This is a genomic window from Rhizobium sp. P2_G2 (assembly GCF_056403555.1).
The window spans coordinates 1-45995 of the sequence record NZ_JBFUFF010000054.1 but is presented as its reverse complement, the minus strand read 5'-3'; the positions used below and the strand labels follow the sequence as shown (position 1 = coordinate 45995).

The 45995-nt window shown below is 61.5% G+C and carries 44 protein-coding genes; 36 read left to right on the top strand and 8 right to left on the bottom strand.

The window, feature by feature from the left end; all coding sequences use genetic code 11:
- Positions 1-226: 226 nt before the first annotated feature.
- Complete coding sequence (locus AC1D06_RS27695; RefSeq protein ID WP_477989024.1) at positions 227-1276, bottom strand: LacI family transcriptional regulator; 1050 nt, start codon at positions 1274-1276, stop codon at positions 227-229.
- A 334-nt stretch (positions 1277-1610) separates the two neighbouring features.
- On the opposite strand from AC1D06_RS27695, the gene AC1D06_RS27690 reads away from it, so the two are divergent.
- The 21 genes from AC1D06_RS27690 to AC1D06_RS27590 all read left to right on the top strand — a co-directional run bounded on the left by AC1D06_RS27690 (position 1611) and on the right by AC1D06_RS27590 (position 23009).
- Entirely contained in the window at positions 1611-2870 is a 1260-nt protein-coding gene (locus AC1D06_RS27690; protein ID WP_477989023.1) for an ABC transporter substrate-binding protein, read from the top strand.
- Between the two features lie 185 nt (positions 2871-3055).
- Entirely contained in the window at positions 3056-4009 is a 954-nt protein-coding gene (locus tag AC1D06_RS27685) for a carbohydrate ABC transporter permease (protein ID WP_477877532.1), read from the top strand.
- Positions 4006-4947 carry a carbohydrate ABC transporter permease gene (locus AC1D06_RS27680; protein ID WP_477877533.1) on the top strand — a complete coding sequence of 314 codons (942 nt, stop codon included), beginning with the start codon at positions 4006-4008 and terminating at the stop codon, positions 4945-4947. The genes AC1D06_RS27685 and AC1D06_RS27680 overlap by 4 nt, the downstream gene beginning before the upstream one ends.
- 7 nt (positions 4948-4954) lie before the next feature.
- Positions 4955-6070 carry an ABC transporter ATP-binding protein gene (locus AC1D06_RS27675; RefSeq protein ID WP_477877534.1) on the top strand — a complete coding sequence of 372 codons (1116 nt, stop codon included), beginning with the start codon at positions 4955-4957 and terminating at the stop codon, positions 6068-6070.
- 3 nt (positions 6071-6073) lie between these two features.
- Positions 6074-7582, top strand: coding sequence for a GMC oxidoreductase (locus AC1D06_RS27670; protein WP_477989022.1), 1509 nt, complete (start codon positions 6074-6076; stop codon positions 7580-7582).
- Positions 7579-8340, top strand: a complete 762-nt coding sequence (locus AC1D06_RS27665; RefSeq protein WP_477989020.1) for a 3-ketoacyl-ACP reductase — start codon at positions 7579-7581, stop codon at positions 8338-8340. Before AC1D06_RS27670 ends, AC1D06_RS27665 begins: the two co-directional genes overlap by 4 nt.
- 195 nt (positions 8341-8535) lie before the next feature.
- Positions 8536-10191 carry a GMC family oxidoreductase gene (locus AC1D06_RS27660; RefSeq protein WP_477989018.1) on the top strand — a complete coding sequence of 552 codons (1656 nt, stop codon included), beginning with the start codon at positions 8536-8538 and terminating at the stop codon, positions 10189-10191.
- Positions 10192-10269: 78 nt separating this feature from the next.
- Positions 10270-11301 (top strand): HTH-type transcriptional regulator GntR, encoded by a 1032-nt coding sequence (gene gntR, locus AC1D06_RS27655; protein ID WP_477989016.1) that lies wholly within the window; start codon positions 10270-10272, stop codon positions 11299-11301.
- Between the two features lie 219 nt (positions 11302-11520).
- The gene (locus tag AC1D06_RS27650; RefSeq protein WP_477877539.1) at positions 11521-12651 is read left to right on the top strand and encodes a sugar ABC transporter substrate-binding protein; all 1131 of its coding nucleotides are present in this window, start codon (positions 11521-11523) and stop codon (positions 12649-12651) included.
- A gap of 308 nt (positions 12652-12959) precedes the next feature.
- Positions 12960-14507 (top strand): sugar ABC transporter ATP-binding protein, encoded by a 1548-nt coding sequence (locus AC1D06_RS27645; RefSeq protein ID WP_477989015.1) that lies wholly within the window; start codon positions 12960-12962, stop codon positions 14505-14507.
- On the top strand, positions 14504-15484 hold the full coding sequence (locus tag AC1D06_RS27640) for an ABC transporter permease (protein ID WP_477989013.1): 981 nt from the start codon (positions 14504-14506) through the stop codon (positions 15482-15484). The genes AC1D06_RS27645 and AC1D06_RS27640 overlap by 4 nt, the downstream gene beginning before the upstream one ends.
- On the top strand, positions 15481-16473 hold the full coding sequence (locus AC1D06_RS27635) for an ABC transporter permease (RefSeq protein WP_477989011.1): 993 nt from the start codon (positions 15481-15483) through the stop codon (positions 16471-16473). The genes AC1D06_RS27640 and AC1D06_RS27635 overlap by 4 nt, the downstream gene beginning before the upstream one ends.
- Positions 16474-16546: 73 nt before the next feature.
- Positions 16547-16981: a YybH family protein gene (locus AC1D06_RS27630; protein ID WP_477989009.1), complete on the top strand. Its 435-nt coding sequence runs from the start codon at positions 16547-16549 to the stop codon at positions 16979-16981.
- 80 nt (positions 16982-17061) lie between these two features.
- Positions 17062-17427: a VOC family protein gene (locus tag AC1D06_RS27625; RefSeq protein WP_477877544.1), complete on the top strand. Its 366-nt coding sequence runs from the start codon at positions 17062-17064 to the stop codon at positions 17425-17427.
- Between the two features lie 190 nt (positions 17428-17617).
- Positions 17618-18907 carry an ABC transporter substrate-binding protein gene (locus AC1D06_RS27620; RefSeq protein WP_477989007.1) on the top strand — a complete coding sequence of 430 codons (1290 nt, stop codon included), beginning with the start codon at positions 17618-17620 and terminating at the stop codon, positions 18905-18907.
- A gap of 78 nt (positions 18908-18985) precedes the next feature.
- Positions 18986-19867: a branched-chain amino acid ABC transporter permease gene (locus AC1D06_RS27615; RefSeq protein WP_477989005.1), complete on the top strand. Its 882-nt coding sequence runs from the start codon at positions 18986-18988 to the stop codon at positions 19865-19867.
- Positions 19864-20826, top strand: a complete 963-nt coding sequence (locus AC1D06_RS27610; protein WP_477989004.1) for a branched-chain amino acid ABC transporter permease — start codon at positions 19864-19866, stop codon at positions 20824-20826. The genes AC1D06_RS27615 and AC1D06_RS27610 overlap by 4 nt, the downstream gene beginning before the upstream one ends.
- On the top strand, positions 20814-21539 hold the full coding sequence (locus AC1D06_RS27605; RefSeq protein WP_477989003.1) for an ABC transporter ATP-binding protein: 726 nt from the start codon (positions 20814-20816) through the stop codon (positions 21537-21539). The genes AC1D06_RS27610 and AC1D06_RS27605 overlap by 13 nt, the downstream gene beginning before the upstream one ends.
- Entirely contained in the window at positions 21536-22240 is a 705-nt protein-coding gene (locus AC1D06_RS27600) for an ABC transporter ATP-binding protein (protein WP_477989001.1), read from the top strand. The genes AC1D06_RS27605 and AC1D06_RS27600 overlap by 4 nt, the downstream gene beginning before the upstream one ends.
- 41 nt (positions 22241-22281) lie before the next feature.
- Positions 22282-22590 (top strand): type II toxin-antitoxin system MqsR family toxin, encoded by a 309-nt coding sequence (locus AC1D06_RS27595; protein WP_477877550.1) that lies wholly within the window; start codon positions 22282-22284, stop codon positions 22588-22590.
- On the top strand, positions 22590-23009 hold the full coding sequence (locus tag AC1D06_RS27590) for a type II toxin-antitoxin system MqsA family antitoxin (protein ID WP_477877551.1): 420 nt from the start codon (positions 22590-22592) through the stop codon (positions 23007-23009). Before AC1D06_RS27595 ends, AC1D06_RS27590 begins: the two co-directional genes overlap by 1 nt.
- Here AC1D06_RS27590 and AC1D06_RS27585 read toward each other — a convergent pair.
- The 4 genes from AC1D06_RS27585 to AC1D06_RS27570 all read right to left on the bottom strand — a co-directional run bounded on the left by AC1D06_RS27585 (position 23006) and on the right by AC1D06_RS27570 (position 29169).
- A complete protein-coding gene (locus tag AC1D06_RS27585) occupies positions 23006-24472 on the bottom strand; it encodes a hypothetical protein (RefSeq protein WP_477877552.1) in 1467 nt (488 codons plus the stop codon). The two genes, AC1D06_RS27590 and AC1D06_RS27585, sit on opposite strands and share 4 nt — an antisense overlap.
- A gap of 17 nt (positions 24473-24489) precedes the next feature.
- Positions 24490-28011, bottom strand: coding sequence for a molybdopterin cofactor-binding domain-containing protein (locus AC1D06_RS27580; protein ID WP_477877553.1), 3522 nt, complete (start codon positions 28009-28011; stop codon positions 24490-24492).
- The gene (locus AC1D06_RS27575) at positions 28008-28487 is read right to left on the bottom strand and encodes a (2Fe-2S)-binding protein (RefSeq protein WP_477877554.1); all 480 of its coding nucleotides are present in this window, start codon (positions 28485-28487) and stop codon (positions 28008-28010) included. The genes AC1D06_RS27580 and AC1D06_RS27575 overlap by 4 nt, the downstream gene beginning before the upstream one ends.
- Positions 28488-28713: 226 nt before the next feature.
- Entirely contained in the window at positions 28714-29169 is a 456-nt protein-coding gene (locus tag AC1D06_RS27570; RefSeq protein WP_477877623.1) for a MarR family winged helix-turn-helix transcriptional regulator, read from the bottom strand.
- A 182-nt stretch (positions 29170-29351) separates the two neighbouring features.
- Between AC1D06_RS27570 and AC1D06_RS27565 the strand changes: the two genes are divergently transcribed.
- The 6 genes from AC1D06_RS27565 to AC1D06_RS27540 all read left to right on the top strand — a co-directional run bounded on the left by AC1D06_RS27565 (position 29352) and on the right by AC1D06_RS27540 (position 36839).
- Positions 29352-30845, top strand: a complete 1494-nt coding sequence (locus AC1D06_RS27565) for a 6-hydroxynicotinate reductase (protein ID WP_477988998.1) — start codon at positions 29352-29354, stop codon at positions 30843-30845.
- Positions 30846-30865: 20 nt separating this feature from the next.
- On the top strand, positions 30866-31798 hold the full coding sequence (locus tag AC1D06_RS27560) for a UPF0280 family protein (RefSeq protein WP_477988997.1): 933 nt from the start codon (positions 30866-30868) through the stop codon (positions 31796-31798).
- Positions 31791-32375, top strand: coding sequence for an amino acid synthesis family protein (locus AC1D06_RS27555; RefSeq protein WP_477988996.1), 585 nt, complete (start codon positions 31791-31793; stop codon positions 32373-32375). The genes AC1D06_RS27560 and AC1D06_RS27555 overlap by 8 nt, the downstream gene beginning before the upstream one ends.
- A gap of 5 nt (positions 32376-32380) precedes the next feature.
- A complete protein-coding gene (locus tag AC1D06_RS27550; RefSeq protein WP_477877624.1) occupies positions 32381-32965 on the top strand; it encodes an amino acid synthesis family protein in 585 nt (194 codons plus the stop codon).
- A gap of 65 nt (positions 32966-33030) precedes the next feature.
- The gene (locus AC1D06_RS27545; protein WP_477988994.1) at positions 33031-35106 is read left to right on the top strand and encodes a hydantoinase/oxoprolinase family protein; all 2076 of its coding nucleotides are present in this window, start codon (positions 33031-33033) and stop codon (positions 35104-35106) included.
- On the top strand, positions 35103-36839 hold the full coding sequence (locus tag AC1D06_RS27540; RefSeq protein ID WP_477988992.1) for a hydantoinase B/oxoprolinase family protein: 1737 nt from the start codon (positions 35103-35105) through the stop codon (positions 36837-36839). Before AC1D06_RS27545 ends, AC1D06_RS27540 begins: the two co-directional genes overlap by 4 nt.
- A gap of 63 nt (positions 36840-36902) precedes the next feature.
- On the opposite strand, the gene AC1D06_RS27535 is transcribed toward AC1D06_RS27540, so the two are convergent.
- Positions 36903-37565, bottom strand: a complete 663-nt coding sequence (locus tag AC1D06_RS27535) for a sulfite oxidase-like oxidoreductase (protein ID WP_477988991.1) — start codon at positions 37563-37565, stop codon at positions 36903-36905.
- 214 nt (positions 37566-37779) lie between these two features.
- On the opposite strand from AC1D06_RS27535, the gene AC1D06_RS27530 reads away from it, so the two are divergent.
- The 5 genes from AC1D06_RS27530 to AC1D06_RS27510 all read left to right on the top strand — a co-directional run bounded on the left by AC1D06_RS27530 (position 37780) and on the right by AC1D06_RS27510 (position 43354).
- Positions 37780-38088 carry an SH3 domain-containing protein gene (locus AC1D06_RS27530; RefSeq protein WP_477877561.1) on the top strand — a complete coding sequence of 103 codons (309 nt, stop codon included), beginning with the start codon at positions 37780-37782 and terminating at the stop codon, positions 38086-38088.
- Between the two features lie 92 nt (positions 38089-38180).
- Entirely contained in the window at positions 38181-38924 is a 744-nt protein-coding gene (locus AC1D06_RS27525) for a creatininase family protein (protein WP_477988989.1), read from the top strand.
- 132 nt (positions 38925-39056) lie between these two features.
- Positions 39057-41747: a bifunctional diguanylate cyclase/phosphodiesterase gene (locus AC1D06_RS27520; RefSeq protein ID WP_477988987.1), complete on the top strand. Its 2691-nt coding sequence runs from the start codon at positions 39057-39059 to the stop codon at positions 41745-41747.
- Positions 41748-41879: 132 nt separating this feature from the next.
- The gene (locus AC1D06_RS27515) at positions 41880-42317 is read left to right on the top strand and encodes a response regulator (RefSeq protein WP_477988985.1); all 438 of its coding nucleotides are present in this window, start codon (positions 41880-41882) and stop codon (positions 42315-42317) included.
- An 8-nt stretch (positions 42318-42325) separates the two neighbouring features.
- Complete coding sequence (locus AC1D06_RS27510) at positions 42326-43354, top strand: sensor histidine kinase (protein ID WP_477988983.1); 1029 nt, start codon at positions 42326-42328, stop codon at positions 43352-43354.
- A gap of 76 nt (positions 43355-43430) precedes the next feature.
- On the opposite strand, the gene AC1D06_RS27505 is transcribed toward AC1D06_RS27510, so the two are convergent.
- On the bottom strand, positions 43431-44000 hold the full coding sequence (locus AC1D06_RS27505; protein ID WP_477877566.1) for an RNA polymerase sigma factor: 570 nt from the start codon (positions 43998-44000) through the stop codon (positions 43431-43433).
- On the bottom strand, positions 44000-44173 hold the full coding sequence (locus AC1D06_RS27500) for a NepR family anti-sigma factor (RefSeq protein ID WP_477989026.1): 174 nt from the start codon (positions 44171-44173) through the stop codon (positions 44000-44002). Before AC1D06_RS27500 ends, AC1D06_RS27505 begins: the two co-directional genes overlap by 1 nt.
- A 227-nt stretch (positions 44174-44400) precedes the next feature.
- Here AC1D06_RS27500 and AC1D06_RS27495 point away from each other — a divergent pair, with 227 nt between their 5' ends.
- The 4 genes from AC1D06_RS27495 (at position 44401) to AC1D06_RS27480 (ending at position 45936) form a co-directional block, all read left to right on the top strand.
- Positions 44401-44565, top strand: a complete 165-nt coding sequence (locus AC1D06_RS27495; RefSeq protein ID WP_477877568.1) for a DUF1328 domain-containing protein — start codon at positions 44401-44403, stop codon at positions 44563-44565.
- A gap of 446 nt (positions 44566-45011) precedes the next feature.
- Positions 45012-45164, top strand: coding sequence for a DUF3309 domain-containing protein (locus AC1D06_RS27490; RefSeq protein WP_477877569.1), 153 nt, complete (start codon positions 45012-45014; stop codon positions 45162-45164).
- 26 nt (positions 45165-45190) lie between these two features.
- Entirely contained in the window at positions 45191-45523 is a 333-nt protein-coding gene (locus AC1D06_RS27485) for an ElaB/YgaM/YqjD family protein (RefSeq protein WP_477988982.1), read from the top strand.
- A 2-nt stretch (positions 45524-45525) separates the two neighbouring features.
- Positions 45526-45936, top strand: a complete 411-nt coding sequence (locus AC1D06_RS27480; protein WP_477988980.1) for a hypothetical protein — start codon at positions 45526-45528, stop codon at positions 45934-45936.
- Positions 45937-45995: the final 59 nt, after the last annotated feature.

Below are 45995 nucleotides of genomic sequence, written 5' to 3'. Positions count from 1 at the left end.
CCACCCCCTCTGCCCTGCCGGGCATCTCCCCCCCAAGGGGGGAGATTGGATGGGGCACGCTCATCGCCCGATCAACAAGGCCAAGTTCCCAGCAATCGACGTTAATGGGATACGGGCGGTATGCGGCTTGCCAATCTCCCCCCTTGAGGGGGAGATGCCCGGCAGGGCAGAGGGGGGTGGCGACCTGTCAACACGATCAGGTGGGCGCGACGCAAGCACCGTGGCGTCAAGCAACCCCAAAAAACGGCGGCTCCGGCCTCAACAACACCTGCAGCGCATCCATATCCGTCTCACCGGAGATGCGCTTCTGCAGGATGCGCCCCATATGCTCGCCGGTCGCGGTCAGGTCCTCGTAAATGCTCTCCACCTTGGGCTGGATGGCAGACATCAGTTGCGAAGTCTGCTTGGCGACGATGTCATATTCGATGCCGAGCGTCAGTCCGCAGTCGCTCATGCCGGTGATCGTGGCCAGTGCCGCGACCTCGCCGCCGCACATGAAGGCGTCGGGCGGGTCGGGCTCGCCATGGCGGTGGGCGATCCGGTCGCGGATCTTGCCGGCCGGATGGTCGAGGTCGACATCGGTGATGATTTCGTAAGCGCAGCCGGCCTCGCGCACGGCGGTCATGAAGCCGTGCAGGATATGGCTGCCGAAGCTGAAGCGCATCGGCCCGCTGATCAGCGCCGGCTTGCGGCGGCCCTTGGCGATCAGCCGCTTGGTTGCCTCATAGGTGAAGGTGAAATTGTCGTAATCGACATAAGGGTGCGGTGTCGAGAGCTCCGTTCGGCCATGCGTGACGAAGGGAAAATCGTGCTCCATCAGGAGCCGCACCCTGGGATCGAACGGCTCGGTGCGCGACATAATCAGCCCGTCGGCCATATGGTTGCGCATGATGTAGTTGACCGCATCGATATTGCTCGTATGCGGCAGGTTGGGCATGACGATCAGGTGATAGGCCGTGCCCTGCAGCGCCCGGGCAATGCCGGCCATGATCGAGGTGCCATAGCCCAAGATTTCCTCATGCGGCTCCAGCAGGATGGCGATGACATTGGTGCGGCCGGTCTTGAGCCGCTGAGCGGCGCGGTCGGGAGAATAGCCGACCTTGAGTGCGATCTCGCGCACCCGCTTGCGGGTCTCCTGGTTGATCACCGGGTCGTCCGACAGCGCCCGCGACACGGTGGTCACGGCAAGGCCTGCCATATCCGCAATCGTGCGCAATGTCGGCTTGCCGCTTCTGCGGGCTGGTCTGGTCGTGGGTGGGATGGGTACGCGAGACACGCTCGGCCTCTCCTCCAGGGGGCGTCGAATGGGGCGGACACTAACCCGACATCGGCGCGCGCGCAACGCCGATCTGGAAACGTTTTAAATTTTTTCGCACTCAGTGCCGAATCTTTTGGATGTGAAGAAAAAGGAAGCAAAAACAGACAGTAAGCGATGTAAACTTTGATACAAAAAGGCGGAATGTTGCTCTTGACTTGTTCGGGTTTATAACGTTTTAAATGACCCCCAGCGGCGCTCGCGCCGTGACTACCAAGGCCTTTGCACGGGGAGTGGATAGGCTTTTCAACGCGGATCTTCCGCTTTTATGAACTTGCAAACCGGGAGGAAAACGATGCGCAAGTTGTTGATGACGACAGCATTGGTGGCGATGACTGTGGCTGGCTTCGGTGCCGCCAAGGCCGCAGACGTGAAAGAAGTGCAGATGCTGCACTGGTGGACGTCCGGTGGTGAAGCCGCCGCGCTCAACGTGCTGAAGAAGGATCTGGCAGCCGAAGGTTATGCCTGGAAGGACGTGCCGGTTGCCGGCGGTGGCGGTGATGCTGCCATGACCGCGCTCAAGGCCATGGTCGCCGCGGGCACCTATCCGACCGCTTCGCAGATGCTCGGCTACACCGTGCTCGACTATGCTCAGGCCGGCGTCATGGGCGACCTGACCGAGACCGCCAAGAAGGAAGGCTGGGACAAGGCCGTTCCGGCTGCCCTGCAGAAATTCGCCACCTATAACGGCAAGTGGGTCGCCGTTCCGGTCAATGTCCACTCCGTCAACTGGCTGTGGATCAACAAGGCCGTCATGGAAAAGATCGGCGGCACCGAGCCGAAGAACTTCGATGACCTGATCGCCCTTCTCGACAAGGCCAAGGCTGCCGGCGTCACCCCGCTGGCTCTCGGCGGTCAGGATTGGCAGGAAGCCACGATGTTCGACTCGATCGTGCTCTCCACCGGTGGTCCGGAATTCTACAAGAAGGCCATGAACGACCTCGACGAGGATTCGCTGAAGTCGGACACGATGAAGAAGTCCTTCGACAACCTCGCCAAGATCATCAAGTACACCGACGCGAACTTCTCGGGTCGTGACTGGAACCTGGCGACCGCCATGGTCATCAAGGGCGATGCGCTCGTGCAGGTCATGGGCGACTGGGCCAAGGGTGAATTCCGCGCCGCCGACAAGAAGGCCGGTCAGGACTTCCTGTGCTTCCGTTTCCCGGGCACCGACGGCAGCGTGATCTATAACTCCGACATGTTTGGCATGTTCAACGTTCCGGACGACCGCAAGGCCGCCCAGGTGGCACTCGCGACCGCGACGCTCTCCAAGAGCTTCCAGTCGGCCTTCAACGTCGTCAAGGGTTCGGTTCCGGCCCGCGTCGACGTTCCGGACACCGACTTCGACGCTTGCGGCAAGAAGGGCATGTCCGACCTGAAGAAGGCCAACGAAGGCGGCACACTGTTCGGCTCGCTCGCCCAGGGCTATGGCGCTCCTCCGGCGATCGCCAATGCCTATAAGGACGTCGTGACCAAGTTCGTCCATGGCCAGATCAAGACCTCTGACGAAGCCGTCAAGCAGCTCGTCCAGGCCATTGACGACGCGAAGTAATCGACGTTGATTGATCAGGGTTCCCCCGCGGCCATCGCGGGGGAATTCCAAGCGGGTTCCGGAAAGGTATTCCACGGTTTTCCGACGAGAGCCTGCAACAGACAAACGAACTAAGCGGATGGTTCGTTGGCTTGCCAACGAAAGCCTGCTTAGCCCCATAGACGATAGGGGAGGAGACGAATCTCATGAGCACAGTCGCAACCACCGATCCGATCCTGACGCGCAGGCGCGCCACAGGGATCTCGCTCCGCACGCGGATGCAGGATGCGCTGCCGAAGATCGTGCTTGCCCCGAGTTTCGCCATCGTCCTGATCTTCGTCTATGGCTTCATCGTCTGGACAGCCTATCTCTCTTTCACCGATTCCAAGGCCTTCCCATCTTACGCGATTAGTGGCTGGCGCAATTATAGCAAGCTGTGGCGCTGGACCTTCGAAAGCGACCCGCCATCGTCCTGGTATACGTCGATCACCAATATGGGGATTTTCGGCTTTCTCTATATCGGGATCTGCCTGAGCCTTGGCCTGCTGCTGGCTACGCTTCTCGACCAGAAGATCCGCGGCGAAGGCGTGCTGCGTCCGATCTTCCTTTACCCGATGGCGCTCTCCTTCATCGTCACCGGCGTCGCCTGGAAATGGTTTCTCGATCCCGGCCTCGGCCTCGAGCAGACGCTGCACCATCTCGGCTGGACGAATTTTCATTTCGACTGGATCAAGAACAAGGACTTCGTCATCTACACCGTCGTCATTGCCGGCGTCTGGCAGGCCTCGGGCTTTGTCATGGCCATGTTCCTTGCGGGCCTGCGCGGCATCGACGGCGAGATCATGAAGGCGGCGCAGATCGATGGCGCCTCGGCCTTCCAGCTCTATCGGCGCATCATCATCCCGATGCTCCGGCCGGTCTTCCTGTCGGCCTTCATCGTGCTCGCCCATATGGCGATCAAATCCTACGACCTGGTCGTGGCGCTGACCTCCGGCGGCCCCGGGGGCTCGGCCTGGCTGCCGTCCAACTTCATGTACGAATATACCTTCAGGCGGAACCAGATGGCCGTCGGCTCGGCAAGCGCCATCATCATGCTGATGACCATCAGCGCGATCATCGTTCCCTATCTCTATTCCGAACTCAGGGAGAAGGCCCGATGAGCGCCGTCACCACTCAAGCTGTCGGCGTCCAGCCGGGCGGCGGCAAATGGGTCACCCGCGCCGTCATCTACGGCCTGCTGCTGATCTTCGCCGTCTTCTACCTGATGCCGCTTTTCGTCATGCTGGTCACCTCGTTCAAGACCATGGACGAGATCCAGAACGGCAATATGCTCGCCCTGCCGCAATCGCCGACCCTCGATCCCTGGTTCAAGGCTTGGGGCGAGGCCTGTGTCGGCCTCACCTGCGCCGGCATCAAGGGCTATTTCTGGAACTCGATCAAGATGGTTGTTCCAGCCGTGGCGATCTCGACTTTCCTCGGTGCGCTCAATGGCTATGTGCTGACGAAATGGCGTTTCCCCGGCGCGACGCTGGTGTTCGGCATGATGCTGTTTGCCTGCTTCATCCCGTTCCAGTCGGTGCTGATCCCGATGGCGACCATCCTCGGCAGCATCGGGCGCTTCGGCGCTACACTGCAACAGAATATCGGCACCAGCTTCGGCCTCGGCAATTCGACCGTCAACCTGGTCTTCGTTCACGTCGTTTATGGTCTGGGTTTCACCACGCTGTTCTTCCGCAATTACTACGAGGCCTTCCCCAGTGAACTGGTCAAGGCTGCGCAGGTCGATGGCGCGAGCTTCTTCCAGATCTTCCGCCGCATCATGCTGCCGAACTCGCTGCCGATCATCGTCGTCACCGTGATCTACCAGTTCACCAATATCTGGAACGACTTCCTGTTCGCCTCCGCTTATGCCGGCACGGGTGACTCGATGCCGATGACCGTTGCGCTCAACAACGTCGTCAACACATCCACCGGCGTGGTTGAATACAATGTCAACATGGCTGCGGCGATGATCGCCGCCGTGCCCACGCTTCTCGTCTATATCCTCGCCGGCCGCTATTTTGTGCGCGGTCTTATGGCGGGCGCCGTCAAAGGGTGATCGATCCATGGCTTTCCTCGAAATCTCTGACCTCAGGAAGCGCTTCGGCGCCGTCGAAATCCTCAAGGGGATCGATCTCGACCTCGAAAAGGGTGGCTTCCTCGTTCTCGTCGGCCCATCCGGTTGCGGCAAGTCGACCCTGCTCAACACCATTGCCGGCCTGGAATCGATCAGCTCAGGCGAAATCCGTGTCGACGGCAAGCCGATCAACGATCTGCATCCATCGAAGCGCGACATCGCCATGGTGTTCCAGTCCTATGCGCTCTATCCGAATATGACCGTGGCCGGCAACATTTCCTTCGGCATGGAAATGCGCGGCGTGCCCGCCGAAGAACGCAAGAAGGCGATCGACGACGTCGCCAAGGTGCTGCAGATCACCCACCTGCTCGACCGCAAGCCGAGCCAGCTTTCCGGTGGCCAGCGCCAGCGCGTCGCCATGGGGCGGGCGCTGGTGCGCGATCCCAAGCTGTTCCTGTTCGACGAGCCGCTCTCCAACCTCGATGCGAAACTGCGTGTCGACATGCGCACCGAGATCAAGCGCCTGCACCACCGCATGAAGACGACCATCGTCTACGTGACACATGACCAGATCGAGGCAATGACGCTGGCGACCAAGATCGCCGTTCTTAAGGACGGAGTGCTGCAGCAGGCCGGCACGCCGGCGGAAATCTACAACAATCCGGCCAACATGTTCGTCGCCGACTTCATGGGATCGCCGGCGATGAACCTGATGACTGCCACGGTCGAGGATGGAGCCGCCGGTCTAACCGTTTCGCTCGAACGCCACGAGGGCGAACCGCTGAAACTGCCGGTCAATGGTGCGGCCAATGCGCTTGGCGCCTATAAGGGCAAGCAAATCGTGTTCGGCATACGCCCGGAAGCGCTGACCGACCCCGAAGGCGCGGACCACAATGCCAAGACTGTCGCCCAGGGCGATTGCTTGATCGAAGTGGTGGAGCCCGCCGGTTCGGACACTTTCGCCGTCATCAAGCTCGGCAAGAAAGAAGTCGTCGCCCGCCTGCGCGCCGATGCCAGGATCACCGCCGGGCATGTGGCGAAGCTCGCCTTTAATCTCGACAAGGCGGTCTATTTCGACCCAGCCACGCAAGCGCGGATCGCCTGATCGATGGACGAAACGCCCGATATCGTCATCATCGGCTCGGGCATTGGTGGCTCGACCGTCGCCTCCGGGCTTGCGGCCTCGGGCGCCAATATCCTGATCCTCGAAGCCGGCGATCACATCCCAGACCAGCTGGAGAACCGCGACCAGCGCGCCATCTTCCAGCGCGGTCATTTCCGCCCGAAGGAGATGTGGTACGAGCACGGTGGCGAACCGTTCAACCCTGGCAATTACTACAATGTCGGCGGCAATTCGAAATTCTACGGCGCGGTGCTGGTGCGCTACCGCCGCGAGGATTTTTTGGAAATGAAGCACCGCGAGGGCGTCTCGCCGGCCTGGCCGTTCCCTTACGAGGAACTGGAGCCATGGTATAGCCGCGCCGAACAGCTGTTCCAGGTGCGTGGTGCCTTGGGCCAGGACCCGACCGAGCCGCAGCATTCCGAGCCCTATCCCTTCCCGCCGGTGCCGGAAGAGCCGGCCATCGCCAGCGTTCGCGCCAAGTTGAAGGCGGTCGGCATGCATCCCTATTCGCTGCCGCTTGGCATCGACATCGAGCGCTGGCTCCGGAAGGCCAAGACGCCATGGGATGCGCATCCCAACAGTTTCGACGGCAAGATGGATGCCGAGACGACCGCGCTCGCCTATGCCCTGCAGCACAAGACGGTCAAACTGCAGGTGAAATCGCGCGTCACGCGGCTGGAGACATCGCCGGACGGCAGCCGTATCCAGACGGTGCATTACGAGCAGAACGGCGAGCCGAAAAGCGTGTCGCCCAAGCTGGTGATCCTCTCGGCCGGCGCCGTGCAATCTTCCGTGCTGCTGCTCCGCTCTGCCAACGACAAGTTCCCAAAGGGTCTGGCCAATTCCTCCGACCAGGTCGGCCGCAACTTCATGAACCACAATTCGAGTGCCATCCTGGCGATCTCGCCCTTCTACCGCAACGACTCTGTCTACCAGAAAACCTTTGGCTTCAACGATTTCTACCTTTCGGACGGAGAGGGCGGACCGCCGCTCGGCAATATCCAACTGCTCGGTCGCGTTTCCGGCGCCATCCTCAAGGCCAATCTACCGAACGTGCCCGAATGGCTGCTGAACCAGATTTCGGCGCATGCGATCGATTTCTACGCCATGAGCGAGGATATTCCGCATCCCGAGAGCCGGATCATGGTCGACGGCGACAGGATCGTACTCAAATGGCATCGGACCAACTGGGACGCCCATCTGGACCTCGTCCGCAGGCTCAAGGGCGTGCTCAAGAAGGCCGGCTTCCCGATCGTGCTGTCCCGCCCCTTTGACAAGCGCACGCCCTCGCATCAGTGCGGCACGGTGAAGATCGGCAACGATCCGGAGACGTCCCCACTCGATGTCTTCTGCCGTTCGTATGACCACAAAAATCTCTTCGTTGTCGACGCCAGCTATCTGCCGACCTCGGCGGCCGTCAATCCGGCGCTCTCTGTGGCGGCGCAGGCTCTGCGCGTCGCTGATCATATTACCCGGACGGAGCTCGCGGCATGAGCGCCCGGCCTGTTGCAGTGATCACAGGCGGAGGCCGCGGCATCGGTCTCGGCGTGGCCAAGGCCCTGGCTGCAGACGGGTTTTCGATCGCGCTGACGGGGCTTGGTGCACCGGCGACGAATGATCCGGTGGTGGCCGAACTGGGTGCTGATGCCCTTTATGTCCAGTCCGATCTCGCCGACCTCGCCACCCACCAGCCAGCGATCGAAGCCATCCTCAGCCATTTCGGCCGCATGGATTGCCTGGTCAACAATGCCGGCATCGCCTCGCTCGTGCGCGGCGATTTCCTTGAACTCGACCCGGCCAATTTCGACACGATCGTCTCGGTGAACCTGCGCGGCACGATCTTCTTCACCCAGGCCGTGGTGAAGGCAATGTTGCAAGCGGATGTACCAAAAAATGCACGCTCCATCGTCAACATCACCTCGGTTTCTGCATCGCTGAGTTCGCCGGAACGGTTGGATTATTGTGTCACCAAGGCAGGCCTGTCGACTTTCACGCAAGGGCTGGCGCTGCGGTTGGCGGAGACCGGCATTGGTGTCTTCGAGGTGCGGCCTGGCATTATCCGTAGCGACATGACGTCAAAGGTTTCGGCCAAATACGACGCACAGATCGCCGACGGCCTCGTGCCGATGAAACGCTGGGGCGAGCCGGCCGATATCGGTGCGATCGTGTCGGCGCTGGCGTCAGGAAAATTCGGCTTCGCCACCGGCTCGATCATCGACGCCGATGGTGGCCTGTCGATCGCAAGATTGTGAATTGAAATAGGAATTTGCGGCGCCGACCGCGGGCTCCATCTTCTCCCCAGCGGGGAGAAGATGGAGCCCGCAGGGCCGGATGAAGGGGCTTCCTGGGTGGGGCGGCCCCCTCATCGCCTCGCATTCGCTCGGCACTTCTCCCCGCTGGGGAGAAGAGGGAGCATGCCGCGGCGCCCGAGAACCAAGGACGACAACATGACCTACGACTACATCATCACCGGCGCCGGCCCTGCCGGCTGCGTGCTTGCCAATCGCCTGACCGAAGACCCCAACATCAAGGTCCTGCTGATCGAAGCCGGCGGCGGCGACTGGAATCCGCTGTTCCACATGCCGGCCGGCTTCGCCAAGATGACCAAGGGCGTGGCGAGCTGGGGCTGGAGCACCGTGCCACAGAAGCACATGAAGGGCCGCGTGCTGCGCTACACCCAGGCCAAGGTGATCGGCGGCGGCTCATCGATCAACGCCCAGCTCTACACCCGCGGCAATGCCGCCGACTACGATCTCTGGGCGAGCGAGGATAATTGCGCCGGCTGGGACTACCGCTCTGTTCTGCCCTATTTCAAGCGCGCCGAGGACAACCAGCGCTTCGCCGATGACTATCATTCCTACGGCGGCCCGCTCGGCGTCTCCATGCCGGTTTCGGCGCTGCCGATCTGTGACGCCTATATTCGCGCCGGCCAGGAACTCGGCATTCCCTACAATCATGATTTCAATGGCAAGCAGCAGGCCGGCGTCGGCTTCTATCAGCTCACCCAGCGCAATCGCGCGCGCTCTTCCGCCTCGCTGTCCTATCTGTCGCCGATCAAGGACCGGAAGAATCTCGAAATCCGGCTCGGTGCCCGCGTTGCTCGCATCTTGCTCGAAGGCCGTCGTGCCGTCGGCGTCGAAGTGGTGACCTCGAAGGGGTTCGAGATCATCCGCGCCAACCGCGAAGTTCTGGTTTCCTCGGGCGCCATCGGTTCACCCAAATTGCTGCTGCAGTCCGGCATCGGTCCGGCCGATCACCTCCGCTCTGTCGGCGTCGAGGTCAGGCACGACCTGCCTGGCGTCGGCGGTAATATGCAGGACCATCTCGACCTGTTCGTGATCTGCGAATGCACCGGCGACCACACCTATGACGGTGTCGCCAAGCTGCATCGCACCCTGTGGGCAGGCATTCAGTATGTCCTGTTCAAAAGCGGTCCGGTGGCATCGAGCCTGTTCGAGACCGGTGGCTTCTGGTATGCCGATCCGAATGCCCGCTCGCCCGACATCCAGTTCCATCTCGGCCTCGGCTCTGGCATCGAGGCCGGCGTGGAGAAGCTGAAAAATGCCGGCGTGACGCTCAACTCCGCCTATCTCCATCCGCGCTCGCGGGGCACCGTGCGGCTGCAATCCAGTGATCCGGCCGCCGCCCCTCTGATCGACCCCAACTACTGGTCGGACCCGCATGACAGGGTGATGTCGCTGGAAGGCCTGAAGGTCGCCCGCGAGATCATGCAGCAAGCGGCGCTGAAACCCTATGTCATGGCCGAACGCCTGCCGGGTCTGAAATACCAGACGGATGAAGAACTGTTCGACTATGGCTGCGCCAACGCCAAGACGGACCACCACCCGGTCGGCACCTGCAAGATGGGCACCGATGACATGGCGGTGGTCGGCCTCGACCTCAGGGTTCGCGGTCTCGAAGGCCTGCGCGTCTGCGACAGTTCGGTCATGCCGCGCGTGCCCTCCTGCAACACCAATGCGCCGACCATCATGGTGGGCGAGAAGGGCGCCGACATCATCCGCGAGCGCGAACCCTTGTCTCCGGCAATCTTCCAGCATGAGCGCAACGATCTTCGCCCGCGCGCACGCGCCACTGTCCGATGATATCAGGCGAACAGCAAGACCTGTACAAATCCGCAAAACGTGCCCTATGCTTGGGATAAAAAACAATTGGCAAATCCGATGACTCTCAAGCAGAGATCACGCCGAGGCAGCGGCCGGCCGACGCTTTCCGACGTCGCCGACCGCGCCGGCGTCGGCACGATCACCGTGTCACGAGCGCTACGCGAGCCGGAACGGGTCTCGCCGGAGCTGCGCGAGCGCATCGATCTCGCCGTCAAGGACCTGGGCTATGTGCTCAATCCCAATGCCAGGGCGCTGGCCTCCGTCCGTGCCGATGTCATCGGTGTGCTGATCCCGTCGATGACCAATAACGTCTTTTCCGATGTGCTGCGTGGCATCCATGACGGTCTAGGCGAAAGCGCGTTGCAGGTCCAGTTCGGCAACACCCACTATTCCGAGCGCGAGGAGGAGCGGCTGTTACGAGTCTTCCTCAGCCAGCATCCCTCGGCGCTGATCATCTCTGGCATCGATCAATCGCCGACGACGCGGCGGCTGATGGAGACCGCCGATTGCCCTGTCGTGCAGATCATGGAGATCGGGCCGGACCCGATCGACATGATGATCGGCTTTTCGCATTTCGAAGGCGGCAAGGGGGCGGCGCAGCATCTCGTCGATGTCGGCTGCCAGCGCATCGGCTTCATCGGCGCGCGCATGGATCCGCGCTCGAACCGTCGCATGGAAGGCTACAAATCGGCCATGCAGGCTGCCGGCAAGTTCGACAGCCGGCTTGTCACCACCACGACCCAATCCTCGAGCGTCACTGTCGGCATGCGCCTGTTTCATGAGGCGATCGAGCGCGTGCCGGGGCTCGACGGCGTGGTCTGCAACAATGACGACATCGCACTCGGCGTGCTCTTCGCCTGCAACCGTTCCGGCATCGCAGTGCCGTCGCGCATGTGCATCGCCGGTTTCAACGATCTGGAAATGATGGAAGCGGCCTATCCGCCGATCACCAGCGTGCGCACGCCGCGCTACGAGATCGGCCGTCGCGCCATTGCCATGGCCTTGGCCGAGCTCAATGGCCAGACGGTCAGGGACCGCATCGTCGACCTTGGCTTCGAACTAAGAATCCGCGCCAGCACGCTGCGTTGATATAGTCGCGTGAGCTGCGGCGGACGCCCCTTTACAATTGGTTTTGGTAGCGCTACCATCCTTTCCCATGACGCCGAGGGAGAGGAGCCCGGGGGCGTCTAAGGCTTGCCTAAAACGATACGATACCCAGACACCGGAGCCGAGTGCTCCAGTTCCTTTGGAGCATGTGTGGTGGCGGATGGTCGATGGCCGGTCTTGGCAACATTTGGGAGGAATTCAATGATCAAGACTATCGTCGGCGGCTTTGCTGCCGCTGCTGTATTCGCGCTCATGGCGACGACTTCAGCTCATGCCGCAGGACCGAAAATCGTCAAGGGACCGTCAGCGGATCCGGAATGCTTCGTGCCTTGGTCGGACAAGACCAAGTTCTTCCAGTTCAAGAAAAAGAAAGGCCCATATCGGATCGCGCTCGCCAACGGCTACATCGCCAATACCTGGCGCATCCAGATGATCCAGACTGCCAAGGCCTATGCGTCGCAGCCGGACGTCAAGGCCAAGCTCAAGGAATTCAAGGTCGTCTCGACCGGCGAAGACGTGCCGGCGCAGCTCGCCGCGATCAACAACTTCATCGATTCCGGCTATGATGCGATCGTCGTCAACGCACAGAATCCTACAGCCTTCGGACCGGTGATCAAGCGCGCCAAGAAGGCGGGTGTCGTGCTCGTCGCCTTCGACAATATCCTCGACACGCAGGATGCGATCAACGTCAATGTCGACCAGAAGGGTCTCGGCGCGCTGTGGGCCAAGTGGATCGTCGACCACGTCCCCAATGGTGGCAAGGTGCTGGAAGTGCGTGGCGTTCCCGGCACGTCCGTCGATACCGACCGCCATAACGGCATCAAGGAGACGTTCGATGCCAGCGGCAAGAAATGGGACGTTGTCGAAGTGCTCGGCAAATGGGATGATCCGACCGCGCAGAAGGCAACCGCCGATGCGATCGCCGTGCACAAGAAGTTCGACGCCATCACCGCACAGGGTGGCGATACCGGCGTCGTGCAGGCGATGATCGATGCCAAGCATCCGTTCGTGCCGTTCGGCGGCGAGACTGAAAACGGCTTCCGCAAGTTCTGCGCCAAATTTGCCGGCGACGGCCTGAAGTGCTCGTCGGCGGGCACTGGCCCGGCACAGGTTGCGGTTGCCATCAAGACGGCGATCGCAGCACTTGAGGGTGAAGTCGTGCCGCAGTCGGTCAAGCTGCCGCTCGCTATCGTCGAAGACCCGAACTTCAAGGCGGACCAGGATTATTATCCGAAGCAGTCCGACAATTTCTTCGTCGGCAACTCCTTCCCGACCTGCAAGATCAACTTCTCTGCCCAGGAAATCATGGGCCAGACGAAGGAAAACCAGTGAGCCCTTGCTGGTTCGCTTGAAATAGGTACCGCGGGCGAAAGCCCGCGGTGAAGGCACGTCTCTCAGGATGTCGCTTATGGCGCGAAGACCCCTCCCCACAAGGGGGAGGGGCTTAACCCGCGGCACCGCTGTGCCCCGATTGAGGCAGGAAGCAAGCCGCGAGTCTTCTCCCCCTTGTGGGGGAGATGGCCGGCAGGCCAGAGAGGGTCTTTGGTACAGGCGATAACCCTTCCCTTGAGAATGGCGGCCCTTGGATGAACTCAGGGCCCCGAGCGGGCCGCTCGCTGAAGCAGTGAAACGGATAGTACATGGCCGTAGCAGAGTCAGAAACCACGCCGCTTTTCCGTATGGAAGGCATTTCGAAACGCTATGGCGGCGTACGGGCTTTGGAAAATGCGTCTCTGGACGTTCACGCCGGCCGCATCCATGCCATTCTCGGCGAGAACGGTGCCGGCAAGTCGACGCTGATCAAGATCATGTCCGGCGTCGTTGCTCCGGATGAAGGCCGCATGCTGATGGAGGGCCGTGATGTCCGCTTCCGCTCGCCGGCTGAGGCGGCGCGCGTCGGCATTGCCTGCGTCTTCCAGGAACTGTCGCTGATCCCTGACCTTTCCGTCGCCGACAATATCACGATTTCCAACCCGCCAAAGCATTTTGGCTTGATTGACCGTGGCGCCCAACGTGCCATCGCCGAGGAGGCGCTGGCACGCGCGGGAGCCGAGGACATTCATCCCCGCGCCATGATCCGCGACCTGCCGCTGTCGCGCCGGCAGATGGTCGAGATCGCCAAGGCACTCGCCTGGCGGCCGCGCGTGCTGATCCTCGACGAGGCGACGTCGGCGCTGACGGCCAGCGACGTCACCAAAGTGTTCGCGGTGCTGAAGCGCCTGCGCGGCGAGGGATTGGCACTGCTTTATATATCGCACCGCATGCACGAGATCGCCGAACTGGCCGATGATTGCACCGTGTTCCGCAACGGCCGCCGTGTCGAAGGCTACAAATACGGCACCAAGAGCGACAACGAAGTGGTCGAGATGATGATCGGCCGCGAATATTCCAATGTCTTTCCGCTGAAGCCGCCGCGTCATGAGATCGGCACGCCGGTGCTGGAATGCCGGGACCTCGGTTGGACCGACCGGCTCAACGACATTTCCTTCAAGGTCGGCAAGGGCGAGATCGTCGGCCTTGGCGGCCTGGACGGTCAGGGTCAGCGAGAACTCTTGCTGGCGCTGTTCGGCGTGCTGCGCGGCACGACCGGCAGTATCGCCATCGACGGCAAGCCGGTGAGCCTGAACAGCCCTGCCCAGGCGCGCGCCGAACGCAACGGCATGGCGCTGATCCCAGAGGACCGCAAGACCGAAGGCCTGATGCTGCCGATGACGGTGCGCGAAAACCTTTCTTTCGCCAATCTCGACCGCATGTCCAATGCCGGCATCATCGATCGCCCGAAGGAAAACGACCTGCTCGACCGGATGATCAAGCTGCTCGCCATCAAAACCGCCGGAGCGGACATCCCGGTCGGTACGCTGTCGGGCGGTAACCAGCAGAAAGTGGTGATTGCCAAATGGCTGATGCGCGATCCCCGCATCATCCTGCTCAACGATCCCACCCGCGGCATCGATGTCGGCACCAAGCAGGAGATCTATCAGCTGCTTCGCCGGCTCGCCGACGCCGGCGCATCCATTCTTTTCTATTCGACCGACTATGACGAGTTGATCGGCTGCTGTGACCGCGTGCTGGTTCTCTATGACGGCCGCGTCGTGCGCGAGCTGGAAGGCGAGGGGATGACCGAACATGCATTGATCGCCAGCGCGCTCAATGTCGAGAATGCGCCCAGACTGGAGACGGCCGGATGAAGGAATGGCGTTACTGGTTCAACGAACAACGCGGCACGCTGATGGGGCTGGCGCTGTTCCTGATCATGTTCACGATCTATATCGCCAACCATCCCGCCGGCTTCTCCGCCGACGTGGTCCAGACCGCTGCCAACAAGGGCGTGCTGCTCGCCTTCGTCGCCATGGCGCAGACACTGGTCGTGCTCACCGCCGGCATCGATCTCTCGGTCGGCATGGTCTTTATCCTGACCAATTGCCTTGCCTCCTATATCGTCGTTGGCGGTGGATGGCAGACGACGATCGGCATCATCGGTGTCCTGCTCGCCGGAATGGCCTGTGGCGCGCTGAATGGTGGTCTGGTCATCTATGGCCGGCTTCAGCCGATCGTCGCCACGATTGCCACCTCGGCCATTTATTATGGCATCGCACTGCTGCTCCGCCCGATTCCCGGCGGCGAGACCAATGAAGACCTCGCGGATTTCATCACCGGCCAGACCTATGACGTCATCCCCACCAGCCTGATCCTGCTGCTGGTCGTCGTCATCGTGGTCTGGGTGCCGTTCCGCCGCTCCGTCTGGGGCCGCGCCGCCTATGCCGCCGGCTCTTCCGAGCAAGCGGCCTTCATGTCGGGCATGCCGATCCGGCGTGGCAAGTTTGCCGCCTATGTGCTCGGTGGCCTGTTCTCCGGTCTGGCTGGCCTGTTCCTGACATTCTCGACTTATTCGGGCGAGGCGGCCTATCAGTCCGGCGGCACCTATACGCTCTGGTCGATCGCCGCTGTCGTGCTCGGCGGCGTGTCGCTCTTCGGCGGGCGCGGCAGCGCCATCGGCGCGATCTTCGGCGCCTTTGCCGCCCGCACCACGGGTGACATGCTCTTCGTCTTCGACGTCGACCCGCTCTGGCAGCCACTGCTGCAAGGCATGGTGCTGGTGATCGCGATCAGCATCGGCGCCATCGGTCTCCTGCGTGTCCGCAACCGTTTGGAATGGTTTCAATGAGCGACATGACAGAAGAACGCGCGCCCTCGGCTCTCCGCCTGCCTGCCTTCCTTCGCCGCGTCGACCCGGCAGTGGCAACCGCCTTCGGCTGCATCATTCTGCTGCTGATCCTCGGTTCGCTCTATTCCAGCAACTTCCTGTCGCTCGAATATCTCGTGCAGCAATTGAAGGTCGCCTCCTTCCTCGGTGTCGTCGCGGCGGGCATGATGCTGGTGATCCTGCTCGGCCAGATCGACCTTTCCGTGCCCTGGGTGATGACCATGGGGGCGATGATGGCCTGCGCCACCGCCGGCTTCGGGCTGACGGGCCATATCCTTTCCATCCCTGTCGGCGTGTTTTGCGGCGCGCTTTTCGGTCTGATCAACGGTTATGGCGTCGCCTATATGCGCATCCCGTCGATGATCGTCACACTGGCGACCAATGTGGTCGCGTCGGGACTGATGGTGCTCTATACCGGCGGCTTCTCGCCGCAGGATTCCGCCCCGCCCGCGGTGCGCTGGCTGGCAACCGGCTTCATCATTCCCGGCCTGCCGAATGCGGTCATCGTCTGGGCGATCGTCAGCGCCATCATGGTCTTCCTCTATAGCCGCACCACCTATGGCCGCTCGATCTACGGCATCGGCAACAGCGAGCGCGCCGCCTACCTCTCCGGCCTCAACACCCGCCGCATCGTCATGACCGCCTTCGTCATTTCCGGTGCGCTCAGCGCTTTTGCCGGCGTGCTGGTGGCGGGCTATGCGTCCAAAGCCGCGCAGTCGATGGGCGACGCCTATCTCCTGCCGTCGATCGCGGCTGTCGTCTTGGGCGGCACGTCGATCCTCGGCGGCAAGGGCTCCTATCTCGGCACCATCGCCGGCGTCATCCTGATCACGCTCCTGCAATCGATCCTGGCTGTGATGCAGATGCCGGAGGCAGGCCGTCAGATCATCTATGGCGTTGTCATCATCGTCATGTTGCTCCTCTACGGCCGCACCCCAGCCAGTCGCTAGAAACATTTTCACAGCTTTTGTCGAAACGGTGCCTCCTCCCGCGTCATAGGGGAAGCCGAGGAAGGAGAAGGTTATGACCGACAGACAGTCTATCGAAAATGAAATCAATGCCATGTTGATCGCCCGGGCAGAGGCGTTCGCAAGCAAGGACGCGGCGGGGGCGATGTCCTATGTCACCGACGATGTCGTACACTATTCCCTGGCCGCGCCGCTGGGCACGAAAGGTAAGGATGAGAAGGGTCTGCAGGCCTGGTTCGACACCTGGCAAAGCGGGGTCGGCGGCGATGTCGGCGATGCAAAGCTGACCATCGGCGACAATGTCGCCTTCTGGACCGGCTTCGTCAACATGAGCGGCACCAAGACTGATGGTTATAAGGTCGATCTCTGGTATCGCCTGACGCTCGGTCTGGTAAGGATGCCTTCGGGCTGGAAGATCGCCCATGTGCATGAATCGGTGCCCTTCGCCATGGATGGCAGCGGTCTCGGCCTGTTCAATCTCAAGCCTTGATTGCGACCATCACGCGGACTGGCGCAATCCTGTTTCGGCGTTTACTTTGCCTGCGGTGCAATCGCAGGCAAAGGTTTGACATGCCGCTCAACAGACTGCTTATTTACGCCAGGAACATGGAGGCGACGGCTCTTTTCTACGAGAAGCATTTCGGCTTCCAGCGACGGCAATTGCCTGGCGACCGCATTCTCGAACTTGTCGCGCAGGACGGCGGCGCCAACATTCTGCTGCATCCGGCGGCCAAGAGCCAGAAGAGCGGCGGCCAGACGATCGTCAAGCTTAGCTTCGATGTCGAAGACGTCGAAGCCTTCTGCGCCCGAAGTGCCGGGAACGGGCTTGAATTCGGCCCGATTCATCAGGCCGACGGCTACTCTTTCGCCAACGCCAAAGATCCCTGCCTGAACTCCATTTCGGTTTCCAGCCGCGCCTTCCGCAAGGTCGATTGATGGCCGCTTTTTATGACAGGATCGGGCCCCAGCAAAACAATTGACAGCCGTCTGCAAACCCGCATAATCTTTCGTACACATACGATCTAAGGAGCCGGAGAGCTCCGTATGGGGAATGAGCCCTCTGGGGTTCTGTTTGCGTCCGATTTTGCGTCGACATAGGTTCAAAACGAAAACTGGGGAACGCCAAATGACCAATTCGATCTTTTCGGCAGGCTCTGCCATCACGCGCCGCACGGCGCTCAAGTCCATGGCCGCGGGCGCCGCGACTTTGGTTGCTTCACCCTATGTTGCGCGCGGCGCGGAAGGCGGCACGATCAAGCTCGGCGCGCCCTTCCACCGCACCGGCATCGGCGCCTCCTACGGCCGCTGGTATGAGCGCACCGCGCAAGCCGCGGTCAAGCTGATCAACGATGCCGGCGGCATCAACGGCATGCCGATCGAGATGATCGTCGAGGATGACGGCACCGATCCCAAGCGCGGCACCGAGGTGGTCGAGAAATTTGCCACCGAATACAAGGTCGATGCGATTTTCGGCCACCTGTTCTCGCATGTCGTCGCCGCGGCCGGCCCGCGCGCCGGTGAACTTAAGGTGCCCTATCTTGTCTGTTCTGAAGGCCATCAGCTCGCCTCGGGCGGCCTGAACCGCTACACCTTCCAGCCGGGCATCACCGATGTGAAGTCGCAGGTGTCGTCGATGGCGCCGTGGATTTCGAAAAACCTCGGCAAGAAGGTCACGATGATCTTCCCCGACTATGCCTTCGGCCACGATCATCGCGACTATTTCTCCGCCGCGATCAAGGCGCAAGGGGGCTCGATTGCCGGCCTGATCCCGATCCCGCCGACGGAAAGCTCGTTTACCCGCTACTTCCCGCAGATCCCGGCCGAGACCGAGGTCATCTATCACGTCATGGTCGGCCCGGCCGTGCTGACCTTCGTCAAGGAACTCGGCGATCATTTCGGCAGTTCGCGGCCACAGATCTTCGGCTTTATCGACTCCCTAGAAGCCGTCGATCTCGCCACACCGCAGCTCGATTATCTTGACGGCACATATTTCTGGGAAGCCTTCCCGCGTTATGCGCAGAAGGACCAGACCGAGTTCGACAGGTTCTACCGCGAAAAGGTCGGTCTCGACGCCAATGGCGCCAGCACCAGCGATCCCAAGGACATTTCGACCTATTCCCATATGTTTTCGACCTGGGAAACATTGTTTGTGATCAAACAAGCGATGGAGATGGCGAAGTACAAGGGACCAGAGCAGAAGAAGGATTTCATCGTCGCGCTGGAATCGCTGCAGAAATTCCCGGAAAGCAACGAGCATCCGCAGGGCGAAAAAGTCTTCGACGGCAAGACCCACCAGGTGTTCGGCAAGCAGCACATTTCCAAGGTCGAGAACACCAAGCTGACCGTCGTGCACACGACCTCGATCGAGGACGGCATGTACGAGCCCGAAGTCGACTATACCAAGATGGACCTCTGATTTCGGAACACGATCCAGCCTCGCCGGCTGCAATGCTGGCGGGGCAATCCCGTTTGCCTGCCGAAAGTGCCGCCGCTCATGGGTCTTGGCCCCTATCTCTTTCTCGCGATTCTGGAAGGCCTGGTGCAGGCATCGGTACTGACCGTGACGGCTGTCGGCCTGTCGTTGGTCTTCGGCGTCATGCGCGTGGTCAATGTCGCCCATGGCGAATTCTTCATGCTCGGCGCGGTCTTCGCCTGGTTCCTGTCGAGCCTGTTTCCGGACAATCCGGTGCTCGGCTTCGTCGTAGCGCTGATCGTCGCGCCATTGTTGGTCGGCGTGATCGCCTATGCCACTGACCGGCTGATCCTCAAGCGGCTGAGCTATGATCCCGAGGCGACCATCGTCGCCACGATCGGCCTGCTCTACATCCTCCAGCAATCTGCCCTGATCTTCTTCGGACCCGACGCCAAGGCCGTCGAGCCGCCCTTCTACTGGCGCATTCGCTTCCCCTGGTTCGGCTATGATGGCTATAAGCTGTTCATCATCGCCGCTGCGATCGTCCTCATGCTCGGCGTCTGGTTTATGATGCGCCGCACGAAGATCGGCCTCGTTATGCGCGCCACCCAGCTCGATCGCGAGACGGCGCGGGCTTTCGGCATCGATGTCGACAGCGTCTCCGCCACCGTCTTTGCCTTCGGCGGCATGCTGGCCGCCATAGCGGCCGTGCTGGTCGTGCCGATCCAGCAGGCGCATTACCTGATGGGCCTCGACCCGCTGTTACTGTCCTTCATCGTGGTGATCATCGGCGGCCTCGGCAGCCTTCCGGGAACGGTGGTCGCAGCGATCCTGATCGGGCTGTCGGATGGCATTCTATCCGTATTTTTCTCGCCGACGCTGGCGAAAATGGTCTCGACGCTGCTCGTCGCGCTCGTGCTGGTGATCCGGCCGAACGGACTGTTCGGAAAGGCCGAGCGATGACCCCGGCAATCGCGCGCCGCAACTTCATTCTGCTCGTCGTCGTGCTGGCAGCACTGTTCCTGCTGCAATTCGTCGTGCCGGATTATTATGTGCTGACGATCACCCGCATGATGACGCTCGCCGTCTTCGCAGTCGGCTACAACATGCTGCTCGGCTATGTCGGGCTGATGAGCCTGGGACACGCGATGTTCTTTGCCGCCGGCCTCTATGGCGCCGGCCTGCTGACCTATCATTTCGGCATTGCGGTGCCATTGGCTTTCCTTGGCGGCGTGATCGCCGCTCTGCTCCTGGCCTTGGTCATCGGCTTCCTGTCGCTCCRCACGCAGCGTGTTTCCTTCATGATCGTGACGCTGATGTTCTCGCAGGTCGGCTTCCTGATGACGCTCTATTTCGCCGATGCGACCGGCGGGCAGGATGGCCTGAAATTGCCGCATGCGGCCCGCAGCTTTCAGTTCGCCGGCCTGACCTTCGATCTCACCAACGAAATCGTCCGTTTCAATCTCGCCTTCGGCCTGCTGCTGGTGGCGCTGGCCATCTCCTTCTTCGTCCTTGTCAGCCGTCGCGGCCGCATCTTCGCGGCGATCCGCGAAAACGAAGGCCGCACCGAAATGCTCGGCTTCAATGTCTTCGCCGCCAAGTTGGAAGCTTTTCTCTATTCCGGCGCCATCGCCGGCGCCGGCGGGGCTGCCTATGGCCTGCTGGATGGCTATGTCGGCTCAACCTTCGCCTCGATCCAATATTCGATCGAGGTGCTGCTGTTCACGCTGCTGGGCGGCGCCGGCACATTGCTTGGACCAGTGATCGGCGTCGCCCTGATGACGACGATGATCGACCGGCTGAGCGAAGTGACCACGGCTTATCTGCTGGTCGTCGGCGTGGTGCTGATCGTCATCGTCCTCTGGTTCCCGAAGGGCATTCTCGGCACGATCCGCGAGAAGTGGCTGCCATGGCTGATGTGATCCTGAGAACGGAGGGGCTGAAACGCTATTTCGGCGGCCTGCACGCCGTCGACGGCGTCGATTTCAGCCTGGAAGAGGGCGAAATCCGCGCCATTATCGGCCCGAACGGCGCCGGCAAGACCACGTTCGTCAGCCTGCTCGCCGGTCGCACGCCGGTGACCGACGGCCGCATCACCTTCCGCGGCGAGGACATCACCCGCCTGCCGGCCTTTCGGCGCGTGCGGCGCGGCATTGCCTATACATTCCAGATTACCAACATCTATCCAAAACTCACCGCCGCCGAGAATATCCGCATGGCCACGCTCGGCCGTACCCAGCGAGGTGATAAGGTCAATTTCGAACGCGAGACTTTGGCAGCGCTCGATGCCGTGGAACTGGCCCACCGTGCCGATATCCGCGTTGGCGAACTCGCCTATGGCCACCAGCGGCTTGTCGAAGTGGCAATGGGCCTGGCGCTGTCGCCGATACTGCTCATTCTCGACGAGCCGACGCAAGGCCTGTCGGATTCGGAGATCGCCAATTTCTGCAAGCTGGTCAAACGCATCTCCACCACCGCCACGATCCTGCTGATTGAGCACAATATGGATGTGGTCATGCAGCTTGCCCACCGCATCACCGTGCTCAATCGTGGCCGGACACTGGCTGAGGGAACGCCCGCTGAGATCAGCGCCAATGCCGAAGTCCAGGCCGCCTATCTGGGGACGGGGCTATGATGCTGAAGGTCGAGGGCTTCGATACTTATTACGGTGAGTTGCAGGTCCTGCGCGGCTTTTCGATCGCCGTCGCCGCCGGCGAGATCGTCTGCCTGCTCGGCCGCAACGGCGCCGGCAAGACCACGGCGCTCAAATCCATCCTCGGCCTCGTGCCACCGCGGCGGGGCAGGCTGGTGCTCGACGGAGCGGATCTGACAGGGCTCTCGGCAGAAAAAATCCCGCGCTCCGGCATCGGCTATGTGCCGCAAGGCCGACGCCTGTTCAAGGAACTGACGGTGCGGGAAAATCTTGAAGTCGGCCTTATGACCCGCAAATCCGGACCGGACGTGCTTCAGCGTGCTCTTTCCTACTTCCCGGCGCTTGCCGAACGCATGGGCCAGCGCGCCGGCACGCTGTCCGGCGGCGAGCAGTCCATGGTGGCGATCGCCCGCGCGCTGTGCGTCGCGCCCAAGCTGATCATGCTCGACGAGCCGACCGAAGGCCTGATGCCCTCGATGATCCAGGCGATCCGCGATGTCGTGGCCAGGCTCCGCAACGACGGGGTGGCCGTTCTGCTGGTCGAACAGCGCATCGACGCGGTGCTGCCGGTGGCCGACCGTATCGCCTTCATGGATCAAGGTGTCGTGCGGGCAGAATATGGAGTGGACGCTGTGCGGGCGGACGCGTCGTTGGTGCAGAAATATCTGGGCGTGGGGCACTGATAGCATTGACTTGACTGCCACCATAATGGTGACATATTGACATGGACAAAAGCCGACCGACTTATGATCTGGAAGCAATCAAAGCGACGCTTGGCTCTGTCGAAACGCTGGCCATGACGTCGACGGCGCTTCGTGATGCAATCGGGCTAGGTTTTGATCGGGCGGGCGTCGCAGCCACCATATCGGGCATCGATCGGCGAATGTTTTACAAATCGATGACGACCTTCGCCGATCATCGTGTCTGGCAGGATGTTTATCATATACCAGCCGAGGGCATGGTCCTCTATGTGAAGTTTCAGTCTGACGTGGTCACCGAATTCAGGGTCATGTCGTTCAAGGAGAGATCGTGATGCAGCAACTGAGCAGGGAGTTGCCGGAGACGATGGTTTCGCCGGAGAACGGCGAATTGCTGCATCGTGGGGTGCGGCCTTTCCTGGTCACATACAAGAGCAAGAGTGTTACGGTTCAACTTCCCGGCTACTATTCGGAAGCGAGCGATGAAGGCGTTCATGTTGGCAGCGATATGTCGGTTACGGACGCAGCGCTTCGTCAACTCAAGGAAGAATTAGAAGGTATTCCGTCGCCCTCCACGATCAAGCGCGTCCGGAAAAAGCTAAAGCTTTCGCAGCGTGAGGCCGGCGGACTTTTGAAAGTTGGTGAGAATGCATTCGACAAGTACGAGCGAGGCCTTGTCGAGCCCAGCGGCCCAACCAGCCAATTGCTGCGGCTATTGGATAAGCACCCGGAGCTTGTCGAAGACTTGCGCTAAATCTGCGGCGTCGACAACAGCCATAGCCCGAACCCGGTATAGAACACCATCAGCGCCGCCAGCGGCATCTGGCTGAGGATCGCCTGCCGTGGGGTTGGAAACAGCCTCATCGCAATCAGATGCGCAATGACGATGCCGATGACATGGCCGAGCGTGATGAATATCGTCTCTAGATCGAAAATCCAGGTCACGCCATCGAGCGTGTTGAGGAACGATGTCGTGGTTTGCCAGTGCGCCGTACCGAACAGGTTCCAGCCAAGCGCAAATGGGTCGCTGACTGCAATCAGCGCATTCTGCCCGTCAATAAGCACGCTGGTGAGATAATGCGCGCCCTGGAAACCGACGGCGATCGGGACGATTGAATAGACGAGCCGTCCGGCCGCCTCCCGCCAGATTTCCCATCTGCCGGCAAGCGCACAGCCGACTATCACCGCGGCGAGAAAGACAGCCGCAAGCACCGCGAACATGCCGATCAGTCCGAACGTACCGGACACCATGACGGCGCTGCGGCCCGGAAATTCCAGCGGATTGACGCCGATCTCGCCGAGCCAGAGGAAGGTGCGCGACAGCCCATCGAACGAGACGGTGGAGAGGGTCAACAGGACGAAAAGCACGCCGGTGAGCGGTAGTGCGGTATGCGTCACGAGGCTCATACCTGGCCAGACGAGGTCGATCCCGGTGCGCGCCATGCCTTCCGCCTGCCGGTGAAAGGGAGAGAGCCGGCCAACCAGGCTGAGGAGTATCGAAAAGGGCTCGGCGCGTCCCATCCACACGGTTTCACCGAAGATCAGCGCGCCCGCCAAGTTGAAGAACCAGTAAAGGAAGATCACGCTTGCCAGCCGGGTCGGGTCGCTCGGCGCCGGATCGACGAGCTCGAACCAGGCGAAAGCGGCGAATTGGGCGATGGCGATGAGATGGCCGAAGCGCCGGGGCAGATCGGCATGTGGGACGGGATTGAAGCGGCGGACGAGTGCGATCGGTCCCGACCAGGGATTGAGTTGCGGCCAGAGCGATCCCGTGATCGCCTGCAGCACGGTGAAACATACCCACCAGACGGTCCAGAACATCGTCGGCAGCGGATTTTCAACCGGGTCGCGGGTACCGAAGGTGCCGGCCAGGAGAAGGATCGCGAGGAGCACGAAAGAGACCAAGCTGGGGATGGCTGGCGGGACATTCAGGATCATTCCGAGCCGCAGATGCCCGCCGGCGACCGATTGCGTCAGCCGCGCCGGAGTGAGCGCCAACAGGAAGAATGAAGCGGCGACGGCAAAAGCTGCGCCGAGGAGATAGTAACCTGTCGGCAGAAGCAGGATGATTGCAGCCTCGCCGCCATGCGCGAAAGCGAGGGTGGGGAGCGAAAGGAGGGCAAGAGCAAGTGGGAGGCTTATCGCGGTGCGGAAGCGGCTCCCTCTGGGGTGACATGGTGATGGAAGGAAGCCGGACAGGTCATGCCGATCGACCAAGCCAAACCACCCCCACCTCATTCCGTCGCGCCTCGCACCCGCGTTGCCGCGTCCTGCAAATCCGCCCAGGGCGCCTTGCCCGGCGCAAACCTGGCCCTGAGATAAGCGGCGAGATCAGCCAGTTGCCGATCACTGAAACTCTGGGCAAAGCCGGGCATCGACATGATCTCGACCTGCTCCGCCTTGGCTTGCCGCGCCAGCCGGGCAGGTGCTTCTGTACCATGAAGGATGGCCTGCAATACGTTGTCCGGCTTGTCGCTGTGAAGTGCCGTGTTGAGCGCGAGGTTGGCGAGCGGCGTCCCATCCGTATGGCAGGCGGCGCAGGCGCCGTCAAAAATCCTGGCACCTGCCGGCTCGGCGAGGGCCGCCGCCGTCTTTGCCTCGTTGGCGGCGGTGATCGCCGCTTGCTTCTGTTGTAACGCAGCATCCACCGACATCGGGCTTGCGAGGTAAGTCGCCATCGCCCTTATGTCCTCATCGGGCAAAGCCGAGAGCGACTTCACCACCTCAGTCATCGGACCATTGGCGCTGCCATGGTCACTGGAATGTCCATCGCGAAGATAATCGAACAGCGCCTGCTCCGTCCATCCAACCGGCCCCGTTGTCGTCCCCAAGATGGCGGGAGCCTCCCAGCCATCGGCGAAACCGCCGGCGAGATGTGCCTTGCCGGTCAGTTCGGCGCCGACGAGATTGCGCTCGGTATGGCAGGCCGAACAATGGCCAAGACTTTCCACCAGATAGGCGCCGCGGTTCCAGGCTTCGCTCTTGCTGGTATTGCTGACGCTGGTCGGCCGCAGGAACAGGGTGTTCCAGCCGGCCATCAGTCCGCGGATGCTCAAGGGGAAATAGAGGTCGGATGCCGGCGGCTTGTTGGCGGACGGTGTTTCGGCCATCAGGAAGGCGTAGAGCGCCTGGATATCTGCCTCATCGGCATTGACGAAGCTGGTATAGGGGTGGACCGGATAGAGGTGATGGCCGTCGCGCGACACGCCTTCCCGCATCGCCCGTTCGAAGGCGGGATAGGACCAGGCGCCGATGCCGCTCTTCACGTCCGGCGAGATATTGGCGGCGACCACGCGGCCGAACGGCGTCTCGAATACTCGGCCGCCAGCGAAGGCAGTGTCATCATTGCCCACATGGCAAATATTGCAGGCACCCACTGCTGCAGCCAGCCGCCCGCGCTCGATCGTCGCCGTGCTGAAGGCGCCAGGATCGGGCCGCACGATCTCCGGATAGGCAGGGCGGATCGGCGACATGACAGCCAGTCCGCCGGCCGCAATGCCCGCCAGGCCGGTTATACCGAGGCCGACCTGCCACCAGCGTCTGGTCCTGAACTTTGTCGCCCGCGCCTTTTCCCGCTTGCGGCCTTCAAGCGCCTCCAGCACCCGGTCCGGCGTCAGCGGCAATTCGCGGAAGCGGATGCCGGTGGCGTCATAGACGGCGTTGACGATCGCGGCCGCACTCGGCACCGAAGCAGATTCGCCCGCACCGCGCGGCTCTTCGTTCGGACGCGGCAGCATCAGCACATCGATATCAGGGACTTCCGGGAAGGTCAGGATCGGATAGCCGCCCCATTCGACACTCTCGACCTCGGTCCTGGAGAAATCCACCTTTTCCTTCAGCACCCGGCTGACCGACTGGATGACATTGCCGTGGATCTGATGCCGCACGCCATCCGGATTGATCATCATGCCGGTGTCCTGGCCGACCGTGACGCGGGTGACGGCGATCTCGCCTGTCTTGCGGTTGACGGCAACATCGGCCACCCAGGCCGACCATGCCGCTGGCGTGCCGGGAAATCGTCCATGCACGTAAAGCGCATAGGCGAAGCCGCGGCCATAGAGCAGATCGCCCTCGCTGCCCTCGGAACCCCAGTGGTTGCGTGGCGTCCATTTCGCCCGTTCGGCGACGGCGTGGACGAGATCGATGGCGCGCGGATCGGTCAGATAGCGCAGCCGATATTCGACGGGATCGACGCCAGCCGCCGCGGCGAGTTCGTCGATGAAGCTTTCATGCGCAAAGGAATTCGGCAGGGCCGAGACGCCGCGGAACCAGGAGGCGCGGGCAATCGGCGGCATATCATGCACCTGGATGCGCATATTGCCGAAAGCATAGGGCGGGATCGCAGTGCGGTCGCCCATCTCCATCGTCTCATTGCCGCGGATCTTTCCGGTCAGCACCAGCGCCAGCGTCGGCGCGAGGTTGGACGGATAGCGCGTCTCGAAATCATAGCCGATCGGCCCGCCTTCGAGATCGAGCCCACCGCGCACGTCGATGACCTGGCCCGCACCCTTCGGCTCCCAGGCATGCTCCTGCTCGCGGCTGAGCTGCACGCGTACCGGCCGGCCGACGGCGCGGGAGAGCAGGGCGGCATCGGCCGTGACATCGTCGGCGCAGTTGCGGCCATAGCAGCCCGCCGCCTCCAGCCGTTCGACGACGATGTCATCCTCGGCCATATCAAGCAATTGCGCCAGGTCGCGCCGCATCCAGTGCGGGTTCTGCGTGCCCGACCACGTGGTCAGTCGGCCGTCGCGCCAGTCGGCGACAGCACAGGAGGGGCCGATCGAGCCGTGAATCTGATAGGGCCAGACATAGGTGCGCGACATGGCCGGCGAAGCCGTTGCCAGTGCCGTGTCGATGTCGCCCTGTTCCCTAAGCAGACGGGTCTTCAGTGTGGGATTGTCGCGTAGCGCCTGCTCGACGTCGCTGAGGTCGGGCCGCTCCGGCTGCTCCCGCCAGAGCACTTTGAGCCGCTTCATCGCTTCGACGGCATTTTCTTCGCGCGTGGCGACGACGCCGACGAAATCGCCGACCGCGACCACGCCGACCAGGCCTGGAATATCGGCAACCGAGCTTTCGTCGACCGAGATCAGGCTGTCACCGACCATCTCGCCGTGATCGAAGCCGGCATAGGGCGGGCGGACGACGCGGCCGTGCAGCATGCCGGGCACGCGAACATCATGCACATAGGTCCATTCACCCAGGGCCTTGGCGGCGATGTCATTGCGGCGCTGGGCCTTGCCGACGACCCGATAGGCTTCTACCGGTTTGATCGGCACATCCGGATCGATCTCGATCCTTTCATGTTGGCCGGCGATCAGGTCCGCATAGCGGATCGACCAGTCGCCATGATGAATGACGCCATTCTCGACCGTGAAGCCATTGGTCTCGATATTGCGCAATTGCGCTGCCTTGCCGAGCAGATGCAGGCGCGCCGTTGCTGCCGCCTGTCGCAAGGGAATGGCCGAGATCTGGATCGTCTCGCTGGCAATCGTCGGCCCCTGGTCGGGCGCGGCCGAGGTCGTGCCGAGCACCAGTCGCACCTGCTCGAAAGCCACGTCGAGCTCTTCGGCGACGACCTGGCCCAGTGCTGTGCGGATTCCCGTGCCAAGATCGACATGGCCGTTGAAGGCACTGATCGTGCCATCCGCATGCATGGCGAGATAAATGTCCGGCTCGTTGGATGTGCCGGGCCGGACGACGAGCAGGATGTCAGGCGCTTCGAGATAGTGTTCACGCGGTGTTTCGCGAAGGCTCATGTGGCAGGCCTCATGAGCTCGGCGGCGCGGCGGGCGGCGGCGAGGATTTCGATATGCGTGCCGCAGCGACAGAGATGCCGGCTGAGCGCCTGCCGGATCTCATCCTCATCCGGAGCGGGATTGCGATAGAGCAGGCCCACTGTGGCGACGATCATGCCGTTCAGGCAATAGCCGCATTGCGCCGCCTGCATTTCGATGAAGGCGCGCTGGACCGGATGCGGCTCGGCCGCTGTCCCAAGGCCTTCGAGCGTGATGATCTCGCGCCCCTCGACGGCTGCGACCGAAATGGTGCAGGAGCGTACCGAACGGCCGTCGACCAGCACGGCACAGGCGCCGCATTCACCGAGGCCGCAGCCGAATTTCGGTCCGTTGAGCTCGAAATCATTGCGCAGAATGTAGATCAGCCGCGTATCGGGCGTGACATCCAGGGTGCGGCTCTCGCCGTTGACAGTCAGCGAAATCGGCCGCGTCTTCATGGGCAGCATCCCGCCTGCACGGCATCGGCCCGCAAGCCCCTGTCGCGCGGATGACCCATTTTCGCATTCCCCATTGGGCTTTTGCTGTCGATACCCATTGCCGGCATCTTATCCAACGCTCGTTGGTATGCAAACGAATATTGTGGTCCGCTTTGCCGCCGACGCCTATGTTTGGTGAGCCCAAAACGGACATCCACAACAGGCAAATCCACCGCTCAAACAACGTTCAACAAATCTTTTTCAACAGCTCCAGCAGCATCATCCGCTCAGCCGACGTCAACGGCGAGAGCGTTTCGTCCGTCACCGTCGCAGCAGTCTCGATGTTGCGGGCGATCGTGCTCTGGCCATCGTCTGTCAGCGACAGCACCAGCCGCCGCCCGTCCTTCGGGTCCGCCTCGGTCGTCACCAGTCCGCGCGCCACGAGCCGGTCGACCACGCCCTTGATGGTGGCGACGTCCATCGCGGTTTCTCGGCCGAGCTGATTCTGCGAACTGGGCTGGATTTCCCGCAATTTTGAGAGAGCCGCCCATTGCGTCGTCGTCAGCCTGTCGCCCATCATGCCGGAGAAGATGGCCACATGTCGTTGGTTCGCCTGGCGCAGCAGGAAACCGATCTGACGCTCGACGTGGTATTCTTCGCCGTTCGGCTTTGCATTGTCCGCCGGCTCTACACTCTCGTCCATGGTATCCATCGGCATTCCGGTCGTCATTGCCATCTGCTGAAGGAGTGGTTTAATGGGCGGAATTCATTTGTCAACGAAGCATCGCGATCCCCAATGGATTGCTTGACAGAAGGCGAAGTGAGTCCGATACTCGTTTGCATACAAATGAAATTGTCCAGATCGACAAAGGCAGGAGTTTCGGGATGGTCAAGCAGGTCGTCGAAGCCGCCGAGAACGGCAAGATCCGTTGCGATGCCTGTCCGGTCATGTGCTACATTGCCGACGGCCGGGCCGGTGCCTGCGACCGTTACGCCAATCAGGGCGGCGAACTGATCCGCGTCGATCCACTGACTATCATCGAAGGCACGGTTTCGGCCGGCGGCAAGGTCGTGCCCTTCATGCCCGACGAGCCCGGCGAGGACTGGAACGGCGACCTCGTGCATGCGCGCAAGCCCTTCGTCACCGCCGTTGGCGCCGGCACCACCTATCCGGACTACAAGCCCGCGCCCTTCATCGTTTCGCAGAAGCAGAACGGCGTCGATATGGTGACCGTGGTCACCGAAGGCATCTTTTCTTATTGCGGCGCCAAGGTGAAGATCGACACCGACCGCTTCCTCGGCCCGGAAACGGCGGCCGTGCGCGTCGACGGCGAGGCGATCGGCCATGTCATGACCGGCGAATATGGTTCACAGATGCTGTCGCTCGGCGGCGTCCATCATCTGACCGGCGGCTCCAAGAAGGAGGGGCGCGTCACCTGCGATGCGCTGTTAAGACTCTGTAACAGCGAACCCGTCGAACTGACGATCGACGGCGGGGCCAGCATCGTCGTCCAGGCCGGCAAGGCGCCTGTTATCAATGAGGTCGAGGAGCATCGCATGCGCGTCGGCTGCGGATCAGCCACCATCGGCATGTTCGCCCGCCAGTGGCGGGACATGGTCGATGAGGTCGTTGTCGTCGACGACCACATTACCGGCGTGCTTTCCGAGCACCAGGCCGGCAAACYGCTCAACATTCCGTCGACCGGGATCAAGATCAAGGGCCGTCGCTCGACCCCCGGCCGCTATTTCCAGGTCGCCGAACCTGGCACTGGCTGGGGCGGCACCAATATCGCCGATCCGCTGACGATTCTGGGCGATTTCGACCCCAAAGTTGCCTATCCGGGTCTCCGGATGCTGATGGTGTCGACCACCGGCGAGCAATATGGCTACTATATCCTCGATGAGAACCTGAAGCCGCAACTGCAATCCGTGCTGCCCGCGCCGATCCAGGAATCCGTCGAAATCATCGCCGAGAATTGCGAGCCGGCGCTGTCGACGGTGCTCTTCATGGGCGGTGCCGGCGGCAGTCTGCGCGCCGGTGTCACGACCAACCCGGTGCGGCTGACCCGCTCGGTGCGAGAAGCGCTGACCCACGTCTCCTGCGGTGGTGCACCGGCCTATGTCTGGCCCGGTGGCGGCATCACCGTCATGGCCGACGTGACCGAAATGCCCTCCAATTCCTTCGGCTATGTGCCGACGCCGGCGCTGGTGGCGCCCATTGAATTCACCATGCGACTCGAAGATTATCGCGCGCTCGGCGGCCATATGGAGGCCATCGTGCCGATCGAGGAGGCGCTCGCGCTGGCCGAGCGCAAGATCGCTCCGGTCTCGCATGGCGCCTGGCCGACGGCGGAACAGAATTTCAAATGGGGCGCGTGAGCCTCGGTAAGAGTTGAATGATGATCGGCCCGACTGCCCAGTTTATCGACGGTGACCAGAACGGACGGCTGCACCTGCAGCACGGGCCGATCGACCTGATCATCGGCGTCGACGGGGCGATCTCGCTGGAGCTCGAAGCCTATTTTCGCCACCATGCCTTTGCGCTCGCCAACCGCCGCTTCAAGACCATTTTGGAAGAGCTGGTTGCCGAACTGCCGCTGCTGAAATCCCAGATGCGTCGCGATAGCGTCGAGCCAAAGGGCACGACTGCGCAGCGGATGATGGAGGCGGTCAGGCCCTATGCCGAAACCCATTTCATCACGCCGATGGCGGCCGTGGCCGGCGCTGTCGCAGACGAGATCCTGGCTGCCATGCTGGCCGGCTTTCCCGCCGACCAGCGGCCGGCCCGCATCTATGTCAACAATGGCGGCGACATTGCCCTGCATCTCGATCAGAATGCCGAATTCCGTGTTGGCATGGCGCGCGAAGACGGTGCAGCGCTCGGCGCTTTCGTCGTCGCAGCAGATCATCCGATACGCGGTGTCGCTACGTCGGGCCGCGGTGGCCGCAGCCTTTCGATGGGCATTGCCGATTCCGTCACCATCCTTGCCCGCGATGCCGCCGCCGCGGATGCCGCGGCCTCGCTGGTCGGCAATGCCGTCGACCTGCCGCGACATCCAGCCATACGCCGCGCCCGCGCCGTCGACGTGATCGATGACAGCGACCTTGGCGAGCATCTGGTGGTCACCGGCTGCGGGGATCTGAGCCGCGAGGACTGCGAGGCCGCACTTGCATCGGGCGCCGCAGAGGCGGAGCGCTTTATTGCTGCAGGCCTTATCCATCGCGCCGGTCTTTTCCTGAAAGGTCACGGCCGGGTGGCCGATGGCCTCGCCGCTGATGGCCCGGCCATTGATGCCGAGATTTCCCTTCCGGAGACGAAACGCTATGCCTGAACCAAAAATCCGTAAGATCTTCACCTCCGTCGAGGAGATTTTTCACGAGGGCGGGCCGGTGGTCGACAAGCCGCTCAAGCGCGGTGCGGTGGTTGCCGTCATCGAAAATCCGTTTGCCGGCCGCTATGTCGAGGACATCACCGGCTTCATGAAGGACCTGGAGCCGCTCGGCCTCGACATGGCCAATCGTCTGGTTGCCGCGCTTGGCGGCGACAAGAATGTGGTCGAAGGCTATGGCAAGGGCGCCATCGTCGGCACGGCCGGCGAACTCGAACACGGCGCCCTCTGGCATGCGCCGGGCGGCTACAGCATGCGCGCCGTGCTCGGTGACGCCAAGGCCATCGTGCCGTCAACCAAGAAGGTCGGCGGTCCAGGCACAAAGCTCGACGTGCCGGTGACGCATATCAATGCCTCCTATGTCCGCAGTCATTTCGACTCGATCGAAGTCGGCATTGCCGACGCGCCGCGCGCCAATGAAATCCTGCTGGTTCTGGTGATGACCACGGGCGCCCGCGTCCACAATCGCGCCGGCGGCTTGAAGGCCGAAGACATCAAGGGTGAGGACGGCCTGCGGTGACCGGCCTGCGTGCCGAAATCCGCAAACTCGCTGTTTTCGTCGAGGAAACGCATGGCGAGATGGGGCAGGCGGTCTCGCCACCCACCCGCAAGGCCGCAGCCGTGGCCGTCATCCGCAATCCCTTCGCCGGCCAATATGTCGACGATCTGAGCGCACTGATCGACATCGGCGCCGAACTCGGCGGCCTGCTCGGTCGCAAATGCGTCGAGGCGCTGGGCATAGCGCCGGGCGAAGCGCAGAGCTATGGCAAGGCGGCAATGGTCGGCGAAGATGGCGAACTCGAACACGCCGCCGCCATCCTGCATCCTTCGCTCGGCAAGCCGTTGCGCGAGGCGGTCGAAAAGGGGGCAGCCCTCGTGCCGTCATCCAAGGCGATCGGGAAACCTGGCGATATGCTCGATATCCCGCTCGGGCATAAGGATGCGGCCTATGTCCGTAGTCATTTCGACGCGATGCGGGTTTTTCTCAACGATGCGCCGCGCGCCGGCGAGATTATGGTCGCTGTCGCCGTGACCGATAGCGGCCGGCCATTGGCGCGGATCGGTGGGCTGAAGGCCAGTGAAATCGAAGGCAAAGACGGCTTGAGATAACAGCTTGACAGCTCTGGCTTTCGCGGTCAATTTCATTTGTATACGAATGAATTCTGGGAGTCATCATGTCCGAATTTCGAGGGGAATCCGAGGCTCAGCAGAGCCAGGTCGCGGGCATCGATGTCGGCGGCACCTTTACCGATCTTGTTCTGTTCGATGCCGCGCATGGCACGGTGCGGCTCGCCAAGGTGCCGACCACGCTTCCCAACCAGTCTTTTGGCGTGCTGGACGCGCTGGATGCGGCCAAGGTCGATATCGCTGCCCTCGACCTCATCGTCCATGGAACAACCACCACCACAAATGCAGTGCTGGAGCGCAATCTCTGCCGCACCGGCCTGATCACCACGATGGGCTTTCGCGATGTGCTGGAACTCGGCCGCCGCACCCGTCCGCAGCCCTATGGCATGAAGGGCGAGTTCCGGCCGATCATCCCGCGCGACCTTCGACTCGAGATCCCTGAGCGCATGGATGCCGCGGGCAAAATCCTGACGCCGCTGGACGAGGATGCGTTGAAGGCCGCCTTGCAGACGCTGATCGACCGCGACTGCGAAGCCCTGGTCATTCATTTCCTGCACGCCTATGCCAATCCGGCACATGAACTTCGCGCCGCCGAACTGGCGCGGGAAATCTGGCCGAACGACAATATTACCATGGGCCACGCGCTGCTTTCAGAGAGCCGCGAGTTCGAACGTGGCGTCACCGCCGCAGTCAATGCCTCGGTGCAGCCGCTGTTGCGCCGCTACGTCGAACGTCTGGCCGACCAGTTGGCGAGCCGCGGCTACAAGCATGACGTGCTGGTGATGAACGGCAATGGCGGCATGGTCTCGGCCCGCCATGTCGCGGTCGAGGCGGCGAAGACCGTGATGTCAGGCCCAGCCTCGGGCGTCATGGCCGCAGCCTATACCGGCCGCCGCGCCGGCATCCCCAATCTCATCACCTATGACATGGGTGGTACTTCGACGGACGTGGCGCTGATCCGCGATGCCGAACCGGCTGTGTCGAACGAGATCGAAATCGAATATGCCATGCCGATCCATGTGCCGATGGTCGATGTCCGCACCGTCGGCGCCGGCGGCGGCTCGATCGCCCGCGTCACGGCGGCCGGACTGCTGCAGGTCGGGCCGGAAAGCGCCGGCGCCTCGCCGGGGCCGATCTGCTATGGCCGAGGCGGCACGCGGCCGACCATTTCCGACGCCAATCTGCTGCTTGGCCGGCTCAATCCGGCGCGGCTGAATTCGGTGCCGGGCGGCATGTCGCTCGATGACATCAGGTCAATCTTCCAGAAGGAGTTGGGTGATCGGCTCGGCCTCGATGCGACCGGTGCGGCCGATGCCGTCATCCGTATCGCCAATGCGCGCATGTCGGATGCGGTGCGCATGGTCTCGGTCAGCCTCGGCGAGGATCCGCGCGATTTCGCACTGTTTGCCTTCGGTGGGGCAGGGCCGCTGCACGCCTCGGCCATTGCCCGCGAACTCGGCATTCCCAGGGTGCTGGCGCCGTCCCGGCCAGGGATAACCAACGCTCTAGGCTGCGTCGTCGCAGACCTCCGGCACGATTTCGTCAACACGGTCAACCGGCCGCTCGCGGTGGTCGATATCGCTGCCGTGCATGCGCTCTTCGCCCGGCAATCGGAGGAAGGCAGGCGGCTGATCGGCAAGGAAGCAGTTGCGATCAGCGAAATCCGAGAAATCTGTTCCGTCGACATGCAGTTCATCGRCCAGACGCATTTGCTGCGCGTGCCGCTTCCCGGTCCGACGCCGAGCGTCGAGGAATTGCAGCAGCGCTTCGAAGAAGCCTATTTCAACCGGTTCCATGTCGAACTCAACGAAATCCGCGCCAATCTCGTCAACGTCAACACATCGGTGATCGGCCGACGCGCCGAAATCGACCTTTCCGTACTGATCGATCCCGCGGGCCGTAAGGCGACGCTTGTCGAGGCCGAGACCGGCCGCCGCCAGGTCTGGTTCGGACAGTGGATCGACACGCCGGTCTATTGGCGCGACCATCTGCCGCCCGCTGCGGCCATTTCCGGTCCCGCGATCATCGAGCAGATGGACACGACCATCATCATCGAACCCGGCGACCAGGCGGCGCAGGATCATGACGGTAATATCATCATTACGGTCGGAGGTGCCACATGACGCTCGATCCCATCACGCTTTCCGTCATCCAGTCCGGTCTGCAGCAGGTCTGCGACGAGATGGACCTGAGCTTTTCCCGCGCCGCCTTCTCGCCCGTCATCGCCGAAGCCAATGACCGCTCCGACGGCATCTATTCCGCCGTCGACGGTTCGCTGATCGCCCAGGGCTCGGCAGGCCTGCCGGTCTTCGTCGGCACGATGCAATATTCCACCCGTGTGCTGATCGAGATGATCGCATCGGGCAAGGCGGCGGCACCCAAGCCGGGCGATATCTATATCGTCAACGATCCCTATCTCGGCGGCACGCATCTCATGGACGTGCGTTTCGCCATGCCGGTCTATCGCAATGGCGAAATCTTCTGCTGGCTTTCCAATACCGGCCATTGGCCGGATACGGGCGGAGCGGTGCCCGGCGGCTTTTCAGCCTCGGCGACATCAGTCGAGCAGGAAGGGCTGCGCCTGCCGCCGGTGCGGCTCTTCAAACAGGGCCTGCTCGACCCCGAAATCTACGCGATCATCTGCTCGAATATCCGCGTCGCCGACCAGCGTATCGGCGATGTCAAGGCGCAGGCAGCGGCACTACTCGTGGGCGAGAAGCGGCTTGCCCGCATTCTCGACCGCTATGGCGACGACACGGTGAAGGAGGCGATTGCCGAACTGCGCAAGCGCGCCGCCGAACAGATGCGTGCCAATTGCCGGCTGATCCCGGACGGCGTTTACAAGTCAGTCGCCTATGTCGACAGCGATGGCGTGGTCAATGTGCCGCTGGAAATCCGGCTCGCGATCACGGCAAAGGATGGCGTGCTCGATTTCGATTTCACTGGCTCGTCAAAACCCTGCGCGGGGCCGATGAATTCCGTGCTGGCGACAACGCTTTCGGCCGTCTATCTCGGCATGCGTCACATCTTCCCCGACGTGCCGATCAGCGCCGGCGCCTTCGAGCCGCTGAGAGTCATTCGGCCGGAGGGCACATTCCTCGACGCGCAATATCCGCGGCCGGTCTCGGGCTGTGCCGCCGAGGTCAGCCAGCGCATCGCCGAGGCCGTGTTCCTGGCTCTGGTCGAGGCGTTGCCGGATCGGGTGACGGCGGCGCCTGCCGGCAGTTCCGGCAATTTCGCCCTAGGCGGCCATGATCCGGAACGCAATCGAGGCTTCGTCATGTACCAGATTTCCGGCGGCGGCTATGGCGGCAATGCCGATCATGACGGGTTGACGAATGGCTGCTCGACCATTGGCATTTCCAAGGCGCCGCCGGTGGAGATCATGGAACAGCAGTTCCCCGTTCTCTATCATCGCTACGCGCTGCGCGAAGGCTCCGGCGGCGCGGGCAAACATCGCGGCGGCTTCGGACTGGACTATGAGATCGAACTCCGACGCGGCGAAGCCACTGCGAGCTTCGTTATGGACCACGGCCGCTTCGGCCCGCCCGGCGTGCTCGGCGGCAAGGACGGCCGGCCGAACACCGTGACGGTTTGGCAAAGCGGCAAAGCGGTTGTTCCCGAACATCTTTCCAAGGCGCAGGATATTCCGATGAAGCCGGGCGACCGTGTCCGGGTGGGGACGCCGGGCGGTGGCGGCTATGGCGATCCCATGGCGCGCGATCCCGAAGCCGTGGCCGAAGATGTGCGGTTGGGGCGGTATTCTACGGAAGAGGCGAAGGCGTATTTCGGGGTGGTGGTTGGAGTGGATGGGAGCGTGGATTTGGGGGCAACAAGGGGGCTGCGCGGCCGATAGGGCGCGTTTGGGTGTTCTCTGACCCCTCGCAACTTCGGCCATGCGATCGGCTACGACTCCCCCTCAATCCTCCGAATACCGTTCCTCCCGCCAGGGATCACCATACATGTGATACCCGTTCTGCTCCCAGAACCCCGGCCTATCACCCGCCATCAGCTCAATCCGCCGCAGCCATTTGGCGCTTTTCCAGAAATAGAGATGCGGCACGACCAGCCGCATTGGGCCGCCATGGTCTCGAGTGATCGGCGCGCCTTCCCAATGGGTTGCAAGGATCGCGTCTTCGGAGGCAAAATCCTCCAGCGGTAGGTTGGTCGTATAGCCGTCATAGCCCGTCAGCATCACATGTGTGGCTTCCGACCTGGGCATGGAGAGGTCGAGCAGGTCGCGGGTGGAGACGCCCTTCCATTCGTTGTCGTAGCGCGACCATGTCGTGACGCAGTGGATGTCGCTCAACTTTTTGCTCTGTTCCAGCGCCTGGAATTCCGCCCATTTCAGCGTCAGAGGCGTCTCCACGAGGCCACGGACTTCGAGCTGCCAACTGTCGGTTGAGACGGATGGCGTCTGGCCGAGGTCGAGTACCGGCCAATTCTTCACCAGATGCTGCCCGGGCGGCAGTCGCTCGGTTTCGGCGCGGGATATACGTCCGGTGAGGAATTTGTGCTCGGTCGCCCAGCGGCGCTTTGAGGTGGTCAGCTTGCTGTCGGCGGGCGTCTGCTCTTCGCTCATATCCGTCTCCCTTGGCATCATGGAATGCAGACTATGCTCGCATCGGACTGTCAAGTTCCAGCACTGTCACGGCTCGCACGATCGTGCACGTCCCTCAGTCCATCTGCGACATGTCAAGACAAAAGCTAAGGAACTTTTGATTTTTTGATGAGTTGTCCTGCCAGTGAAATTAGCGGTGAACGGCCGAGAAACCTCGCCGTTCAAGGAGAAAAACATGATCGCACGCGTTGTGTCTGCGGCCATTGTCAGTGTCGCATTTATGTCCGGCCTTGCCCAGGCGCAGGACATCGCTCTCGCAAAGAATTCCATGCGTCTCTTCGGCGGACCCTCGATGAATTATCCCCGCATCGGTCTCATAACCTGGGGGCAGGGCCTCAAGGTGCTCGGCTGTCAGGATAAGGGCTGGTGTGAGGTGATGGCGGATGGTCAGCGCGGCTGGGTGCCGGCGGCCAAGATTGTCTATCCAGGCACACCGGAAAACCGCATGCAGAGCGACCAGCCGCTCGACCGCGTGACGCTCTGAAGCCGGCATGTTCAATTCGTCCTGAAACGCGTGACACCCGCTCGATCATCTTTATAAATGGCTGCATTCATTGAGCCATTTGGGAGGGAGACATGCGTTTCGAATTGATGTTGCCGCACCATGTCCGCCAGGCGATCGCGGAAAACTGGCCGGTCGTGCTGCAATTGGGCGTGCTCGAATATCATGGCGAGCACATGGCTGTCGGAATGGATACGCTGGCAGTGACCAAGATCATCGACATCCTTGAACAGGAGATGCYGATGGTGGTGATGCCCGCTTATTATTACGGCGCCGCAAGCTATGCTGTCGCTGGCCCCACGAAGGGCTCGTTGCATGTCGACGCCGAGGCGGTCATGCCGATGGCCAAGCAGATCTATACGGGCCTGCTCCGGATCGGCTTCCGCAATATCCATGGCTTCATCCACCACCAGACGGAGAATTTCGAGGTCGGAATGCCGACCGATCTGGCGTTCAAATTCGCCGCGCGCCAAGCGATTTTCGCACTCATCGAAAAAGAGTGCGGCGAGGGCTGGTGGGGCGACGAGACGCTTGCTGATTACTATGCCAAACAGGCTGCTGGATCCGATCCGTTCAACTGGATCAAGACACATCCGCTGATGACGGCGGACATCCGCGCGCAATACCCCTTCGATCACGCCGGCATCGGCGAGACGTCGCTGATGCTGTCGCTCTGCCCGGAAGCAGTGGACATGGCGCGTTTGTCGGACGGCGACTGGTTCACGCGCAGCGCCGCGCAGGCCTCCAAGGAACTGGGCGACAAGGGGCGTGACCTGATCCTCGATCATCTTCGACACGTCCTCGCTCCCGGCCCTTGAACCTTTGCGCAGCTGCCGGAAGTATTAGATTTTGCTAAATAAATTTCTTTTTAAGAGATTTATGCGACTGTCGCGGGAATATTTCCTCGCCGCGTTAAAGCAGCTTTCCGTCAGGGGTGTCACGGTCGCGTAATGTCCAGCGAAACAAAAATTAAAAGCGGTGACCGAGGCCGTCTGCCGCGCTTATTTTCGTTGCATTATCTGCCGGCATTCGTGGCGATCGTCGCCATGGTCGGCATCATGGTCTATGCGGACCTGCAGAACCAGTCGAGTGCACGCGCCGAGAAGCGCGCCAAGGCGTCGGAACAGATCGGCCTGCTTCAGACCAAGATTGAGGACAGCATTCAGGTCGATGTCGAGGTCGTGCGTGGCCTGGTCGGTGCGCTCGAAGTCAATCCGGACATGGACCAGGCGCACTATTCCGAGCTCGCCAGGCGTGTGCTCGACGGCAAGACGCAGTTCCGCAACATCGCGGCAGCCCCCGGCTTCGTCGTTCGCATGGTCTATCCCTTCGAGCCGAACAAATCCGTGATCGGCCTGGACTATCTGAAGAATGATGCCCAGCGTCCCGCGGCGTTGCAGGCGCGCGACACCGGTCGCGTCATCGTAACTGGCCCTGTCCGCCTGATACAGGGAGGCGAAGGTCTGATCGCGCGGTTTCCGGTAACGAGCATGCAGGCCAATGGCGAACCGCGCTTTTGGGGAATTGTCTCGGCGGTCATCTCCTTGCAGTCGCTTTACCACCAAAGTGGGCTTCTCGGCGTCGACCCGTCGCTTGACGTCACGCTGACCACGATCTCGCGCGATCAGGTGTCGGACCGGCTGTTTTACGGCAAGCCCGATGTCATGACCCGCGACCCCGTGCGCACGGTCGTACGCGTCGGACATGAAGACTGGTTGATCGCTGCCGCCCCGAAGGATGGCTGGGACCTGCCGATGGCCGATGTCTGGCGCTTCCGGCTCATCCTGCTGTTCGGTGAATTCATCATCATCCTGCCGATGATCTGGGCCGGACGGCTGATGGAAGAACGCCAGCGCAACATGCGCACGCTGGAGCAGCGCGACGATCAGATGCGCCTKCTCTCCCATCGTCTGCAGATCGCGCTCGAGACCTCCAAGATCGGCATCTGGGAATTTGACATCATCGCCGACAAGCTGATCTGGGACGATCGCATGAAGGATCTCTACGGTGTCCCGCCGGAAAGGGCGATTGCCGTCTATGAGGACTGGGAACGCGCTCTGCACCCCGATGATCTCGTACTGGCGAAGCGCAAATTCGCCGATGTGATCGCGACCAATGGCGAATATCGGGACCAGTTTCGTGTCGTTGCCCGCGATGGCTCCATTCGCTACATCCGCGCGATCGGCACGACCTATGCCGATTCTCGTGGCGGCAAGAAGATTGTCGGCGTCAACTGGGATGTGACGACGGATATCCATCTGCAGGCCGATCTCCGCGACGCCAAGCTCAGGACCGACCAGCAGAACCTCGAACTGGAAAAGGCGCGCCTGCGCATGGAGAGTGCCGCTCTCCATGATGCACTGACCGGKCTGCCCAATCGGCGCTATCTCGACCAGATCATGGTGGAAATGGACGAGGCCGACCCCAGCCTGCCGACCACCGTCCTGCATATCGATCTCGACCGCTTCAAGGATATCAATGATACGCTCGGCCATGCCGCCGGCGACCTGATCCTCAGGCACGCCTCGACCACGCTCGGCGAAAGCATTCGTCCGGGTGATTTCATCGCCCGCATCGGCGGCGATGAATTCGTCATCATTTCGCGCGAGCCTGCCGGCGCCGAGGACTATACCGAAATCGCGGCGCGCCTGATCGATGCGATCAGCAGGCCAGTCGACTATGAAGGCCATGAATGCCGGGTCGGCGCCAGCATCGGCATCGCCACGCGCAGCCATGACGAGAAGCTCGATCAATTGTTGGTCAATGCCGACATCGCCCTCTACGAGGCCAAACGACGCGGCCGCAACCGCGTGGAAAAATTCTCCGACGCGCTCAAGCTCGCGGCTGTGAACACCAAGAAGACCGCCGACGAGATCCTGCGCGGACTCGAGCAAAACGAGTTCGTGGCCTGGTTCCAGCCGCAGTTCGACGCCAATAGTCTGGAGATCGTCGGCATCGAGGCACTGGCGCGCTGGGACCATCCGTCCAAGGGTGTGCTTGCCCCCGACGCCTTTCTGAAGATCGCCGAGAGTATGAAAGTGGTTTCGGCGATCGATGACGTCGTGCTGACCCAGGCGCTGCTGCAGCGTTACAGGCTGGAGGCGAACGGCATCAACATACCGAAAGTGTCGGTCAATGTTTCTGCCCAGCGCCTCCGCGACGAGACGCTCATAGACAAACTGAAGGCGCTCTCCTTCCAACCGGGCACGCTCTCCTTCGAACTGCTCGAATCGACGTCCTTCGACGGCCATGACGGGGAACTCATCCCGCAGATCGACAGGATTCGCGCCTTGGGCATCGATATCGAGATTGACGATTTCGGCACCGGTTATGCCTCGATCGTGACCTTCCTGAAGCTCACGCCCCGACGGCTGAAGATCGACCGTCAGCTGATCGCCCCGATCATCGAGTCCACTGAGCACCAGCGCCTGGTGCGCTCGATCATCGACATCGGTCGGGCGCGGGGAATCGAGATCGTTGCCGAAGGCGTCGAGACGATGCAGCATGCCGCCATTCTGCGTGATCTCGGTTGCCAGGTTCTGCAGGGTTACGCCCTCTCCAAGCCGCTCTGCCCGGCGGAACTCCTGACTTTTGTCAGAGAGCGTCGATGGCTTCAGCGCCCCGCCAGCCTGGCGAGTTGATCCCAGACCGAGTTGCCGTTGGGTCTGCACAGCATGAAAATACCGTGCGGAACCGTACGCATTCTTTGAAAATCCTCAGGCGACATGCTACGGCTACCTTACAATTCAAGCGACTGTTGGGAGTGACCGCCGATGACGGCTGCCGGCAAGCAAGTCACGATCGTGATGATCGAGGATGACGAAGGCCATGCGCGCCTGATCGAGAAGAATGTGCGTCGCGCCGGCGTCAGCAACCAGATCATGCCCTTTACCGATGGCAATAGCGCGCTCGATTTCCTGCTTGGCAAGGATCGAAGCGGCGAAGCCAGTATCGACCGCTATCTCCTGATCCTGCTCGATCTCAACCTGCCCGACATGTCGGGCATCGACATCCTGGAGAAGGTCAAGTCGAACCAGCATACGAAGCGGCTGCCGGTCATTATCCTGACCACGACCGACGATGAGCGGGAGATCCAGCGTTGCTATGATCTGGGGGCCAATGTCTACATCACCAAGCCGGTGGATTATGAGAATTTCGCTCACGCGACCCGCCAGCTCGGGCTGTTCTTTTCCGTTATGCAGATTCCCTAACGGCCTCGATGGCTAGGACGCTTCTTTATATCGACGACGATGACGCGCTCGTGCGGCTTGCCGAGAAAACGCTTGGCCGCGCGGGGTTCGACGTCGAGCATGCCCACGACCCCCAGGCCGGGCTGTCGCGTCTTGAGCGCGGCGGCATCGACGCGATTATCCTCGACCATTACCTGACAGGCTCGACGGGTCTCGATCTGCTGCAGATCCTGAAAGAGCGGCATTTCGACATTCCCGTCGTCTATGTTACCGGCTCCAGCGAGGCAACGATTGCCGTGGAGGCATTGAAAGCAGGGGCTGCCGATTATGTCATCAAGACGGTCGGAGACGATTTCTGGCCGCTGCTTGCCAATGCCATAGAACAGGCGCTGGAAAATGCGGAATTGCGGGCGGCGCAGATACGCGCTGAAAATGAGATCAGGGCCGGCAAGGAACGCGCCGAAATCCTGCTTGCGGAAGTCAATCATCGCGTCGCCAACAGCCTGTCCCTGGTCGCGGGGCTCATCCGCTTGCAGGCAGGCAGCCATGCGGACGAGGCGGTCAAGGCAGCACTCAGCGAAACCCAGGCGCGCATTTCCGCCATCGCCAGCATGCACCGCAGCCTCTATACCAATGACGATGTCCGCCATGTCGAAATGGACCGCTATATCAGCACGCTCGCCAACGAACTTGCAGAATCCATGGCCAAGGACAAGCGCAAGTCCAATATCGTCTGTATGCTCGATCCGATGTCGCTCGCATCCGATCGCGCCGTCTCGGTGGGCATGATCGTTACCGAACTTCTGACCAACGCGATCAAATATGCCTATGCCGATGACGAAGATGGCGAAATTCGTGTGGAATTGACGCGCATCTCGCCGGAAACGGCGCTGCTCGCGGTCGAGGACGATGGGGTGGGCTTTGATCCCGAAGGTCCGATCCAGGGAACGGGGCTCGGATCGCGCGTCGTGGCCTCGATGGCGAAAAGCATTGGCAGCGGCATACGCTATGTGTCCCGCACGCAGGGCACCCGTGCCGAGGTCACGCTCGACCTCTAATGACCGTGCAGCAACAAAGAAAAAGCCGGCCTGTCTTGCAAGCCGGCTTGGAGATGGTGCTGCAGTATGGCTTGGCTCAGCCGACGAAGGTGCGCGTGGTCACGGCGAGCGAATCAGAATCCGGTCCGTAATCGGCCTCTCCCTCGACATTCAGAAGTTCGGCAAGCCGTGTGCGCGCCCGGTTGACGCGGCTCTTGATCGTGCCGATGGCGCATTGGCAGATTTCCGCCGCCTCCTCGTAGGAGAAGCCGGATGCGCCGATCAGGATGATGGCCTCGCGCTGGTCGTCTGGCAGTTTTTCCAGCGCTACCTTGAAATCCTGCAGATCAAGCGCGCCGTATTGGCCCGGATTGGTTGCGAGCTGCTCGGTATAGTAACCTTCCGAATCCTGGATCTCACGGCCGGCCTTGCGCACCTGACTGTAAAATTCGTTGCGCAGAATGGTGAATAGCCAGGCCTTCATATTGGTGCCTGGCTCGAACGAACTTTTCTTGGCCCAGGCTTTCATGATCGTGTCCTGCACCAGGTCGTCGGCACGGTCATGCCGGCCGGTGAGCGAAACGCCGAACGCGCGCAGGCTGCCGAGACAGCCCAGCAGCGCCCGCTTGAAATCCTTGTCGGTCTCGGTTTCGACCTCGGCCGCCATTATTCAGTCTCCTTGACCCTTGCCGCGTCCATAGCCGCGCGTTCCGCCTCATCCAGACGTTCGAGCAAGTCCAGGAAGCGATCGGGGATCGCCTGCTCCTGCAAAGAATCGTAGTACTCCTTCAGCTTTCTGGGAATTTCGCCAAATGGTCCGGGTAGACCATGACCCTCCATTCTATCTGATTGATTATTTTTCATTGGGTATCGTGCTCGCATGGTTTGCGGGTTGGTTTGATCCAGACGCCAGAACGCTGTTTAAGCGGAAAAAGTTCCGGCATCGTGAAACAAATTTTTCAAGTGTTTCAAGCTGGCTATGGCGAAATCGAGAAGCAGCCAGGCACCTTCTGGAACCTGGGCCGTTCTCATGCATTTCCATCGCAAGAGTTTGAAAGGAGAATATCATGCTTTACTATGCGCTTCTGTTCCTGGTGGTTGCGATTGTTGCCGGTGTACTTGGGTTCTCCGGCCTCGCCGGCACGTCGGCGGGTATCGCTCAGGTCTTGTTTTTCCTGTTCCTGGCATTCCTGGTCATCTCCTTGATCATCCGGGCAATTCGCAGCGTCTGACGACGTGCGACCGACAAAGGCAGACCGGGCTGAAAAGGTCCGGTCTTCCCGTTCGAGACTGCGATCTAAGGGCGGGAGTTCCGGGTTTCATTTAAAATCAAATTTTTTTGTAAACCCATGGAACCAGATCGCGTGACGAGAGTTTTAGAGTTGCAAGAATGGATTCCCCTCGTCTGTTTTTGCTTCGCGGCGCCTCATCCGCCCCTTCACCCCCCGAAGGCGCCCATCAAGGAGAGAACCCTTCCCTTCCGCCGGAACGGTTCTCTCCTTTCTATTTTCTGCACTTCCGTTTCCGCATCTTCTCCGCCATGTCAGCGCACGAAAAAACATTCGTCCGCGGAACAACGTCTGTGGGATTCGCATTTAGCAATCGAATGCGGCAACCGCTGCCTTGCAAGGGCCGGGAGACAGTCGAGCGCCGACAAGATGAGGCGGATGAGGACAGCATGGCAACCATACTCATCATCGTTCTCATCCTTCTGCTGATCGGCGCGCTCCCGACATGGCCGCATTCCCGCAACTGGAGCTACGGCCCTACGGGGCTCATAGGCACTATCCTGCTCATCGCCGTTATTCTGATGTTGATGCGGGTGATCTGATGCTGACAAAAACAAGGAGATAGACCATGGCAACCATGTCCAAAATCCTGTCCGACAAGGAGTCGGCGCCGTCCGTCGAGGATCTTGAAGCCCAGATCACGGAATTGCGCCGGGAGATCGCGTCACTCACCAAGAATATCGCTGCCTTCGGTCAGGCCAAGGCGGACGAATATCGCTCCGGCATCGAGGGCATCGCGTCGGACGCCGTGCAGGCCTCGCTCAATGCACTGCACAGCGCGCGCGACGAGGCCGCGTCCCTGGAAGAGAGCTTTGAGGAGCATGTTCGCGCCCGCCCTTTGCAATCGATCGGGATCGCGCTCGGCGTGGGCTTCCTCGCCGCTCTTTTGACACGGCGGTGAGCATGGCGGCACTGTTCCAAGCCTTGGCGCTCAGACTGCAGGACTCCGGCGAACGCGCAATGCTGACGGTGATCACCTATCTGGTCGCCGCATTGCTGTTCATGCTCGCCATCGCAGCCTTTATCTACGCGGCGGCGGTCGCTCTGACGGAGGCCTATGGCCCGGTCGTGGCAGGGGTTGTCATCGGTGTCGTCGCTGCCCTGTTGGGCCTGATGACCATTGCTTGGCTATCTTTGCGCAAGCGCAGCCTGCGCCGCAAGATGCAGCTTCGCCGGCTTGCCGCCCAGCCGTCGCTGGCCGACACCGCCGCCACGGCATTGCCGATCATGCTGCAAAAGAATCCGCTCGGCGTTCTCATCGTCGCTGCGGCGGCGGGTTTCCTGTTGCAGCGCTCGACGCAGCATCGAAAATGATGGAATCTTACTGCAATGAGTCTGGGATGGAGAGAGTGCCATGTGAGAGAGTGCCATGT

Coding starts and splice junctions, on each gene's coding strand:
- AC1D06_RS27635 (WP_477989011.1), top strand. CDS start 15,481: ATGAGCGACATGACAGAAGAACGCGCGCCCTCGGCTCTCCGCCTGCCT.
- AC1D06_RS27500 (WP_477989026.1), bottom strand. CDS start 44,173: ATGGAGGGTCATGGTCTACCCGGACCATTTGGCGAAATTCCCAGAAAG.
- AC1D06_RS27675 (WP_477877534.1), top strand. CDS start 4,955: ATGGCTTTCCTCGAAATCTCTGACCTCAGGAAGCGCTTCGGCGCCGTC.
- AC1D06_RS27575 (WP_477877554.1), bottom strand. CDS start 28,487: ATGAAGACGCGGCCGATTTCGCTGACTGTCAACGGCGAGAGCCGCACC.
- AC1D06_RS27560 (WP_477988997.1), top strand. CDS start 30,866: ATGATCGGCCCGACTGCCCAGTTTATCGACGGTGACCAGAACGGACGG.
- AC1D06_RS27670 (WP_477989022.1), top strand. CDS start 6,074: ATGGACGAAACGCCCGATATCGTCATCATCGGCTCGGGCATTGGTGGC.
- AC1D06_RS27660 (WP_477989018.1), top strand. CDS start 8,536: ATGACCTACGACTACATCATCACCGGCGCCGGCCCTGCCGGCTGCGTG.
- AC1D06_RS27650 (WP_477877539.1), top strand. CDS start 11,521: ATGATCAAGACTATCGTCGGCGGCTTTGCTGCCGCTGCTGTATTCGCG.
- AC1D06_RS27480 (WP_477988980.1), top strand. CDS start 45,526: ATGGCGGCACTGTTCCAAGCCTTGGCGCTCAGACTGCAGGACTCCGGC.
- AC1D06_RS27510 (WP_477988983.1), top strand. CDS start 42,326: ATGGCTAGGACGCTTCTTTATATCGACGACGATGACGCGCTCGTGCGG.
- AC1D06_RS27505 (WP_477877566.1), bottom strand. CDS start 44,000: ATGGCGGCCGAGGTCGAAACCGAGACCGACAAGGATTTCAAGCGGGCG.
- AC1D06_RS27485 (WP_477988982.1), top strand. CDS start 45,191: ATGGCAACCATGTCCAAAATCCTGTCCGACAAGGAGTCGGCGCCGTCC.
- AC1D06_RS27570 (WP_477877623.1), bottom strand. CDS start 29,169: ATGGACGAGAGTGTAGAGCCGGCGGACAATGCAAAGCCGAACGGCGAA.
- gntR (WP_477989016.1), top strand. CDS start 10,270: ATGACTCTCAAGCAGAGATCACGCCGAGGCAGCGGCCGGCCGACGCTT.
- AC1D06_RS27685 (WP_477877532.1), top strand. CDS start 3,056: ATGAGCACAGTCGCAACCACCGATCCGATCCTGACGCGCAGGCGCGCC.
- AC1D06_RS27580 (WP_477877553.1), bottom strand. CDS start 28,011: ATGAGCCTTCGCGAAACACCGCGTGAACACTATCTCGAAGCGCCTGAC.
- AC1D06_RS27495 (WP_477877568.1), top strand. CDS start 44,401: ATGCTTTACTATGCGCTTCTGTTCCTGGTGGTTGCGATTGTTGCCGGT.
- AC1D06_RS27665 (WP_477989020.1), top strand. CDS start 7,579: ATGAGCGCCCGGCCTGTTGCAGTGATCACAGGCGGAGGCCGCGGCATC.
- AC1D06_RS27690 (WP_477989023.1), top strand. CDS start 1,611: ATGCGCAAGTTGTTGATGACGACAGCATTGGTGGCGATGACTGTGGCT.
- AC1D06_RS27535 (WP_477988991.1), bottom strand. CDS start 37,565: ATGAGCGAAGAGCAGACGCCCGCCGACAGCAAGCTGACCACCTCAAAG.
- AC1D06_RS27640 (WP_477989013.1), top strand. CDS start 14,504: ATGAAGGAATGGCGTTACTGGTTCAACGAACAACGCGGCACGCTGATG.
- AC1D06_RS27630 (WP_477989009.1), top strand. CDS start 16,547: ATGACCGACAGACAGTCTATCGAAAATGAAATCAATGCCATGTTGATC.
- AC1D06_RS27620 (WP_477989007.1), top strand. CDS start 17,618: ATGACCAATTCGATCTTTTCGGCAGGCTCTGCCATCACGCGCCGCACG.
- AC1D06_RS27600 (WP_477989001.1), top strand. CDS start 21,536: ATGATGCTGAAGGTCGAGGGCTTCGATACTTATTACGGTGAGTTGCAG.
- AC1D06_RS27615 (WP_477989005.1), top strand. CDS start 18,986: ATGGGTCTTGGCCCCTATCTCTTTCTCGCGATTCTGGAAGGCCTGGTG.
- AC1D06_RS27645 (WP_477989015.1), top strand. CDS start 12,960: ATGGCCGTAGCAGAGTCAGAAACCACGCCGCTTTTCCGTATGGAAGGC.
- AC1D06_RS27625 (WP_477877544.1), top strand. CDS start 17,062: ATGCCGCTCAACAGACTGCTTATTTACGCCAGGAACATGGAGGCGACG.
- AC1D06_RS27605 (WP_477989003.1), top strand. CDS start 20,814: ATGGCTGATGTGATCCTGAGAACGGAGGGGCTGAAACGCTATTTCGGC.
- AC1D06_RS27555 (WP_477988996.1), top strand. CDS start 31,791: ATGCCTGAACCAAAAATCCGTAAGATCTTCACCTCCGTCGAGGAGATT.
- AC1D06_RS27595 (WP_477877550.1), top strand. CDS start 22,282: ATGGACAAAAGCCGACCGACTTATGATCTGGAAGCAATCAAAGCGACG.
- AC1D06_RS27590 (WP_477877551.1), top strand. CDS start 22,590: ATGCAGCAACTGAGCAGGGAGTTGCCGGAGACGATGGTTTCGCCGGAG.
- AC1D06_RS27540 (WP_477988992.1), top strand. CDS start 35,103: ATGACGCTCGATCCCATCACGCTTTCCGTCATCCAGTCCGGTCTGCAG.
- AC1D06_RS27490 (WP_477877569.1), top strand. CDS start 45,012: ATGGCAACCATACTCATCATCGTTCTCATCCTTCTGCTGATCGGCGCG.
- AC1D06_RS27530 (WP_477877561.1), top strand. CDS start 37,780: ATGATCGCACGCGTTGTGTCTGCGGCCATTGTCAGTGTCGCATTTATG.
- AC1D06_RS27515 (WP_477988985.1), top strand. CDS start 41,880: ATGACGGCTGCCGGCAAGCAAGTCACGATCGTGATGATCGAGGATGAC.
- AC1D06_RS27680 (WP_477877533.1), top strand. CDS start 4,006: ATGAGCGCCGTCACCACTCAAGCTGTCGGCGTCCAGCCGGGCGGCGGC.